The 57,440-nt window shown below is 58.7% G+C and carries 52 protein-coding genes and 1 pseudogene (1 of these 53 running past the window's edge); 34 read left to right on the forward strand and 19 right to left on the reverse strand.

Translation table 11 applies throughout. The annotated features are described in order from the left end of the window. The first annotated feature begins 486 nt into the window (after positions 1–486). Both EIK79_RS05140 and EIK79_RS05145 read left to right on the forward strand, forming a co-directional pair. Positions 487–2,487 (forward strand): MutS-related protein, encoded by a 2,001-nt coding sequence (locus EIK79_RS05140; protein ID WP_124954058.1) that lies wholly within the window; start codon positions 487–489, stop codon positions 2,485–2,487. Positions 2,488–2,619: 132 nt separating this feature from the next. After that, positions 2,620–4,029: a sodium-dependent transporter gene (locus tag EIK79_RS05145; RefSeq protein WP_124954059.1), complete on the forward strand. Its 1,410-nt coding sequence runs from the start codon at positions 2,620–2,622 to the stop codon at positions 4,027–4,029. 569 nt (positions 4,030–4,598) lie between these two features. Here EIK79_RS05145 and EIK79_RS05150 read toward each other — a convergent pair. The 3 genes from EIK79_RS05150 to dgoD form a co-directional block, all read right to left on the reverse strand. Then, positions 4,599–5,006 carry a hypothetical protein gene (locus tag EIK79_RS05150; protein WP_124954060.1) on the reverse strand — a complete coding sequence of 136 codons (408 nt, stop codon included), beginning with the start codon at positions 5,004–5,006 and terminating at the stop codon, positions 4,599–4,601. A 53-nt stretch (positions 5,007–5,059) separates the two neighbouring features. Next, the gene (locus EIK79_RS05155; RefSeq protein WP_233737949.1) at positions 5,060–5,782 is read right to left on the reverse strand and encodes a CAP domain-containing protein; all 723 of its coding nucleotides are present in this window, start codon (positions 5,780–5,782) and stop codon (positions 5,060–5,062) included. 121 nt (positions 5,783–5,903) lie between these two features. Beyond that, on the reverse strand, positions 5,904–7,055 hold the full coding sequence (gene dgoD / locus EIK79_RS05160) for a galactonate dehydratase (protein ID WP_124954109.1): 1,152 nt from the start codon (positions 7,053–7,055) through the stop codon (positions 5,904–5,906). Between the two features lie 132 nt (positions 7,056–7,187). Between dgoD and EIK79_RS05165 the strand changes: the two genes are divergently transcribed. Continuing rightward, a complete protein-coding gene (locus tag EIK79_RS05165; RefSeq protein WP_124954061.1) occupies positions 7,188–8,309 on the forward strand; it encodes an ORC1-type DNA replication protein in 1,122 nt (373 codons plus the stop codon). A 35-nt stretch (positions 8,310–8,344) separates the two neighbouring features. Here the strand turns inward: EIK79_RS05165 and EIK79_RS05170 are convergent, their stop codons facing one another. Further along, positions 8,345–8,893, reverse strand: coding sequence for an ArsR/SmtB family transcription factor (locus EIK79_RS05170; RefSeq protein ID WP_233737953.1), 549 nt, complete (start codon positions 8,891–8,893; stop codon positions 8,345–8,347). A 73-nt stretch (positions 8,894–8,966) separates the two neighbouring features. After that, positions 8,967–9,272, reverse strand: a complete 306-nt coding sequence (locus EIK79_RS05175) for a hypothetical protein (RefSeq protein WP_124954062.1) — start codon at positions 9,270–9,272, stop codon at positions 8,967–8,969. 391 nt (positions 9,273–9,663) lie between these two features. On the opposite strand from EIK79_RS05175, the gene glpA reads away from it, so the two are divergent. From glpA to EIK79_RS05200, 4 genes are all read left to right on the forward strand, one after another. Next, positions 9,664–11,358, forward strand: coding sequence for an anaerobic glycerol-3-phosphate dehydrogenase subunit GlpA (glpA, locus tag EIK79_RS05180; RefSeq protein ID WP_124954063.1), 1,695 nt, complete (start codon positions 9,664–9,666; stop codon positions 11,356–11,358). Continuing rightward, positions 11,348–12,595, forward strand: coding sequence for a glycerol-3-phosphate dehydrogenase subunit GlpB (glpB, locus tag EIK79_RS05185; RefSeq protein ID WP_124954064.1), 1,248 nt, complete (start codon positions 11,348–11,350; stop codon positions 12,593–12,595). The genes glpA and glpB overlap by 11 nt, the downstream gene beginning before the upstream one ends. Positions 12,596–12,598: 3 nt before the next feature. Further along, positions 12,599–13,915 carry an anaerobic glycerol-3-phosphate dehydrogenase subunit C gene (locus EIK79_RS05190; protein WP_124954065.1) on the forward strand — a complete coding sequence of 439 codons (1,317 nt, stop codon included), beginning with the start codon at positions 12,599–12,601 and terminating at the stop codon, positions 13,913–13,915. A 429-nt stretch (positions 13,916–14,344) separates the two neighbouring features. Beyond that, a complete protein-coding gene (locus EIK79_RS05200; protein ID WP_124954066.1) occupies positions 14,345–15,292 on the forward strand; it encodes an HFX_2341 family transcriptional regulator in 948 nt (315 codons plus the stop codon). A gap of 134 nt (positions 15,293–15,426) precedes the next feature. Here the strand turns inward: EIK79_RS05200 and EIK79_RS05205 are convergent, their stop codons facing one another. Next, a complete protein-coding gene (locus EIK79_RS05205; protein ID WP_124954067.1) occupies positions 15,427–16,134 on the reverse strand; it encodes a DUF1405 domain-containing protein in 708 nt (235 codons plus the stop codon). A 157-nt stretch (positions 16,135–16,291) separates the two neighbouring features. Here EIK79_RS05205 and pdxS point away from each other — a divergent pair, with 157 nt between their 5' ends. Then, positions 16,292–17,200: a pyridoxal 5'-phosphate synthase lyase subunit PdxS gene (gene pdxS, locus EIK79_RS05210; RefSeq protein ID WP_124954068.1), complete on the forward strand. Its 909-nt coding sequence runs from the start codon at positions 16,292–16,294 to the stop codon at positions 17,198–17,200. A 114-nt stretch (positions 17,201–17,314) separates the two neighbouring features. Then, a complete protein-coding gene (locus EIK79_RS05215; protein WP_124954069.1) occupies positions 17,315–18,280 on the forward strand; it encodes a hypothetical protein in 966 nt (321 codons plus the stop codon). On the opposite strand, the gene EIK79_RS05220 is transcribed toward EIK79_RS05215, so the two are convergent. Beyond that, positions 18,281–19,162 carry a homoserine kinase gene (locus EIK79_RS05220; RefSeq protein ID WP_124954070.1) on the reverse strand — a complete coding sequence of 294 codons (882 nt, stop codon included), beginning with the start codon at positions 19,160–19,162 and terminating at the stop codon, positions 18,281–18,283. It abuts the gene before it with no gap. 330 nt (positions 19,163–19,492) lie between these two features. Between EIK79_RS05220 and EIK79_RS05225 the strand changes: the two genes are divergently transcribed. Continuing rightward, entirely contained in the window at positions 19,493–20,839 is a 1,347-nt protein-coding gene (locus EIK79_RS05225; protein WP_124954071.1) for an NAD(P)/FAD-dependent oxidoreductase, read from the forward strand. A gap of 165 nt (positions 20,840–21,004) precedes the next feature. Here the strand turns inward: EIK79_RS05225 and EIK79_RS05230 are convergent, their stop codons facing one another. Beyond that, complete coding sequence (locus EIK79_RS05230; RefSeq protein WP_124954072.1) at positions 21,005–21,619, reverse strand: DUF6149 family protein; 615 nt, start codon at positions 21,617–21,619, stop codon at positions 21,005–21,007. A 221-nt stretch (positions 21,620–21,840) separates the two neighbouring features. Here EIK79_RS05230 and EIK79_RS05235 point away from each other — a divergent pair, with 221 nt between their 5' ends. The 8 genes and pseudogenes from EIK79_RS05235 (at position 21,841) to EIK79_RS05270 (ending at position 29,340) form a co-directional block, all read left to right on the forward strand. After that, positions 21,841–23,103: an NAD(P)/FAD-dependent oxidoreductase gene (locus EIK79_RS05235; protein ID WP_124954073.1), complete on the forward strand. Its 1,263-nt coding sequence runs from the start codon at positions 21,841–21,843 to the stop codon at positions 23,101–23,103. A gap of 68 nt (positions 23,104–23,171) precedes the next feature. After that, on the forward strand, positions 23,172–23,585 hold the full coding sequence (locus EIK79_RS05240; protein WP_124954074.1) for a DUF7124 domain-containing protein: 414 nt from the start codon (positions 23,172–23,174) through the stop codon (positions 23,583–23,585). Positions 23,586–23,639: 54 nt separating this feature from the next. After that, a complete protein-coding gene (locus tag EIK79_RS05245) occupies positions 23,640–24,500 on the forward strand; it encodes a hypothetical protein (RefSeq protein ID WP_124954075.1) in 861 nt (286 codons plus the stop codon). Between the two features lie 43 nt (positions 24,501–24,543). Next, positions 24,544–24,732: a hypothetical protein gene (locus tag EIK79_RS05250; RefSeq protein WP_124954076.1), complete on the forward strand. Its 189-nt coding sequence runs from the start codon at positions 24,544–24,546 to the stop codon at positions 24,730–24,732. 39 nt (positions 24,733–24,771) lie between these two features. Further along, positions 24,772–25,302: a DUF5815 family protein gene (locus tag EIK79_RS05255; RefSeq protein WP_124954077.1), complete on the forward strand. Its 531-nt coding sequence runs from the start codon at positions 24,772–24,774 to the stop codon at positions 25,300–25,302. A gap of 82 nt (positions 25,303–25,384) precedes the next feature. Then, a complete protein-coding gene (locus EIK79_RS05260; protein ID WP_185715517.1) occupies positions 25,385–25,606 on the forward strand; it encodes a hypothetical protein in 222 nt (73 codons plus the stop codon). A gap of 170 nt (positions 25,607–25,776) precedes the next feature. Then, positions 25,777–28,988: pseudogene (gene carB, locus EIK79_RS05265) on the forward strand (carbamoyl-phosphate synthase large subunit). A 76-nt stretch (positions 28,989–29,064) separates the two neighbouring features. Beyond that, positions 29,065–29,340 (forward strand): hypothetical protein, encoded by a 276-nt coding sequence (locus tag EIK79_RS05270; RefSeq protein WP_124954079.1) that lies wholly within the window; start codon positions 29,065–29,067, stop codon positions 29,338–29,340. A gap of 32 nt (positions 29,341–29,372) precedes the next feature. Here the strand turns inward: EIK79_RS05270 and EIK79_RS05275 are convergent, their stop codons facing one another. From EIK79_RS05275 to EIK79_RS05285, 3 genes are all read right to left on the reverse strand, one after another. Continuing rightward, positions 29,373–29,633 carry an IclR family transcriptional regulator gene (locus EIK79_RS05275; RefSeq protein ID WP_124954080.1) on the reverse strand — a complete coding sequence of 87 codons (261 nt, stop codon included), beginning with the start codon at positions 29,631–29,633 and terminating at the stop codon, positions 29,373–29,375. 243 nt (positions 29,634–29,876) lie between these two features. Beyond that, on the reverse strand, positions 29,877–32,504 hold the full coding sequence (locus EIK79_RS05280; RefSeq protein ID WP_124954081.1) for a penicillin acylase family protein: 2,628 nt from the start codon (positions 32,502–32,504) through the stop codon (positions 29,877–29,879). A 121-nt stretch (positions 32,505–32,625) separates the two neighbouring features. Continuing rightward, complete coding sequence (locus EIK79_RS05285) at positions 32,626–33,762, reverse strand: pyridoxal-phosphate-dependent aminotransferase family protein (protein WP_124954082.1); 1,137 nt, start codon at positions 33,760–33,762, stop codon at positions 32,626–32,628. A gap of 102 nt (positions 33,763–33,864) precedes the next feature. On the opposite strand from EIK79_RS05285, the gene EIK79_RS05290 reads away from it, so the two are divergent. Continuing rightward, positions 33,865–34,116: a hypothetical protein gene (locus tag EIK79_RS05290; RefSeq protein ID WP_124954083.1), complete on the forward strand. Its 252-nt coding sequence runs from the start codon at positions 33,865–33,867 to the stop codon at positions 34,114–34,116. A gap of 149 nt (positions 34,117–34,265) precedes the next feature. Then, positions 34,266–34,445: a DUF7331 family protein gene (locus tag EIK79_RS05295; protein WP_124954084.1), complete on the forward strand. Its 180-nt coding sequence runs from the start codon at positions 34,266–34,268 to the stop codon at positions 34,443–34,445. 85 nt (positions 34,446–34,530) lie between these two features. On the opposite strand, the gene EIK79_RS05300 is transcribed toward EIK79_RS05295, so the two are convergent. Next, positions 34,531–35,778, reverse strand: coding sequence for an NADH dehydrogenase subunit (locus tag EIK79_RS05300; protein WP_124954085.1), 1,248 nt, complete (start codon positions 35,776–35,778; stop codon positions 34,531–34,533). A 222-nt stretch (positions 35,779–36,000) separates the two neighbouring features. On the opposite strand from EIK79_RS05300, the gene paaK reads away from it, so the two are divergent. From paaK to EIK79_RS05320, 4 genes are read left to right on the forward strand one after another with little or no spacing between them, the layout of a single operon-like run. After that, positions 36,001–37,290: a phenylacetate--CoA ligase PaaK gene (gene paaK / locus EIK79_RS05305; protein WP_185715518.1), complete on the forward strand. Its 1,290-nt coding sequence runs from the start codon at positions 36,001–36,003 to the stop codon at positions 37,288–37,290. A 41-nt stretch (positions 37,291–37,331) separates the two neighbouring features. Continuing rightward, positions 37,332–37,613, forward strand: coding sequence for a 4a-hydroxytetrahydrobiopterin dehydratase (locus tag EIK79_RS05310; protein ID WP_124954086.1), 282 nt, complete (start codon positions 37,332–37,334; stop codon positions 37,611–37,613). Continuing rightward, on the forward strand, positions 37,610–38,011 hold the full coding sequence (gene lwrS, locus EIK79_RS05315; protein WP_124954087.1) for an LWR-salt protein: 402 nt from the start codon (positions 37,610–37,612) through the stop codon (positions 38,009–38,011). The genes EIK79_RS05310 and lwrS overlap by 4 nt, the downstream gene beginning before the upstream one ends. Before the next feature lie 46 nt (positions 38,012–38,057). Then, positions 38,058–38,732, forward strand: coding sequence for an HAD family hydrolase (locus tag EIK79_RS05320; RefSeq protein ID WP_124954088.1), 675 nt, complete (start codon positions 38,058–38,060; stop codon positions 38,730–38,732). 1 nt (position 38,733) lies between these two features. Here the strand turns inward: EIK79_RS05320 and EIK79_RS05325 are convergent, their stop codons facing one another. Beyond that, a complete protein-coding gene (locus tag EIK79_RS05325) occupies positions 38,734–40,779 on the reverse strand; it encodes a molybdopterin biosynthesis protein (RefSeq protein WP_124954089.1) in 2,046 nt (681 codons plus the stop codon). Further along, positions 40,776–41,990 carry a molybdopterin molybdotransferase MoeA gene (locus tag EIK79_RS05330; RefSeq protein WP_124954090.1) on the reverse strand — a complete coding sequence of 405 codons (1,215 nt, stop codon included), beginning with the start codon at positions 41,988–41,990 and terminating at the stop codon, positions 40,776–40,778. Before EIK79_RS05330 ends, EIK79_RS05325 begins: the two co-directional genes overlap by 4 nt. A 139-nt stretch (positions 41,991–42,129) precedes the next feature. Here EIK79_RS05330 and EIK79_RS05335 point away from each other — a divergent pair, with 139 nt between their 5' ends. Beyond that, positions 42,130–42,492, forward strand: coding sequence for an Hsp20/alpha crystallin family protein (locus tag EIK79_RS05335; protein ID WP_124954091.1), 363 nt, complete (start codon positions 42,130–42,132; stop codon positions 42,490–42,492). A 12-nt stretch (positions 42,493–42,504) separates the two neighbouring features. After that, positions 42,505–44,172 carry an ABC1 kinase family protein gene (locus tag EIK79_RS05340; RefSeq protein WP_185715519.1) on the forward strand — a complete coding sequence of 556 codons (1,668 nt, stop codon included), beginning with the start codon at positions 42,505–42,507 and terminating at the stop codon, positions 44,170–44,172. 141 nt (positions 44,173–44,313) lie between these two features. Here EIK79_RS05340 and EIK79_RS05345 read toward each other — a convergent pair whose 3' ends face one another. Together EIK79_RS05345 and EIK79_RS05350 are read right to left on the reverse strand one after the other, a co-directional pair. Next, a complete protein-coding gene (locus tag EIK79_RS05345) occupies positions 44,314–44,673 on the reverse strand; it encodes a winged helix-turn-helix domain-containing protein (protein WP_124954093.1) in 360 nt (119 codons plus the stop codon). 420 nt (positions 44,674–45,093) lie between these two features. After that, a complete protein-coding gene (locus EIK79_RS05350; RefSeq protein WP_124954094.1) occupies positions 45,094–46,269 on the reverse strand; it encodes an endonuclease/exonuclease/phosphatase family protein in 1,176 nt (391 codons plus the stop codon). A 118-nt stretch (positions 46,270–46,387) separates the two neighbouring features. Here EIK79_RS05350 and EIK79_RS05355 point away from each other — a divergent pair, with 118 nt between their 5' ends. The 6 genes from EIK79_RS05355 (at position 46,388) to EIK79_RS05375 (ending at position 50,882) form a co-directional block, all read left to right on the forward strand. Beyond that, positions 46,388–47,455 carry an aminotransferase class I/II-fold pyridoxal phosphate-dependent enzyme gene (locus tag EIK79_RS05355; protein ID WP_124954095.1) on the forward strand — a complete coding sequence of 356 codons (1,068 nt, stop codon included), beginning with the start codon at positions 46,388–46,390 and terminating at the stop codon, positions 47,453–47,455. 59 nt (positions 47,456–47,514) lie between these two features. Next, positions 47,515–47,889, forward strand: a complete 375-nt coding sequence (locus EIK79_RS05360; protein ID WP_124954096.1) for a translation initiation factor IF-5A — start codon at positions 47,515–47,517, stop codon at positions 47,887–47,889. Between the two features lie 26 nt (positions 47,890–47,915). Then, complete coding sequence (gene speB / locus EIK79_RS05365; protein WP_124954097.1) at positions 47,916–48,737, forward strand: agmatinase; 822 nt, start codon at positions 47,916–47,918, stop codon at positions 48,735–48,737. 28 nt (positions 48,738–48,765) lie between these two features. Continuing rightward, positions 48,766–48,915: a PIN domain-containing protein gene (locus EIK79_RS17750; RefSeq protein WP_148094130.1), complete on the forward strand. Its 150-nt coding sequence runs from the start codon at positions 48,766–48,768 to the stop codon at positions 48,913–48,915. Positions 48,916–49,037: 122 nt separating this feature from the next. After that, positions 49,038–49,796, forward strand: coding sequence for a Nif3-like dinuclear metal center hexameric protein (locus EIK79_RS05370; RefSeq protein WP_124954098.1), 759 nt, complete (start codon positions 49,038–49,040; stop codon positions 49,794–49,796). Between the two features lie 75 nt (positions 49,797–49,871). Beyond that, positions 49,872–50,882: a deoxyhypusine synthase gene (locus tag EIK79_RS05375; protein WP_124954099.1), complete on the forward strand. Its 1,011-nt coding sequence runs from the start codon at positions 49,872–49,874 to the stop codon at positions 50,880–50,882. A 35-nt stretch (positions 50,883–50,917) separates the two neighbouring features. Here the strand turns inward: EIK79_RS05375 and EIK79_RS05380 are convergent, their stop codons facing one another. The 3 genes from EIK79_RS05380 to EIK79_RS05390 all read right to left on the reverse strand — a co-directional run bounded on the left by EIK79_RS05380 (position 50,918) and on the right by EIK79_RS05390 (position 53,617). Next, positions 50,918–51,988, reverse strand: a complete 1,071-nt coding sequence (locus tag EIK79_RS05380) for a rod shape-determining protein (protein WP_221621687.1) — start codon at positions 51,986–51,988, stop codon at positions 50,918–50,920. Between the two features lie 183 nt (positions 51,989–52,171). Further along, positions 52,172–53,125 (reverse strand): FlaD/FlaE family flagellar protein, encoded by a 954-nt coding sequence (locus EIK79_RS05385; RefSeq protein ID WP_124954100.1) that lies wholly within the window; start codon positions 53,123–53,125, stop codon positions 52,172–52,174. Between the two features lie 255 nt (positions 53,126–53,380). Next, positions 53,381–53,617, reverse strand: a complete 237-nt coding sequence (locus tag EIK79_RS05390; RefSeq protein WP_124954101.1) for a transcriptional regulator — start codon at positions 53,615–53,617, stop codon at positions 53,381–53,383. 161 nt (positions 53,618–53,778) lie between these two features. Here EIK79_RS05390 and ligA point away from each other — a divergent pair, with 161 nt between their 5' ends. Beyond that, a complete protein-coding gene (ligA, locus tag EIK79_RS05395; RefSeq protein ID WP_124954102.1) occupies positions 53,779–55,899 on the forward strand; it encodes an NAD-dependent DNA ligase LigA in 2,121 nt (706 codons plus the stop codon). Between the two features lie 120 nt (positions 55,900–56,019). Continuing rightward, positions 56,020–57,440: the 5' portion of an MBL fold metallo-hydrolase gene (locus EIK79_RS05400; RefSeq protein WP_124954103.1), read on the forward strand. 319 nt of this gene lie beyond the right edge of the window; the window shows 1,421 of its 1,740 coding nt (coding positions 1–1,421); the start codon lies at positions 56,020–56,022; its stop codon lies off the right edge, out of view.

Below are 57,440 nucleotides of genomic sequence, written 5' to 3' on the forward strand. Positions count from 1 at the left end.
TGAGAACCCCAGCGTCGGGTGGTGCTACACCCGGCGCGTTTCAGTGAACGCGCACGCGCTTCCGCGCCACTGGCGTCCTCGTTTATCGTTGCCTCCGCCATCACACATAAAGGTACTGATGTAACGAATAATGTCGTGTTGGACTAACAACTGTTCTTCAGTCAAATCCCGGCCGAAATGGGACCGAACTATCGGATCAGGAAGCGTTCTGTCGGATGATATCGTACTGATAAGACCTAGTGCAATCCGAACCGTGCGGTCGCAGTGCGGTGGCGGAGGCGGAGCGGTCGCGGCGGCGGAAGACGCAGGTGTAGTCACCGCGAGCGTCAGCGAGCGGCTTTTTTTAGTCTTCCCGCGAGCGCAGCGAGGGGGAGCCAGCGAGAGCTTGCTCTCGCGTTGCAGGTTTTTTGCGTGAGGGTGGCCTCCGGCCACCCGAACGCAAAAAAGTGGGAGTCTTTTTTCCCTTCGGTGTCGAGCACTCAGTCGATGGAGTTGGAGACCGTTCCGGGCGTCGGCGCGAGAACCGCCGAGCAGTTGTCTGCGCTTGATGATCCCGAGCGTGCGCTCCGAGAGGGGGATGTGACGACGATCGCACGGGCACCGAACATCAGCGAGGGGCGCGCGGCCCGCATCGCTCGCAACGCCATCCGCGAGCGACACGGTGATCAGGCGGAGTTCCTCCAAACTGATCGCGCGCGCGAGTTGTACCAGTCGGCGCTGTCGTTGCTCCAAGAGCGCGCCGTGACAGACCACGCCCGAAAACACCTCGAAACGCTGTATCCGAGCACCAGCCAGTCGCGCATCGAAGAAGTCAGGGCGTTCGTAGCCGAGGCCATCGACCACGAACCGGGATCAGCAGTGCTTGCGGCGTTGTCGGACGTGTCGCCCATCGAGTCCCCCACCAACCTGCGAGTGCGAGAACGGTGTGTCGCAACTGCCGACGCCGAGACGTACGCCCGTGCCGAACAGCAGTTTCCAGCGCTATCAGTGGAACTGGTCGATGACGCCCGCGACCTCTCCGAGTTGGCCCGTGGCTACTCAACAGTGATCGCAGTTGATGAAGCGTTTGCCGGACTGGATCTCGGAGAGAACGTGCGCGTACGCCCTGACGCGTTCGATCAGATCGACGAGATCGTCCCCGAACGGCTGCTTTCGTTCTTCGCCACGAACCGGGACCGACTGCGCGCTGCCGCGTCGGTCCACGAGATCGCAGGACTCGATCCGCCGTGTGATCTCGATACACTCGATGACTGTCTCGATCGCTTGAACGGGGATGGAACGATCGCGGGAGACGAGGAACTTGCCCGACTCCAACGCGCGCTTGACGATCTCGACGCGGTGATCGCCACCGCCGAACGCGTGGCAAACGACCAGTTGCGTGACGCGATCCAAGAACGCGATGTCACCATCGAGGGGGCTGATCTCCTCTCACTCGTCGAACAGGGTGCGCGCGTCGATTCGTTGCTCGAACGTGAGCTATCCGAGGAGTTCACCGAAGCTGTCGAGGCGGCCCGAGAGCACCTGTGTGAGACGCTTGCCGTGGAGGAGTACGACGCTATCGCGGAGCGAGTGTTTCCGGATGAACCAGCGTTCCCAGTCGAACGACGCCCAGAAACCGTGTCGCAGCTCCGGACGGAGTTGACAGCTGCCCGTGATCGTCGAGCCGAACGATTGAAAGCTGATCTTGCGTCCGAGTTGTCCGTACTCCGCGACCCAGCCGAAACGCTCGTCGATCAAGCACTCGAACTCGATGTTAAACTCGCCGTATCACGGTTCACTCAAGAGTTCGACTGTACACTGCCCACCATCAACCACGACGGAACTGAAACCGGCGTTCACATCGAAGGTGGACGCTCTCCACTGCTCGACGTTCCGTTTCACGCGGTCGAACCGGTCGAGTACACCGTTGAGGGCAACGCACTCCTCTCGGGCGTGAACAGTGGTGGCAAAACCTCATTGATCGATCTCGTCGGGTTCGTCGTGATCCTCGCCCAGATGGGGTTACCCGTTCCTGCTGTTCGTGCCCGACTCGAACGGTTCGATTCGCTGTACTACCAAGCCAAAAGCCAAGGAACCCTCGATGCGGGTGCGTTCGAGGCGACGCTCCGCTCGTTTGGCGATCTCGTTGCCGGAACAGGGAACCGATTGATTCTCGTCGACGAACTAGAGAGCATCACCGAACCCGGAGCCAGCGCGAAGATCATCGCTGGCATCCTCGGGGCACTAGACGAACAAGGGGCGACGAGCGTGTTCGTTTCCCATCTGGCCGAAGAGGTTCAGGCCGCTGCCGACATCGACGTGCAGATCGACGGGATCCAAGCCGTTGGACTCGTGGACGGCCAGTTAGAAGTCAACCGCTCGCCCGTCAAAGGCCGGCTGGCACGGTCGACGCCGGAACTCATCGTCGAAAAGCTCGCTACCGACGACGAAACCGAACACCGATTTTACGAGCGATTGCTGGCACGGTTCGATGATGACACCGACTGATCGACCCCCGAAACGAATGATTTATATTGATTCAATCCTATTCCATAGGAAAAAATATCGTACCAAATAAGTTTGGTTGGAGTTAGTACTGAGGGAGTTATACCTCCCCACTCAATAGCCAGTACCATCATCATGGGAGAACGAGAAACATGGATTTCACGGGCAGGATTCATCTTCGCAGCCGTCGGCAGCGCTGTCGGTCTTGGAAACATCTGGCGGTTTCCGTGGCTGGCCGCACAGAACGGCGGTAGCGCGTTTCTACTCGTGTATTTGGTCATCGTGCTTGGTGTCGGCGTGCCGGGACTGCTGGCGTCGTTCGTCATCGGCCGTCGTTCCAAACGGAACCCAGTAGGCGCGTTCAAATCACTCGGAGGAGGGCGCGGCTGGGCGGCACTGGGCGGACTCTGCGTTGTCACGTCGATCGTGCTCATTTCGTTTTACACCGTCGTCGGTGGGTGGATCCTCCGGTATCTCTTCGAGAGTTTCACAGGTGCATACTTCACCCAACCGGCAGCCCATTTCAACAGCATCGCTTTCGGCACGCACGCGTTCCTCTATCAGGCGTTCTTTTTGCTCTTGACCGTCGGTATCGTCATGGCGGGTGTTCGAAAGGGGATCGAGGCGACGACCAAACTCATGACACCGGGAATTATACTACTTCTCGGGGGGTTGGCAGTGTGGGCGTTCTTCCAACCCGACACCGCTGGCGGGTACGAATTTTATCTCGCATTCGATGTGCAGTATCTCGCTGATAACTTCCTCAGCGTGTTGAGCGCAGCGGCCGGACAGGCGCTCTTCACGCTCTCGATTGGCAGCGGAACGATGCTCACGTACGCTTCCTACCTCGAAGAGGATCGGTCGTTACCAGCGGACGGGTCGATCATTGCCCTGTTGAATCTCGGTGTCGGTGTGCTTGCGGGATTTGTCGTCTTTCCCCTGCTGTTCGCGTTTGTGGGTGAACCGACCAGTGGCGGTACTGGTGCGCTGTTCGTGAGCATCGCGGGCGCGTTCGCTACCCTTCCAGGGGGTCGGCTCATTGGCGGGGTGTTCTTTTTCACAATCCTGTTGGCAGCGTTGTCGAGTTCGATCAGCATGCTCGAAATTCCCGTTGCGTATCTCGTCGATGAGTTCGAGTACGATCGTCCGCGTGCTACGGGAGGGCTGTTCGTACTGGTCTTGGGTGCGGGCGCGATCAACGCGTTCGATTCGAACGTGTTCGAAATCGTCGCTGGCCCGATTGTGAACCAACTCCTCACACTCGGACTCATCGGCTTCATGCTCTACGCCGCGTGGATACTCGGTGATGAAGCCGTCGAGGAGTTCACAAAGGGAGGTGGGCCGATCGCGCGAGCGGTCGGCGTGCCGTGGCGGTACACTATTGGAACGATCCTTCCGCTGTTCCTGCTGTTCTCGTTCTATACGAACGTCATCGATCTCCTCGGAATCTCTCTTCCACCGGTGGCGGTGGTGGGATTGACAGTCCTCACCGGTTTCCCAGTCACTGGGTCGCTCTTTCAGGCCGGCCGCCCGAACAACGATTAGCGCCTGTTCGTTCGCGCAACCAGACCGGGATCACGACGCACAGAATAGAATGGTGTTCTATCTTGTTTCAAGGAGAGAGTCCCGTCGTTCACGGCGTTGACGAGAGGCGATGCGTCTCGTTCGCACAGCAGAACGCTTCGCGTTCTGCGGACGGGCGTGAATCCAACATGGATGTTCCGTTTCTGCCGTCACTGGTTGGCCCCCAAACGTTTCGCCCACGCCATGACACACGCAGTATCACGGGTTCCGCCATCTCCCTACCGGTAGGCCACTGGGGGAGACGGGCCGCACTCCACCCATGTTTGCGGTGCGCGGGAAGCCCGGTCAAAAGGTGTGAACCGCGCGGTGATGACTCGCTTGCGGATGGGAGCGCTCGTGACAGCGCCGCAAGACGCTCCCGGTTGAGGGTCGAACCCCGCCCCGCCGACACCGGGAAAGTCAGTCTTGGAACCTACTCGGCACCGGGCCGGGGCTCCCCCTGTGTAAGGAAGCCCCGCCGTTTACGGCGGGGAGGATGTCACTCGTCATTCTCACACTGCCGCTCTGCTGGTTGCTGCTTTCTCCGTTCCTTACTCATCGCTCCAAATCGCGTATACACCGTACACGAAGCCGACGGCTGTGCCTTCCGTCACACTACTCGGAAGGACAATTATGACCTTCGCATCGCCTGTTACCAGTACAGAGTGTTGAACGACTACCCCCGAAAGCGTGAGAACGACAGCGCCGATGATACTCCAGATAGCGATACTCACGGCCTGTTCACCTCCATAGTCGCTTTTCACCAGCCAGTATCCGGCACAAAGTAACCCCATCGAGAGACCCAACGGGAACAGGATGCCAGAAACGACCGGAAACCTATGCGCGTCCTCAATCAGGTGATCAAGGTGGGCAAGCCCAGTTACTAGTCCGAGACTGCCGATGATCATCCCACACGCCCAGCGTTGCGACGTGGGTGTTCCAGGCAGCTGATTGCTCATACTGCGTTAATATGTGATCGGAAAATATTATATTACTGATTGATAGACAGTCCTTACCACTCATCACAGAAATTCTGTGTCGCGTACACCCGCTCGTCACCGATGTAGACGCCGATACCCTGACTGTCCCACCGACCGGTGAGGATGTTCTCACGGTGTCCTTTCGAGTTCATCCAGCCAGTGACGATCCGCTCTACGAGTTCGTCGGCGTCGGTGGCACCGACAAGACCGACGTACGCGAGATTCTCACCAACAGCCCGACACGTTCTCGGATACAGGCTCCCTAACCGGTCATCAGGCCGTTCCCCTTCGGGACTGACGTGGCTGAAATATCCCCGTTCGGCCATGTCGTAGCTGTAGGTCCGGCCGATGCTGGCGATTTCGTCGTTGTGATCAAGGCGAGAGAGGTTATTTTCTGATCTGATCGTATTGATTTGATCGTGAATACGCGCTTCGATCGTCTCGGAGTGTATCGATGTCTCGCTGGTGTTGAAGCGCGTAGAACCCGGATCCGACGTGCGTGGTTCACCCTCGTTCACGGCGTCGCCGGCAGCGTGGCGTGGTGTCTGGTCGGGGTTGAGTTTCGTATCGACTGGCAGTTCCCACACGAGCGGCCAGTCTGGGAGTGGCTCCGGCGTGTCTATGGCTCCGCTGTCTGTCTGAGCGATGTCGACCGCTCCCAGCGAGACGGCCACTGAGAGCAGCACCGACACTAGGACGATACTGAACAGAATACGCATCGCGACACCGACAAATCGATCGATCGGTTGGCGCATAGCTACTACTCCCTCAGTGGAGATCGTTCCGCATCAGATCGACACCGAAACAACTGTACCAGGCGGGATGTGGCTGTACGCTCCATGGAACGGATTCGCTCCGCTCCTCCTTAGAACCCGGTTACCACTCCGCAATGCTTCCATCGGGATGCTCCCAGACTGGATTATGCCAGTCGACAGCTTCCTGTGCGCGTTCGCGCACCGTCTCCTCGTCAATACGGATGCCAAGTCCCGGCTCGGTCGGCAGATCGATGTACCCCGCCTCATACTCGAACAAAGTCGGATCAGTCAGATATTCGGTTTCGTCGCTGCCTTCGTTGTAGTGGATATCGAGACTCTGTTCTTGGATGAGAGCGTTGGGTGAGGTTGCGTCCACCTGAACACACGACGCCAACGCGATCGGTCCGAGCGGACAGTGTGGTGCAATAGCCACGTCGTACGCCTCGGCCATAGCGGCGATCTTGTGCACCTCAGTGATGCCACCAGCGTGGCTGAGATCAGGCTGAATCAGATCAACAACGCCCTGTTCGAGAAGGTCTTTGAAATCCCACCGCGAGAACATGCGTTCGCCAGTGGCGATAGGCGTCGTCGTACACGCAGCGAGCGCCGGAAGCGCTTCCTCGTGTTCCGGAAGCACAGGCTCTTCGATGAACATCGGATCATAGGGATCCAGTGCTTCCACGAGGCGTTTGGCCATCGATTTCGAAACCCGACCGTGGAAGTCGACGGCGATGTCGACGCTCTCACCAACGGCGTCCCGGACCTCGGCAAGCCGTTGTACTGCGTCATCGACTACGGCAGGGGTGTCAATGTGGCGAACCGTCGCCGTTCCGTTCATCTTGAGCGCGGTGAAGCCGGCGTCAACCTTCTCACGGGCGGCCCGTCCCACTTCGGACGGCTCATCGCCGCCGATCCACTGATACACTCGAACGCGATCCCGTGCTCGTCCACCGAGCAGTTCGTAGACGGGAGCGCCGTACTGTTTGCCCTTGATGTCCCAGAGGGCCTGATCGATCCCAGCGATCGCTGACATCAACACGGGACCACCTCGGTAGAAGCCGCCGCGATACATCGTCTGCCAGTGTTTCTCGATGTGGCGGGGGTCAGCCCCGAGCAGATAGGTGTCCATCAGTTCCTCAACGGCGCTCCGGACGGATTTCGCTCGTCCCTCGACGATCGGTTCTCCCCACCCAACGAGACCCGTATCCGTCGATATCTTGAGAAACAGCCATCGTGGCGGTACCTCAAACAGCTCGTACTCAACGATCTCCATTTGGAGATCGTACGGACGCGAACGGATAACGCGTTTGGTGTTCATCGACAAATACGAGCTGTCGCGGTCGAAGCCGTTCTGATCGGCTTGCGCCCAATCCTTATGTGTACTCGCAGGTGAGATGGATGTGGAATGTCGGACGAGGAGATGCTGTCGTGGGACGAAACCGTGTTTCGAGACGAACACGTCTTTGAGATCGACTACGTCCCCGAAACCTTCCCCCACCGGGAGGAACAAACACGACAGCTCCAGTACGCCTTGCGGCCCGCAGTCCGGGGATCACGCCCGCTGAACGTGATGGTTCGAGGACCATCAGGAACAGGAAAAACCACAGCGTTACAGCTTCTCGCGTCCGAGCTTCAGGCTCAATCGAACGTAAACGTTGCACACGTGAACTGTCAGGTTGATTCAACCCGATATGCGGTTTTCTCGCGGTTGTTCGAGGAGATGTTCGAGTACGAACCGCCAGCGAGCGGGATTTCATTCAAAAAGCTGTTCGGACAGATAACTGACCGCCTCGTCGAACAAGAGGAAGTGCTCGTCGTCGCGCTCGACGACGTGAACTACCTGTTTTATGAGAGTGAGGCGTCGGACACGCTCTATTCACTCTTACGCGCACACGAAGCCCACACCGGTGCGAAGATCGGTGTGATTCTCGTCTCCTCGGATTTGGATCTCGACATCATCGAAGAACTCGATACGCGTGTTCAGAGCGTGTTCCGGCCCGAGGAAGTGTACTTTCCGCGGTATGACGAGCCGGAGATAATTGATATTTTACAGGAACGGGTCGACCGTGGATTTCACGAGGGCGTTGCCGGGGCGGACATCCTTGATCAAGTGGCGAAGCTCACCGCCAAGACAGGTGGAGACATCAGGGTGGGAATCGATCTCCTCCGACGGGCTGGGTTGAACGCCGAACTGCGCGCCAGCACCACAGTCGATATCGAAGATGTCGACCGAGCGTACGATAAATCGAAGTACGTCCACCTCTCTCGCCGCCTGCGAGATCTCAGCGATACCGAAATCGCGCTCATCAAAGCGATCGCAGAGCACGACGGCGAGCGGGCGGGTGTGGTGTACGAATCCTTCGAAGAGCGAACTGGACTGGGCTACACCCGATACTCAGAACTCATTAACAAACTCGACCAGCTTGATCTCATCGACGCGGAGTACACGAGTGTCGACGGGCGCGGACGGTCGCGCAAACTGTCGCTAACGTACGAGGAATCCGCTGTGCTCGAACGAATCGAGTAACCCACGACGAAGTGCCGTGCAACCACGAGAAGGAATCACTGGTCGAAATACCACAGCACACCGATAACGAATATCGAGAAGAGACCGCCCACGAGGAACATTAACACCGAATCGACCATGAAGAGTTGCGAAGTGGCCGCTCCAGCTTTGTTCACGCTGAACAGGAAGCTGAAGAGAGTGCTCACCCCGGCGAGCACGACGACCGCACCGAGCGCCCGGCGAAGAAAATCCCGGAGACGAAGCCGGTCGGACTTGCGGCCAGCAAACAACACCACCGCTTCGTTCGCCGGCGCGTACACAGTCATCTCCGTTCCTTTCTCCGAATAACCGACGCCGGACGGCTCGATGAGTTCCGCGTCCTCTAGCTTTCCCAAATGATAGTGGACGTTCTGTAATGACGTATCGATCTCGTCTCGGATCTCTGTGGGCGTCGATGGCTGCTCGTAGATGATCGATAGCACTTTCCGTGTCGTCGAGGCCGTCAGCGTCTCAAAGGCCTCCTCCGCCGCCTCATTATCGAGACCGAGAACGCGCGGCTCGTTTGGGGTCGATTGTGTCTCCCCACGTAGCGGCAACAAACTCATCAAATAACTGTATATCGTCATCACCCATGATCGTTTTGATGTTTCAAACTTTCATTTGATACATTCAGCCCGATCAAAATCGACGGTCACGCTCGGGAAGCGGTCGGGAGAGAGAACGCAGCCAGTGGCGGAAAAAGAGGGCAAAGAACACCATTCCACCGACCTGCGCTGCAAGGAGTATGTACGTAGCAACCGTGATGGACGACACGAATCCTCCCATGATGCTCACAAACCCGACCGCACAGACAATCGAGAGTACCCCTGCCCGACTGTTGCGGGTCCGCACTGATTCGAGCGCGAACCCAATACACAACGTGAACAATCCCGTCCCCAAAAATAGCGAGTCGAGAGTGAGGGTCACAAACAGGAAACTGAACATGTGTGCTGGATCTTACCGAACCCTAATACCAGTTCCGGATTTCGCTGCTTCTAAGCGCTCTACCGACACGTTCGTGCTTGATCGATGTTCATATCGTGTACCAGCTCATCGTTTCTGTTACTACCGTATATCTGTCAGATGGTTGGGTGTATATGGGAAGATTTTCTCACTCACTGTCTCCTTCTCGATCTTTACTGACTCTATGGTTCCAACCGTAATTCACCAGAAATAGATGGATGACTCGGACTGGATAGCAGTGATCAGTAATGGATAGATGTCTCTCAGCAGTATCAATCGGATTTCGATCTAGCTCCCCTCATCCATTTATTATCTTTACTGATGGCCAGGAGATAGAGATAAAGTAAAGTAGTAGGCGACGTACATCCATACGATGGTAAATGCTCCGACAGTGCTCGTAATCGGAGGTGGTTCAACCGGGTGTGGGATCGCCCGTGATCTCGCAATGCGGGGGTTCGACATCACGCTCGTGGAGAAAGGCAACCTCACAAACGGGACGACCGGGCGGATGCACGGGTTGCTTCACAGTGGCGGGCGGTACGCCGTCGCGGATCAGGCCAGCGCCAAAGAGTGTATCGCGGAGAACCGTATTCTCCGCGACATCGCCAGCCACTGTGTAGAGATGACCGGCGGGTTGTTCGTCCAGCGACCCGAGGACTCCGGTGAGTATTTTCGGAACAAGCTACAGGGCTGTCGTGAGTGTGACATTCCGACAACCGTGCTTTCGGCCGCGGAAACCAGAGCGAAAGAGCCGGCGTTAGCCGAGGATGTCGAACGGTCGATCGCCGTACCGGACGGGGCGATCGATCCGTTTCGGCTCTGTGTCGCCAACGCTCTCAGTGCCCAGCGACACGGGGCGCGTATCGAGACGCACGCGGAAGTCACCGATGTTCTGGTTGAAGACGACACGGTGGTCGGGTGTAACGTGCGTCATCACACCGGACCGGGAAAGCGCACACATCGAGCGCCGGGAACGACCGAAGAGATCCGTGCAGACTACGTCGTGAACGCCACCGGGGCGTGGGCCGGCCAGATCGGTGAACTGGCTGGAGTCGATATCGAGGTTCGCCCCTCGAAAGGAGCGATGGTGATCATGAACGTTCGGCAGGTCGATACGGTGATCAATCGCTGCCGTCCCAAAGGCGACGCGGACATCATCGTGCCCCACGAAACGACGGCGATCCTCGGAACAACCGACAAGGAGGTGGACGATCCGGAAGGGTATCCCGAAGAACAGTGGGAAGTCGATCTGATGATCGATGAGCTATCGGAACTGATTCCCGTCCTTCGTGAGTCTCGGTCTATCCGCTCGTTTTGGGGCGTTCGGCCGTTGTACGAACCGCCAGGAACGGGGACGGCGGATCCGACGGACATCACGCGGGATTTCTTTTTGCTTGACCACGAGGAGCGTGATGGACTGGCGGGGATGACCAGCATCGTCGGCGGGAAGTTCACTACCTATCGGCTGATGGCCGAACGGATCTCTAATCACGTGTGTGAACAGTTCGGGAGCAAGGCCGACTGTCGGACCGCAGAGGAACCGTTGCCCGGCAGCGAGGACTTCGAGGTGCTCCGAGACCACATGGAGGCGTTCGGACTCCGATCCCCGATCGGCCGCCGGAGCACCCAGCGGCTCGGTAGTCGCGCCGAGGAGGTGCTGACGACCGACGGTCCCAACCCCGTGCTGTGTGAGTGCGAGGCGGTAACGCGCGCGGAGATACAGGACGCGATCGATCAGTCTGGAACGGACCTCAACGCCGTCCGCATCCGGACCCGTGCCTCGATGGGCAACTGTCAAGGTGGGCTGTGCTGTCACCGGATGGCGAACGAACTCCACCCCGAACACGAGGAGCCGACCGTTCGGACGGCGCTCGATGAACTGTATCAAGAGCGTTGGAAAGGACAACGACACGCTCTGTGGGGTGAGCAGCTCTCACAAGCGATGTTGAACCACGTGCTTCATGGAACGACAATGAATCGTGACCACGACCCTGCGCGACAGGAGACGCTGGATTTCGACGCCTTCGACACGGGTATCGAACGAACGAGGGCTTCGGATGGCGATTAGCGATGACGTGATCGTCATCGGTGGAGGACTCGCCGGAAGCATGAGCGCGTTGTCGGCGGCAAAGGCTGGTGCGTCCGTTCGTCTCATTTCCCACAAAGAGAGCACGCTCCGCCACGCGAGCGGTCTCATCGACGTACTCGGCTACCCCACTGAGGGTGACCAACCGGTTGTGAATCCGTTCGATGCACTGGACGAGTTGCCCGACGAGCATCCGTACACCGTCGTCGGAGAGTCCGGGATTCGGGAGGGTCTCGCACTGTTCGATGAGATCACGGGCGATCTGTACGCCGGTACCCACACCGACCGGAACGCGCTCGTGCCGACCCAACAGGGAACGGTCAAACCGACAGCGCGGTATCCCCGATCGATGGCCGCCGGGATCGGAAACGACCGGGAGACGCTGCTCGTGGGGTTTGAATCGCTCCCTGACTTCGACGCACCGTTGGCTGCCGACCATCTTGAAGCTGTGAACGTTCCGTTCGCGTCCCGTGGGGTGACGGTTCCGTTCCCTGCAGATCTCAGGGTCGACGCGAAATACACCCGATTTGCGACGGCACTCGAACGCGAGGAAACGACGGCGGCACTCGCTGAGACGGTCGAATCTCATCTCGACGGAGCTGAACGCGTCGCGTTCCCGGCGCTGCTAGGCAGGGATAACGACGGGTCGGTCCGATCCAGCCTCGAATCTCACCTTGGGGTCTCCGTCTTCGAACTCCCCGGCGGGCCGCCGAGTCTCCCCGGACTTCGGCTGGTGGATCGACTGTCCGAGGCGTTGGACGCGGCTGGCGTACACCGTTCTACCGGCGTTCCGGTCGTCGGCCGCGAAACTGCGGGGGATCGCGTCAGCTCGGTGCTCGTCGATCGCGGAAATCACACTCCTCATCCCTACCACGCGTCGGAGTTCGTGCTCGCCACGGGGGGACTCGTCGGGAAAGGGATCGACTCCGACAGAAACGGTGTTCACGAACCGATCTTCGATTGCCACGTCCCCCATCCGAAGGATCGATACGACTGGTTCTGCGGAGACGCCTTCGGGGATCACCCGTTTGCCCGCTTCGGTGTCGTTTCGGACGGCGAACTCCGGCCAGTCGACGCACAGGGCACCGTCGAACACGAGAATCTCAGAGCCGCGGGAAGCGTCCTTGGTGGCGCGAATATCGCGGCCGAAAAATCCGGCAGTGGAATCTCACTCGCAACCGGCGCACTCGCAGGACGACTCGCAGCCGAGGCGATCTGACCCATGAGCAACGACCAACACACTGACCACGATCGACTATCGAGCGAACAAACGGCAGAGGTGGCTACCGCCGAAACGACCGTACCGCCGAGCGATGAACGGACGACGGATCTCCGCCCGGGCGCGGATAACTGTTACAAATGCACAGCGTGCGATACGTCGTGTCCAGTTGCCGAGGTGGACGACGAATTTCCCGGACCGAAGTTTCAGGGACCAGAGCAGTGGCGACTGAAACGATCGGAGGACACGGACATCGACGACTCGATCATGTCCTGTTCGAACTGTATGCGGTGTGATAGTGCTTGTCCATCAGGTGTCCCGTTGAGCCAGATGCACAACACGGCCCGAGGCGAGTACGTTGAGGGAATGAGCAAGCTGTCACGGGAGTACGTGCGCAACCGAATCCTCGCCAACTACGGGCGACTCGCGCGTCTCGGGAGTCGTGTACCCCGATTGACAAACTTCGTGATGGGCAACCGCGTGACGAAGTGGTTCAACGAGCAGCTGCTCGGTATCACGAGCGAACGGGAGTTTCCCGCGTTCGCCACACAAACGTTCCGGGAGTGGTACGACGAACGCGGCGGGTCGAAAATCGAAAGCGAGGACCGACGAATCGCGTATTTCCACGGCGATTACTCGAACTTCAACACGCCAGAAGTCGCAAAGGCGTTGGTGCGCGTGTTCGAGTCGTTTGGCTATGAGGTCGCCGTTCCCGAGCAGCGGTGTTCCGGAACGCCGATGTTCGCAAATGGGATGCTCGAAGACGCCCGTCGGGCCGCCGAGTTCAACGTCCAGACCTTTTCGAAGTTGATCGATGAGGGGTATGACATCGTCTGCTCGTGTACCTCCTGTTCGATGGCGCTCCGACAGGAGTATCCCGAGCTGTTTGACTTCGAAGATACCGAACTGGTTGCCACGCACACCTACGAGGCGATCGAGTATCTGCGTCTCCATGAAGATCTCGACGAAGCGATCAGCGAGACCGAACTCGAAGACGAGCCCGCGCTGGCCTACCACGCCCCGTGTCACGCTCGTAATCAAGGACTTCACCGGCAGGCTCTCGAACTGCTCGACGAGCTTGAGGGTGCCACGATCGAGGACGTTGGTGATTCTTGTTCTGGAATCTCCGGCACTTACGGCTGGAAAGAAGAGAAATACGACTACTCGATGGAGATTGGCGAAGAGATGTTTGAGGAGATGGAGGACGCTGCGGGAACTACCGGACTGACGGAGTGTCCAACCTGTGCGATGCAGATGGAACACGGCACCGGCTACGAGATCAACCATCCACTCGAACTGATCGAGAAAGCACTGGTTTGATACGCCTCCCAGTGAGCGATGTCGAGAAGCAACGTCGATTCACCAATTACACCAGGTGCGGCTCGAAGACCATGTCTACGAACGTACCAAATCGAAAAAATATGACGACGAATCGTTCAGTGAGGCCGTCGAGCCCTCATCGAGAGGCAGTCCCTCCGGCAGCTCCAAGCTGTCTTCGATGGGGAGCAGGTAGCTGAAACGCACAAGACTGTTGAAGCCACCGACCAGAACGACCGCGAAGCGTCCAGTAATGTTTGGGAACAGCGCGGATAACCATCGACGCGAGTTTCGTTCTCAGTGTCACTGTCGCTTCGAGAACAGCCTCGCCGTCCTCGAAACGTACCGGTAGATCCGGCCAGAAGGGCATCGCACGCCCGACAATCGGGCCACAACTGAACGTTTAACCCGCGATCGAAAGAAAGACGAGACATGCAGACGCACATCGTTCCGGTCGGGTTTGACTACGATCGGCTTATCGCGCCGCTCGTCCGGGATCAACTCGACGTGAGTCGGGTCATCCTCCTCGAAGGCGCTGTCGGAAGCGAGGCCAACGTAGAGTATTCCCAACGTCTCGCTGAGAAGCTCGAAACGGATTTCAGAAACCTCCTCGGAGCACAGACGGAGCGCTTTGTCATCGAGGACGTGTACGATTACGACACCGCTTTCGAACAGGCGTACGATCTCATCAACGAGGAACTCGATGGCGAGTCGACAGACGCCGGTTCGGAACCGTCGGCTGACCAGCGAGAGGTGTGGGTCAACGTCTCCTCAATGCCTCGAACAGTCAGTTTTGCGTTTGCGACAGCCGCTCACTCCATCATGGTTGAGCGTCAGAGCGACCGCGAGCGCATCCATACCTACTACACCGTGCCCGAGAAGTATCTCGAAACCGAGCTCGCTGAAGAACTCCGCAATGGGATCGATCTGCTGTCGGAGATCAAGACATCGGAGGTGGCTGACGAGCGCATTGATGAGTGGATGTCCGACGCCCGCACGATGCTTGATGAGTTCGATAAACGAGGGACGACGATCGGCGCGAAACGTGTCGGTGACGGTCATATCCTCGAACTCCCCGTGGCGTCGTTTTCGAACGTCAAACCGTTCGAAGAACTCATCCTCTTTACGCTCGGAGAACACGGCGAGTTCGAAAGCGTTTCCGAGTTGGCCCAAACGCTTGCACGCGATCTGAACGAGGAGTACACCAACAGCTTCCGGTCGAAAGTGATCTACAACGTCGACCGACTCGGTCCCGGCGGGAAAGGCTACATCGAACAGGAAGAACAGGGCAAATCCTACCGCACGCGACTCTCCCGGATCGGTGCGCTGTGGGTCAGGTCACACGCTGACGAAAACGACCCGAGTGATTCTGCGATGTGAATCTTTATCAACTGGGTCATTCCGTCAGCTCTCTGTAAGTCGGTCGTTGCGCTCCGACTGACGTTCGCTGTTGAACGCTACAAACTCATGAATCGCAACGCCGTTCGGTGCAGCGGTCTTAGCGATCTCGACCATCACGCGAGTTTTTTCACACGTACCGATAGTGCGAGAAACGTCGGACCTATTGTCAACACCACCGCTCCGGCGGCTGCCACCTGCAGCGCGGTGACGCCAAGCCACGGTGTCGCGTCTGGAACAGGCAGTATCGTGTGGTGTGGATCACCAACGATCGGATAGAAGTAATCCACGAGGAGATCCGCCGTGTACCACGCCACCGCGACCGCGACCGCGCGGACGGGGAAGTCGGCGTACCGGTGGAGGACGAACGCCTCAACCACCATCAGCAGGTGGCTCCAAAAGAGGAAATTGTACATCGCAGGAGAGAGATATCCCCACGCCGGGAAGAACGCTAACAACACGTACGGCGTCCACAGTCCGAGCTTGATGCAGCCGAAAAACGCGAGTGCATTCATGATCTCGCTCTCCCGGCCGAGTTTCCAGAGCGCGATGCTACAGGCGATGAACAACGTCCCAGCGGGGCTGTCAGGAACGAACGGCCACATCACGACTGGTGTCATGGCAAACTGTGGCCAGTAGTACCAGAAGCCAAACGCCGTTCCGAGCAGATTGATCCCGACCACGAGCCACGCGAGCCGCAACCCGAGGTCTTCGATCGGCTTGGGAACCGGCGTGACGTACCACGGAAGGTCCTCTCGTGGGGGAAGTCCCGCAGAAGACCGCAAGCGGTCGTACCAGCCCGCTACCGCGTCGATGATTGCCATATTAGTAGACACCTTTTCGTGCCCACACCTGTGTCTTCCGTCGTGGGATCGCTATCAATACTCCCCCACGCGCTGCCCACTCAGCACTCCTGTGGCGTGGGGACCAGTGACAGGCATAGACAGACCGGTTAAGTAGGTCCGGGACCGTGCTCAATATATGAACGGCACAACAGATATCTCGGAGCTAAAGCGCGGCACTGATCTGGTCAAACGCGGATTTGCGAAAATGCAGAAAGGCGGTGTCATCATGGATGTCGTCACCCGTGAACAGGCTCGGATCGCGGAAGACACCGGTGCGGTCGCAGTCATGTCGCTCGAAGCCGTTCCTGCCGACATCAGAAAGCGCGGTGGTGTCGCACGGATGGCCGATCCCGGTGCGCTTGATGAGATCATCGACGAAGTTTCGATTCCGGTGATGGGGAAATGCCGGATCGGCCACACCAAAGAGGCCCAGATCCTCGAAGCGAGCGGGGCAGACATGGTCGACGAAAGCGAGGTTCTCACCCCAGCCGATAACGACTACCACATCGAAAAGGAGTCGTTCACCGCCCCGTTCGTCTGTGGCGCGCGCAACCTTCCCGAAGCACTCCGTCGGATCGATGAGGGTGCTGCGATGATCCGAACCAAGGGGGAAGCAGGCACTGGCGACGTCAATCAGGCAGTTACCCACCAACGCGCCATCAAAAGTTCGATCCGGGAGATCGAAGGGAAAACCCCTGAGGAACGAGCAAAGTGGGCCAGAGAACACGAAGCGCCCGCCGATCTCGTTCACGAAACCGCAAAGCGGGGCCGTCTCCCCGTTGTGAATTTCGCTGCCGGTGGAATAGCGACGCCGGCCGACGCAGCACTCATGATGTACCATGGCTGCGATGGCATTTTCGTCGGTTCAGGCATTTTCGGCGCGGAAGACCCCGAGGCGATGGGCCGCTCGATCGTTGCGGCTGTTAACAACTGGGACGATCCAGAACGACTCGCAGAGATCGCAACCGGTGTCGGCCGAGGGATGAAAGGGCAGTCGAACGTCCAAATGAGTGACGAGGAAAAACTGCAATCTCGCGGAAACTAGCCGACCGCCCGAATGCGATCCTGCACAAAGCTATCGATAATATATTCATACAGGTTGTGTCATGATATAACATACCAACGAAAGTTAACGTATCCGTCTCTGTAATCAGCGCACGTGCAAACAAGCGTTATCGGTTCGGACCGAGACGAACGATACTGGTTTCGTGTTCAGGTCGTTGCGCGTCAGGAGTCATACCGTCAGTTGTACGGTGTCCCAGCGAGATTGAATCCGTGGGCGATGCGCGCGCGGTCTCAAGTGACGCGATACACGCCCCATTGGGACGATTGGACCCCACGCGCCGCGGGATTCCTCGTGGATCTGTTTCAACGGGAGGCCGCAGTACAAGAGCACGACGGACGGTATGAATACGTTATCGAATACGTCGGGTGTGTCGTTGCTGAGACACGCTCACAGGCACAGTCCCGGCTCGAAACCCACCTCAAACACGGTTCGTTCCACAGCGTCGACCTTCATGAGATCGACGCCGAGACCGCAAACCGCCTCGAATCCACCTCCGCAACGACGCAGGCGATCGAACACCAGATTGCGGTCCACCCCCTGATCGATGGTGAATACACCCCCCACGTTCCTGAGATCCACCTCAGTGTCGACGCCGGGGAGACGATCATCGGTGTCGTCCGACTGGTACTATCACGCGAGCAACTCACAACGCAGATAGCACGTGCCCGCGAGTACCGCAAGCGTGCGTACGGTTGGGGACGGTTCAACCTATCGCTAGATGTGAGTAAGTACAGAAACGAACGACTGCTTGCGATCTTAAACGCGGTCGGTGACAACGACCACGGAGCACTGATCGGGTCGGTGTCGCTCACCGAAACGCCGGACGTTGCGCTTGCGTTGGTGCTGTCTCACGATCCGGTCGAGCAACTGTTACAACTTGCGACACGCCGGACGGTTCAGGCCGGGGAAACGGCACAGTGGAACGTTCCTCTGGAGGACGCCTCGCTCGACCGATTCCTCACCCACGCTGAGCGGGCACTCGAAACCGAAGCGCCGACCGTCGTTGGTCCCAGTCAGTTTCTCGACGCCGACGAGAACGAGCCGATCACAGTGACGTGATCAGTGAGAACACAACTGTGCGCCCGCTCCGATCTCGGTTTGGTACGCACGCGATTCGACGCCGTGATCAGCGAACGAATCGATCATGACGTTTGCGACCGTCCGTTGTTGCTCCTCTTGACAGATTGCGATGATCGCTGGTCCGGCACCGCTGATCGTGACGCCGGTCGCACCGTTCTCCAGTGCGGTCTCACGAACGGACTCGTAGCCGGGAATGAGATCAGAACGGACGGGCGTGATGATGGTGTCGTGCATTCCCTGGCCCACGAGTTCCGGATCACCACGTGCCATCCCGGCCGTGAGCGTCGCGGCCTTTCCAACGGTGTCGACGACTTTATCAATCGTCGTTCGCTCGGGGAGTACTTCTCGGGCTTCTCGTGTAGAAACGACGACTTCGGGCAGGCAGACGACTAACGAGATGTCGGTCTCAATCTGAGTGATCTCGTGGTCCGTTGCGATAGTGAATCCACCGAGGATAGCGGGGGCAACGTTGTCGGTGTGAGCAGTGCCTGAGACGACCGCCTCACCTTTTGCGGCGATCGGCACCAACTCTTTTTTGGAGCGCTTTCGATCGTACAGATCGTTAAGCGCAACCGCTGCTGCGGCCGCACTCGCCGCCGATGAGCCAAGCCCCGACGCCGGACGAACACCTTTGTCGATCTCGATGTGAGCTGGTGCGTCGAGCGCGCGGGCGACAGCGCCGACCGTGTTCTTCTCGGGGTCCTCCGGGATGTACTGACTACCGACGCCTCGCACGTCGATCGTCGTCTCGTCGGCTTTATTGACGTGCACGACATCCGCCGGGCGGTTGAGGGCAACACCGAACACGTCGAAACCGCTCCCAAGGTTCGCACTCGTCGCAGGGGCCCGGACGGTAACCATGTCATCGCGTTAACCGAGCGGGCGGATAAATGTACCCGAATGTGTCTGTCGGTGCGCGATGTCTCTCGACTGTATGCAATACATACCAAGACGACAATCGACAGTATATCGTATAAATCGAGGAATATGTTTTAATAGAGTGCAATCTCACTATAGAGATAGTGATGACATATGCAGACAGGGATGTACGAGTGTTACGCTTGTGGGGAGGTGTTTGAAACGGCGCACAATCTTCGGCATCACGAGCAGAAAGACCACGTTCCGGATCGGTGAGGAACAAGATGGCTATGGATGGGAATCGACTTACGGGGTGGACACGGAACATTCCGTATGATTGGCATCGTCGGTGGCGGCATCGCCGGATTAGCGGCGGCGTACCGACTACAGCGCGCGGGACACGACGTGCAAGTGTTCGAGGCGAGCAGCGACGTGGGTGGGTTAGCAGCGACGTACGAGACATCAGGGGACCGCATTGAGGCGTTTTATCACCACCTTTCGAAGTCCGAGCAGACGATTGTCGACCTCGCTACGGAGTTGGGCGTCGGGGACCGCGTTGAGTGGCACGTCGGCAAGAACGCCTACTACGTCGATGGGAGCGTCTACCCGATGGACACGCCGTGGGAGATCCTCTCGTTTCCGCACTGGAGCGTTTATGATAAGTTCAGGCTGGGGATGTTGACGCTCGATGTCGACGTACGCGGCGGTGTACCATCGTTCGACACCTACGAGCGGTTGGAGGATTTCGAGCACGTGCCTGTCAAAGAGTTCGCTGTCGAGCACACCACTCAGAACGTGTATGAGACGTTTTTCGATCCGTTGCTCGACGCGAAATTCGGCAGCCGAAAAGACGACGTGAGCGCGGCGTGGCTGCTCGGCCGAATCAAGTTCCGTGGCGAGCGTGATCTCCTCCGTGGGGAGGTGCTCGGCTACATTGAGGGCGGATTCGGCGTGCTGCTCGACGCGCTCGTTGCGGCGGTCGGGAAGGAAAACATCACCACCGACGCGCGGGTGACCGACCTTGCGGTTAAGAAGGAGGTACAGTCGCTGACCGTCGAGACGGAGGGGGAAACGACGACCCACGATGTCGAGGACGTGATCATCGCCACGATGCCGAACGTGTTGGAATCGCTCACCGGCTATCCGTGCGAGATCGATTTTCAGGGATCAGTGTGTGCTGTCCTCGAAATGGACGAATCACTGATGGATACCTACTGGCTCAACGTTGCTGATGACGCTCCTTTCGGCGCGCTCATCGAGCACACAAACTTCATTCCCACCGACCGGTACGGTGGCGAGCATCTGCTGTACGTTGCCAGCTACATTCAGGACCAATCGGAAGACCTCTGGCAGATGAGCGACGAGCAGGTCACAGAACACTGGCTATCAGGGATCGAGGAACTGTTTCCGCAGTTCGATCGGGATGCCGTCACCAACGTCCGGATCGCGCGCAACCCCAGAACAGCCCCGATCTACGAGCGCGGCTACCTCGATATGGTGGTGCCGTACGATCTCGGTGCAGAAGTCGGTGATGGGATCTACTACGCAGGGATGGCGAGCCAAGCACAGTATCCTGAACGGAGCCTGAACGGTGGGATTTTGGCTGGCTACGCGTGTGCTGACCGCATCATCGAAGCAGACGATACCGAGAGCGAGCGCGTCGATCCGCTTGAAGCCTGATCGAACTGGGCTGTGGACAGTCACGCACGGACCGCCGGAAGAAAGCGGCCACCGCTCTCGTCTCGATGTCCATCAAGCGAACGCCGGAAGTCGGTCAGTGTAACAGCGACTGATTGCACCCGTTTGTCGTCTCGGGTGTGCAGTTTCAGGAACGTCGAACGGTCGTCACTCCTTTGACGCGTCCGAGGACGAACCGTCTGACATCCCGACCGCATTGCCGAGTTCGACATCATCGGGTTCATCAGAGCCACCGGCAGTGACCTCGCCGTCCTCGGTCTCGACGTACACGTCGTCGGCGTATCCACCGACAGCGTTGGGTTGATCGAGGTTGCCGTCGAGCTCTGCGAGCCGCTCGGGTGTTTTCGGTGCCGCCGGGAGATCGTCGGGACGGAACTCTCCGAGTGGCTCTTCAACGGTGATGTCGTGGGCTTCGAAGAACTCCTCGTACCGATGGTAATGATCGTTGATCTCGGTGACCGGAATCTCCATCATCTCCACCCAGCCGTGGTTATAGAAATCGAAGTTGCCTTGAATGTGGGTGATTTCCCGCGCCTCTGCCTCTGAATAGCCTGCTTTGAGTGCTGCCGTGTACGCGTCGATCGACCCATCAAACAGCCCGTTCAAATGGTCGCGCCGCTCGGTACGGTGGTCCTCGTCGGCCTTCTTGAGGAAGATGTTGGTGTGGAGACGAACCAATCCAGCGTGGGTGAGCGAGCGAAGCCCCGGAAGCGTCAACGCCTGTTTCGTGGCCCAATGACGGGCGTTTTGCCTGATTTTCATTATCCGAGGCTACGGGATACGCACACATCAATGTGACCGAGACTGCGTCCACGATGCGACACGAAAATCAAAAATAAACTTATCCATGCGGAATATAGATTTATACCGTCCGAAAGCGAGGAATGGACCGCATACCGTGTGATCGCTCGATCGGGATGATAATACATGGTGGATAAGCGAGATAGCAATTCACATTAAGCGCGCCTCCGTATCGGCTTCGCATGGGCACGTCGCACGTAATTATTGGCGACGGCATCGCGGGAAGTTCAGCCGCGGAAACGATCCGCGAGGCCGACCCCGCTGCCGACATCACCGTACTCACCGACGAGGGTGAGGCGCTTTACAATCGGATTCTTATCAAGGAGTTTTCAAAGGGAAAGATCCCAGAAGGACCCATCTCAATCCACCAGCCTGACTGGTACCGAGAGCGAGACATCGAACTCCGGTTGAACACGATGGTAACCCGGGTCGACACCGACGAGCAGGTGATTCACACCCACAAGGAGGAGACGATTGAGTACGATACCTTGTTGGTGGCGACAGGAGGAACACCCGCACAACTCCCCGTTGAGAACAGCGACGCCGACGGCATCCACCACTTCTGGACGTTCGAGGACGCGCGGGCGATCCAAGAACACGCTGCCGACGCCGACACGGGTGTGATCGTGGGTGCAGGGCTGCTCGGCATCGACCTCGCAGCAATCTGTGGGGCACAGGATGTTTCTGCCAACTACATGATGCGTGGGAACACGTGGTGGCGTTACGCGTTGAGTGAGGAGGGTGCCGAAATCATGCACAACGCGATGCGCGAACAGGACGTCACGCCGGTGTTCGAGAGCGGTGTCGAGCGCTTCGAAGTCGATGCGGACGGACACGTGACGGGCGTCGTCGATCCCAACGGTGAGCAGTACGATGCCGATTTCGTCGGTGTTGCGATCGGACTCGACTTCAACACGGAATTTCTCCGGGGCAGCGGCATCGAACTCACTGACAACGGCGCGATCGTGACCGACGAACAGATGCAGACGAACGTCGAGAACGTGTACGCGGCGGGCGATGTGACGTACTTTTACGACACCATCCTCGGTGAACAAGCCCAAAACGGCGCGTGGGGAAGCGCAAAAGAGCAGGGATCGATCGCTGCCACGAACATGGTCCGGGACACCGGTGAAGACGTTGAGGAAGCCACGTTCCACTGGGTGTCGTCGTACTCGATCACTCACTTCGACTTCCCGTTCCTCTCATTTGGTCACCCCACCATCGGGGACGACTTCGTGGAACGCAAATATTCGGAGACAGAGTGGCGACGCGTCGTACTCAAAGACGGGCAAGTCATCGGTGGCGTGCTCATCGGGGATCTCGCGCCACAAACCACCCTCAAACGGCTCGCCCGCCAGGGAATCGACGTGAGCGATCGGACGGACGCCCTCCTTGAACAGACGATCGACATCGAGCAATTCAATCCGCCAGAAGCCGAACAGTAATCGAACAGTTCGCTCGATCGTAGTAGAAGTTCCGAAGGTGTTTTGATCCGGACTGCGTAGCCAGCAGTATGCAAAGCGGTGGGAGCAACGACATGACGCTGGCGTTCGAACTCGAAGCGCTGAAACGGCTGGCGGAGCCGGATGTGGTGTTTACGGACGCCCGTCAGTGGACATCGTACATCGGCGTCGTCTCCGAGAAACCGACGTACGTGGTAACGAACTTCACACGAAAAAAACGCATCCGACAGGACTTTTTCTCCGGTCCTCGGGGCGAACGGGAAAGTCTCGAAAACGTCAAAGAGCAGTTCGACACGGATCGCCACGTGTTCGTCGGCACGAGCGACGAGGACGAAGCCCTGGCGCAGGAAACGGACTGGGAGTATCTCGACATCGAAGACGCGGCTACGGCCGCCGACTGGACGCTCGGGTCCTCTGAAACCCAATCGACTCGGAACGAACCCGAACGCGACGATTGGCCCTGATCCCTCTCCCTTATCGGTATTGTAACAACCCCCCTGCTCGAATAGTCGAAAAAGATGTCACTACAGATTGGTAAGTCGCTGCGCAACGGATTCGATCGTGCTACGAACCGCAACGCTGGACTCCTGTTCGTGATGTTTTTCTTCGTCTCGCTGGCGTCGACGATCGTCACAAACACAGCGACAGCTGTAGCGTACAGGCGTCTGGCCGAGCTGTCTAAAGAGATGTCCGAGGAGCCGCTTCCGGTGTCTGATTGGTTGCTGCCTTCGGTATCAGTTCCGGTGCCGTTCGAGATCATCCTCGTTCTGCTTGTGCTGCTGTGGATCGCTAGCGAGGCTGTTCAGGTGATCTCCGATCGGACGTTCATCAGCGAGGAGACGGAACGACTCCACGAACCGACCCGGTGGATCGGTTGGGCAACGCTATCGAGTCTGGCGTTCGTAGCCTTTTTCAATTTTCTGTTGTTTTTCTACATCTCTTCGGTCGTTTTTCTTGGGGTACTCACCCCGGTGCTCGGCCTGTTCTGGGCGTTGATCGGTGGCGTCGGAACGCTAGTTCTTAGCCTCCTCCTGTTCTTTACTCGCCAAGAGATCGCAACCAGAGACGTCGGTCCGATCGAGGCGATGACCGGAAGTTGGTCGCTGGCTCGCACCAACGAAATCGAACTGTTCGGACTCGGTGTGGTGTTGATTCTCATCGAAGCTGCTCAGAGGTTCCTCGTTCTCGCTCTCGGATCGGTCAGACAACTTTTCACGATTGTCGCTTCCTCTCTCCTTGGTGCTGTGGCATTGGTATTTTTCAGCGCTGTCGTCGCACAAGCGTACCGCCAGCTCCGTTTGGAACGAGAGGATGATGGTTCCGAGACGACTGCGGACTCGTTGGATCCCAACGACGAGTGGGACGATCCACCGCTGTGACGTATGCCAACCGTTTTCGCCTCACATTTCGTATAGAACCGGTATGGCACACCAGTCAGACGATGGCGTGAACGTCGAGGTAGAGGTCGAAGTGGAAGTCAACGAGAACGAGCTCGAAATCGAGGTTGGCGATACCCGCACTGCAGAAGCGGATCTCGAAGTCGAAGGTCTGGAGATTGAAGTCGAAGTCGAGATCGAACGAGAGAACGGAGACGACGAATCCGAGGACTGAGAGCGCGGTCCTTAACCGTTCGCCAACAGTACCGTTCGTATGGCAGAGCCCCGCGTCCCAGGGGGAACAGCGTCCGAACTCTCGTTACCGTGTGGTGAATCGATCGACTACCACGATCTCGACATGGGACTTCGAGAGATCGCGTGTGCGTGTGGGCAGTCCCACGCGGTCGTTATGGATGTTCACCCGTTGAGTCGGTTTGTCCCTGAGGATCTTGTAACAATTCTGAATGATGTCGTCGAAACGACCGACGGCGCTCCCTTTGGAACGATGCACATCATGGGAATGGTCATGGAAGAATACCCCGATCGGGTAGTCAGTGCGGAGGCCAGTGACGACGGCACTGTCGGCTTTACACAAGTATGGCTGACTGATGACCACGCCCGACGCCTCCACGAGGTGGTTGTTGAGCTCGTCGTGGAACTCATGGAACACGCCATCAGTCACACCGACGATGACGACGCGACTGCGGAGTTCGAATCGCAGATGCTCGAATTCGACGTTGCCGCTTTCGTCGATGCGTACCGGACCCAACGGGAGTTCGAGGACGAATACGACACTCCCGCCTGACGTTCAACGAGCGTCTACGGCGATACGACACGTCAAACGAGGGGGTACTGTCTTTATGGTACTCGCAACAGTGTGTATCCGTATGTCCGTCCACCGGGGTGAGTTCGAACGGATTCAAGATGTGATCGCGTCGGTTGAGCCTGACGAACCGCTGACTGCGCGGGAAATCCTCGATCTCCTCGAAGAACACGGTGAGGCGTTCGACAGCACCCACCAGATCGCCACGATTCTCGGCCGATGCGCCGGTTCGGAAGTCGAGGTCATCCATGAACATCCATACCGATACCGAATTTATCCCGACTGAGCACATCGCGTTTTGAATTCGTCCTGTTCCTACTGCCGTTTCCCCGTTGCTGCCGCCGGCTCGTGCCGTTAGTCAGGGACGCCGACGCGCTGTTTCCGAAATTCGTAATCGGTTTCCGTCTTTCGTAGAATTTCGCCGGGCTTATTACGATGTGCGAACGCTATCAGGTAATGAGTGACGAGAAGCGGACGATTCTGTTGATCGGAAGCGGTCCGATTCAGATCGGGCAAGCAGCCGAATTCGATTACTCAGGCGCACAGGCGTGTCGCGCGCTCGAAGAGGAGGGTGCGCGGGTCGTGCTCGTCAATTCCAATCCTGCGACGATCATGACTGATCCGGAGATGGCCGATAAGGTGTACATCGAGCCGATCACGACCGACGCCATTGCGGAAGTGATCCGCAAGGAGAACCCCGATGGGGTCATCGCGGGGCTTGGTGGTCAGACGGGGCTGAACGTGACGGCCGAACTCGCGGAGCAGGGCGTTCTCGAAGAACACGACGTGGAGATCATGGGGACGCCGCTTGACACTATTTACGCGACCGAGGACCGGGATCTGTTCCGCGAGCGGATGAAATCGATCGGACAGCCGGTGTGTCGGTCGGAGACGGTCACTGAGATGGATGAAGTCGAAGACGCCGTCGAGGCCGTGGGTGGACTCCCAGTGATCATGCGGACGGCGTACACGCTCGGTGGCAGCGGGAGCGGCGTCGTCGCGGAGATGGACGAACTGAAAGAGCGCGTCCGAAAGGGATTCCAGCTGTCGCGCAATCACGAGGTACAGATCACCGAGTCGATCGCCGGTTGGGTTGAGTTGGAGTATGAGGTGATGCGCGACGAGTCGGATTCGTGCATCATCATCTGTAACATGGAGAACATCGACCCGATGGGGATCCACACCGGTGAATCCACCGTTGTCACGCCGAGTCAAGTGATTCCCGACGACGGCCACCAAGTGATGCGGACAGCAGCGCTCGACGTGATCCGCGACCTCGGGATTCAGGGCGGCTGCAACATTCAGTTCGCGTGGCGCGACGACGGCACGCCGGGCGGGGAGTATCGTGTGGTGGAAGTCAATCCGCGCGTCTCGCGGTCCTCAGCACTGGCCTCGAAGGCAACCGGCTACCCGATCGCCCGTGTCACCGCAAAAGTCGCGCTCGGCAAGCGTTTGCACGAAATCGAAAACGAGATCACAGGCGAGACGACCGCGGCGTTCGAACCAGCGATCGATTACGTAGTGACGAAAGTTCCCCGGTGGCCCAAAGACAAGTTCGAGGATGTCGATTTCACGCTCGGGACCGCGATGAAATCGACAGGGGAAGCGATGTCGATCGGACGGACTTTCGAAGAAAGCCTACTCAAGGCGCTCCGATCGAGTGAGTACGAGCCCAGCGTCGACTGGGCGGCGATCGATGATGACGCGCTCGAATCAGCGTATCTCGAAACGCCAACCCCTGATCGTCCGTACGCCATATTCGAGGCGTTCGATCGTGGGTACAGCGTCGAGGAGGTTGTGGCACTGACAGGGATCGAACGCTGGTACGTCGAACGGTTCGGACGGATCGCAGAAGCCGCCAGTGCGGCACAGAACGGCGAATTCGAACCGGCTGCTGAAACCGGCTTCACGAACCGACAGGTCGCAACGATCGCCGCGGCGGAGGACACAGCCACGGCTGATGCGTCCGAATACGGATCCGGCACGGCGGCACCACAGGAGCAGATCGACGCGGTTGAACAGGCGGCTGTCGACCGGCAGTTCAAGCAAGTCGACACCTGCGCCGGTGAGTTCGCTGCCTCCACGCCGTACTACTACTCCGCGCGCGATCCAGTGAGTAACAGCGAGGCACAAAGCGCTGGTAGTTGGATACAGTCCGGCGATGTCGAGAACGATCACACCGAAGTGCAGGTCGATCGGGATGTCGATAGCGTTGTGGTTGTTGGCGGCGTCCGATCCGCATCGGACAAGGCGTCGAATTCGACTACTGTTCGGTACACGCGGTCCACGCGCTGGAGGAACTCGGTATCGAGGCCCACGTGGTGAACAACAACCCCGAAACGGTGAGCACGGACTACGACACGTCCGACGGACTGTTCTTCGAGCCGATCACGGCTGAGGAGGTCGCTGATGTCATTGAGGAAACTGGTGCCGATGGCGTGATGGTGCAGTTCGGTGGCCAGACATCGGTTAACATCGGCTCGTCGTTAGAAGCCGAACTCGACCGTCGGGGGGTGGACTGCACGATACTGGGCACCTCCGTCGACGCGATGGATCTCGCTGAAGACCGGGATCGCTTCAACGCGCTGTTGGAGTCGTGCGGCATCGCCCAGCCGGAAGGTGGTGCGGCGCGCAGCGAAGAGGAAGCGCTCGAACTTGCCCATGACATCGGCTATCCGGTGCTCGTGCGGCCCTCATACGTGCTCGGCGGTCGGGCGATGCGGGTCGTCTACAGCGACGAAGAACTGCAAACGTACATTGAGGAGGCCGTTCGCGTCAGTCCGGAGAAGCCGATCCTCATCGATCGCTTCCTTGAGGACGCTGTGGAACTGGATGTCGACGCGGTGTCCGACGGTGAGAACGTGCTTATCGGGGGCATCATGGAACACGTCGAAAACGCAGGCGTTCACTCCGGTGATTCGGCGTGTATGATCCCGCCCCGCTCGCTCGGGAGGGAGATCAACCGTCGCGTGCGCGAGGTCGTTGAGGACATCGCCCGCGAACTGTCGACCGTCGGGCTGTTGAACGTCCAGCTTGCCGTCCAAGACGGCGAGGTGTACGTCCTTGAGGCCAACCCCCGCGCCTCGCGGACGGTCCCCTTCGTCTCGAAAGCGACCGGCGTACCAATCGCAAAGCTCGCCGCGAAAGTGATGGCCGACCGGTCGCTACCCGAGCTTGATGTGACCGAACACGTGCCAGCGCAGACGAGCGTTAAGGAAGTCGTGCTTCCGTTCGACCGCCTCCCCGGTAGCGACCCCCGGCTCGGTCCGGAGATGAAATCTACCGGCGAGATCATGGGTACTGCACAGTCGTTCGGAAAGGCCTACGACAAGGCCCAAGACGCCACGGACAAACCGGTCCCGGCAGACGGAACGGCCGTCGTAGACCTCCCCGTTGATGGCTTCGAGGAGTACTTCGATATCGTGTCGTTCGAGGAGACCGAAGCGTTCGAGGAGGCGATCCGAGAGGGAGAGATCGACCTGATCGTCTCGCGCGACCGCGACCCCCTTGAAGTCGCCGTTGAGGAGTCAGTGACGTACTTCTCGACCGTCCCCAGCGCAGAGGCCGCCTTAGAAGCCATCCACGCCAAGGAGGACGATCTCGACGTGATGGCTGTCGAAGAACGCCCCACTAAAGAAGAATACTGGGGACAGCCCAAAAACGAGTAAGCGCTCTCGGGGAGTGCTGCTGTTCCCAGCGTCAGTATAACAGAAGAAATATTACTTGCTGCTTTCATGAGGATGCATGGCCGCTGTGACTCGTTCGGAAGCTAACGCCTACGGATTCCGACTGATTCGTTCGCTTCTATTTACCGTTTTCGGCGGCGGGAGCATGATCGCACTCGGATCACTGTGGTTCTCGCTCGGAATCCAGGGATCAGTGAGTGTCCTCTTGATCGGCGTAGTCACTGTCGTCCTCGGAGTGTGTGTGATCCTCTCGGGAGTGTCGGGGCTTTTCTATAAAATCATCGCTGATGGCGTCAAACGCGGTATCGAACGCGCGAACGAATCCGAGGAGTGATCCCGAAGCTCCATCCGTCAAACACCGATCTCCTACTCGTCGGTGTCGAGATACTGCTGTCCGATGTCTGTTAGATGATACCGGGTGTTGCATTTGCGCAGAAACCCGTGGTCACATAACGTCTCGCACCGCTTTTCGGCAAACGAGACGTGAAGTCCGAGCATTCCTGCCGCCTCAGGACACAGTCCCGGACCGTGTTTGCCGAAGTAGGTGAGCAACCGATCGTCGACCGATAACATCCAATCGAGCGATTCCACACTGTCCCAATCTGATCGTTTCGAGTTCGCACTCACATGTGTCACCGTACTGCGTAGCTGATAGTCGTTTGTTACTGACTACCATATCATTAGACACCATTCGTGATAAATATTGCGACCCTAGAAATGGAATTCCCACGATTATCCATTACCATCGTTAAATACTCTCCAATACAACGCAAATAATGTTCAACCGGATCTATAGTGGAAAATCGTTTAGTTTTGAGCGCCGGTTAACCGTGTCCCCCAACCAAGACCGGACAACCGACCGACCGCGGTTCACTCTTCGTCCTGATCCAGCAGACGGCGCATGAACCGCGTTTGTTGGGAGACAGAGAGTTGACCGGTCGGTTCGAGTGGCTCATCGAGTGAGGGGGATGAGACCGTCAGATCATGGCGGTCGGTGGCGATCGATTCGACCTGTTCGCGGGTGTATGCGTTCGGAACGTACTCGAACGCCACGTACTCTTCGAGTTGATCGGTCAGCCGGTCCGGTTCGTCATCAGCGAGTTGGGTTGCCAACAGCTCACCGAACGACATGTGGCCGCTGTTGGCCGGTGCGAGAACGTGGCGCGAGCCGTCGAGTCCCGTTCCCATTGCGACGGCTTGGTTGTACGTCGCTCGGTTGACCATCTCGATCGACGTTTGAAGACTCGCGCCGAGCGAGCGGAACGTCGATCGACGAACTGACAGCAACCACTCACTCGGATCGGCGCTGTCATAGCGGTCTTCGAGTGTTTTGGCGGCTTCTGTGAGCGCAGACCGGAGGCTAGACCGGTGAGAGTCCCCGGCTCCGCCGTCCGGGGCCAACCACTGGTGATCAGTGCGTCCGGCAAGCGCGTCGACTAGTGTCGTCTCCTGTCGTGCTCGTCCGTGATCAGCGGCGTGTCTCGTGACTGGTGGATCGAACGTTAGCACGGGGCTGAGATCACCCAGTTCGTCTTCGAATGCGAGGCGCTGTAGCTCCCGGCGAGTTTCCTCCCAGATCGCCATCCCGCCCGAATCATAGCGACCGTCGCCGTCGTCGTCGCGCCACGGATATCCGCGTTCGCGCCACTGATCGAGTTCATCGGCCATCGATCGGAGCTGGTCGTCATCGCTCGTTCGGCCGGCTTGAACGAGCGCGGGCACCGTGTAGGACGCAGCCGCGTCGCGCGTGCCGGCGCGCTCGATGATCCGTTTCACGTCCGCGAGCGAAATCGGACCGTTTTCGATCGCTTTCCGAGTGAGACGATCGAGCAGGTCGACGCGGTGTGCACTCCCCCACTGCTGTGGTCGGTCGCCTGCTCGCCACCCTGCACACGGTCCGTTGTTCCAATTCACGACGTAGCCACTCGATGGGTTCGTGACGTGGGTCTCAAGTCCGAGTCCAACGCGCAACTCCTGCCACTCGTGGGCAGCACCGGGTGTTGGTAGCCGATGGTCAAGCGCCGGATTACGTTCCGGAACCTTCCCCGTGTGGATAAAGGCGATGTTCTCCTCGTCAACGTAGTGGAAGTTGAACGTGAACGGGAACGCAGACAGCCGCTCTTTGAATCCTGCTATATCGTTCTCAGTTCCGATGTTGGCCCACATGAGCGCGGCGTCAAGTTCTTGGTGACGAGTCGTCGTGCGCTGACACCACGCGACTCGCTCCGCCGGGTTCCACGCGATAACTGGCATCTCGCTGCCGTTTTCCTCGATCCGGGCAACCTCTTGTTCGACGACACGAACGTCGGGGTCGCCCTCCACAATCGAGCCGAGAATCGACGCCCGGTGAACGACGGTCTCGGTCGCCATCTCGTGGTACTCCCCGTTCCACTCGTATCGGTGATCGTCCTCGGGATGAAGATCGACGGCAATGGTGTCGACCTGATCATCGCGCCCACTCGTCACCGTCCACGCGAACTCCGGCGTCCGCCCGACGATGACGCCTGGTGCGCCGACCGTGCCGATTCCCGTCACGTCGTAGTCCGCGCCGTGGAGACCGATCTGATGGATCACCGGCGGTTTGAAATATCCCATCTGGGGCCCACCCCCTAACATCGGCTGTCCCGTTTCAGCGTGCTCCCCGCTCACGATGAGCGCGTTACTCCCCCATTTGAAGCCCTCCATGACGCCCTTGCCGCGCCTGTCCAGCAGATCAACGAGTGAAAAATCGGTCTCGATGCCCCACGGTTCAGCGCCCAACGCGGCGTTAACAAACCGGAGTTGCTCGTCAGGCACGTCCTCGTAGTTGGGCACGTCCTCACCACCGTCGACCGTCAGTTCCGCTTCCTCGATCGACGTGGTGTGTGTCTCCCGAATCCGGAGCCAGTTCCGATCCCCGAACGCTTCGTAAGCCGCCTGCTCGTCGTCGAGTGACTGTTTGAGCCGGGCAAGCTCGCGCGCATTTGCGAGTTCGTCACCGCCGCCGATACCGAATCTCCCGATGAGATAACTCAACGCCGCGATCGAATCCATTGCCGACCACGGCTCAGGAGCGTGAGCAAGCGCGGTGAACGTTCCTGGAAGTTGTCCGTGAGTTGCCATCTCGATCATTTTCCGGTTCACGCCATCAGCAAACGCGTCCAAAAGCAACTGTGTCCGCTCCGACGCGCGCTCATACTGGGCTTTGATCTCCGCTTTGCTGTACAGATCCCGCCGAACCTCGATGTCGGATTGTAGCTGTGAGGGACCGAGTACACCCGCGCTGTCGCCGTACCCGACGTGTCGGAGTACGTCCATCTCGAACAGTCTATCACGCGCCTGCACGTAGCCGTTCCCGAACGCCAACGCGTACAGATCCTCAGCGTACACGTGGCTGACGCCGTATGCGTCCGTGAAAATCGTCGCGCGTTTTCCATCTGTCCCGCGAACCGTCTCCACTGAGAGACTGGTCCCACCCAACAACACGCCGGTCGATCGGAGAAACGTGCGCCTGTCCATATATTGTAATCAATTGATGTATAGTGATAAAACATCTACCAGGAGTATCGGGGTATTTATCTGGCCGTATCGGACTGAAAATTCAAGCCGCGCGTTCGTCGTTCGAGCGCGCGTTGGTAGGCTACGAACGGCGCTGTTCGAGCGATTCTTCGAGGGCTGTGAGAAGATACTGGACGTTCGCGAGCCGGGCAGACCGGCCCATACAGCCGATGCGGAACACCTCTCCGGCGAGATCTCCGAGTCCCGCAGCGATTTCGATGCCGTACTCGCTTAATAGATGGTCGATGAGCACCGACTCGTCCACATCGTCTGGAACACGCACGGTGTTCAAACTGGGGAGCCAGTACTCCTCGGCAGCGTACCGGTCAAGACCGAGATCCGCCAGCCCCGAAACGAGTGTTCGTGCCACCTCCCGGTGGCGTTCCCAGCGCCGCTCGATCCCCTCCTCTGCGACCAGTCGGAGGGCCTCCCGAAGCGCGTACACGTTCGTGATCGGCGCGGTGTGATGATACGAACGTTCTGTGCCCCAGTATCCTTCTAGTAACGACAGATCGAGATACCACGACCGGACGGGCGTCTCGCGGGTGAGGATCCGATCCATCGCCCGATCCGACAGCGTGATCGGACTCGCTCCTGGTGGACAGGAAAGACATTTCTGAGCGGCCGAATACGCGATGTCGATGTCCCACGCGTCGACGCGCAGCTCGACACCCCCGAGCGAGGTGACAGTGTCCGCGATCACGAACGCGTCGTGAGCGTGAGCGATCGCAGTCAGTTCGGACACCGCGGGCTGGCGGACACCGGTGCTTGTTTCGGCGTGAACGAATCCGAACACCTCTGGCTGGTGGGTTTCGAACGCATCACGCACGTCAGCCGGATCGAGTGGCTCGCCCCACGGTGCGTCGACTGAGACAACCGCACCACCAGCCCGTTCCGCCATGCTCGCCATTCGGTGGCCGAAATACCCGTTTGACGGCACGAGCACCGTATCCCCTGGCTCGACCAAGTTGGCGAACGCCGTTTCCATCGCTGCCGATCCCGTCCCGCTGATCGGGAGCGTCCACTGGTTGTCCGTCCGAAACACGTATCGGAGCAACTCCTGGACCTCGTTCATCACGTCGAGAAAAGCGGGATCAAGGTGGCCGACCAGCGGCGTTCCCATCGCGCGCAACACTCGGGGGTGAACATCGCTCGGACCGGGACCCATGAGCGTTCGCACCGGCGGTGTCAGTTCGTCAACAACTGGTGCGTCGGTCATACGCCGTAGCTACTGCCAACGGCGGGAAAAGCACACCGGTACAACCATCTACAGATTGAAAAGTACAAAAGATATATACCACATACTGAATTACATTATTATATGAGTAAAAAGAAATCTTTACGTATGGCGATCAGTGAACTCCGGGAGCTAGGCGAGCACGTTGCGCATCGTCGCGATCTCCAGAAATTGTATGCAGCTGAACTGTTTGTTCTACTGATTACAGTGACCGCAGTCGGCTTCAGTATTGACGCTGGTGTGCTCTCCTTCATTGAGGGAATGGTGTTGTTGGCCGTGGCTACGATGATTGAGCTACTGGTTGAGGCGCGCGTCACCGGCTCTGGTCGTCGATAACAATGGGGACCACTGGCGTCGGACTACCGGTCGCCGTTTTTCGACTAGCTTTTCCGTATATTCAGATGATACCACACACCGTGGCATCATAATACGATATTATTATTTAAACACAGAGTATATATCGTGCTGAGAAATAGCAAAATTTGATGGGAGAACGACCGGACACCATCGATGATTCATTTCGAGTAGACGCAGATAGTTCCCTTCCCGTACCCGATCTCGATGAGTATGCGTCCTACGAGGATGGGGATAGATACGTCATCTGTGATCGATCGAACGCCAACGCGTGGATCAGATCGGATAGTCCAACGACGTTGTCTCGGTGAGTCGGTGCAACGAGATTCCGCTACCGGGAAGCAACGCTCAGAGACCACGACCGTTTTGCGTCAGCATGACTGTGACAGCAGGCCGTTATCGACACTCCGAACAGACGTATCGGGTTGGATCGAGCATCGGTTCGTCCAGTGGGGGAATAACGTGTGACCCACACGTCACACACCACGTCCAGTAGCTGATCCCGGTCCCGATATCGTCCGCCGCACGAGTCGCCCGAACACGATCATCCGTCTCGATCTCGATACAGCGTTCCGAAACGGCGGTCACCGTCCCATCGATGGAAGCGTGGTGTGGGATGCTGATACCCGTGGAACTGGGCGTGGCGATCATCTGTCCCGTCTCGACGCGGTCACCCGGTTCAACGATCGGCTCACTCGGTTCGACGACACCCTCGAACGCGGCGTTAGTGATCATCGGAATTCGCACGTACTCCGGGGTGATCGTCGCCGTCGGTTCGGTTTCCATCTCGTGTTCGCTGCGATCGTACTCCGCGAGGATGTTGATTCGGTTCCCCCCGAGCGTATGCTTTGTTGCGGTCTCCGCGTCGATCACGAGAAGACAGTTCGTACGCTTGCGGATGCCGAACCGATCGGGTGGTTCATCGATCGAGAAACACCACCCCGGTCCGCCATCAGCCAGCACCGCGTCGGCTGGCAGTTCCGTGATTGGACGGCCGGCCGCCCGAAGCAGCTCGGTTGCAGGCGTCCCGATCGGTGCCCGTAAAAACCGATGCCGGGGTACCATGCCATCAACGTGGACGTACTTATGCGTCACCGGCGTGCCGTCCGCGAGGGTTCGATACAGGTTGTAGATGGATTCGGTGTTTTGAACGATCCATCCGTGATCCATCGGCAGATCGTTACCGATCACCGTGTCGTCAACGATTCGGAGCAGCACGCTTTCCATTCCGTATTCGTATCGGTCGTCCGTGTAGGCGAAGACGACGCCGGTCTCAGTGTCGTCGATTGGCAGTTCGTCGGGCTGATACACGGTCGCGTCGGTCGCTGCTTCCAACTCCCTCGTGTGCTCGTCGCGGTCGACTTCCTTTGCGGCCACAACGATCACGTCGAACAGCCGATCGAGCAGCGCGTCGAACAGCGCCGCCAACGCCGCCGTATGCGTTCGCCCGAGCCATTTGTCGACGAAGAAGTTCGGTTCGCTCTCCTGATGGTTTATGAGTAACGAATCAACACCTTCCGCGCGCTCCCACTTGGCGTATGAAGGGAATCCAGCCCCGCCGGCTCCACTGATACCGGCGTTGCGTATGGTCGTCGTCAGCTCCGGTACAGCTGTTTGATCGAGCCGTGATAGCGAGACACCCATGATTTATTGTTATATTGCCCCCACACCTCTATAGAACTTTTGAAATTTACCATTCAACACAATAAATGAGCCATTCGTGTACATGTTGAATCGGCAGTCACCTCGCAGGGTAGGGCTGTTTTCTCCGAAACGTCCAGTTCATCTGTGGTGACATTCATCCGTTCGCCACCTCATGTCAAACTGACCCAAACGCATTTGACATGGCATTACAAATTAACATTAATGTCGTATAGTATGATCGAAACGGCTGACCGAGAGCAGTTGCGTGCGTTACAGTCCGAGCGACTGCGTGATGTCGTGGCGTACGCCCGCGAGAACGTGCCGTTTTACCGGGAAGCGTTGGACGACGCCGGCTTGTCGCTGGGTGACATCGACGGGATCGAAGACTGTTCTCGACTGCCGTTCACCACCAAAAACGACTTTCGAACGGAGTATCCCGATGGATTGTTCGCGGTCGAGTGGGACGCTGTCCAGCGGATTCACGCGTCGTCGGGAACGACTGGCAGACCGAAGATCGTGTCGTACACCGACGAGGATCTCGGCGTTTGGCGGTCGGTGATGGCCCGGTCGTTGGTCACAGCAGGCGTCACGGCGGACGCTGTCGTTCAGAACGCGTATGGGTATGGGTTGTTCACTGGCGGGTTGGGGTTTCACGACGGTTGTGAGGAACTCGGGGCGACAGTGATCCCTGTCGGCGGAGGAAACACGGCGAGACAGATCGAACTGTTAGTGGATCTCGACTGTGATGTGCTTGCCTGCACGCCGTCGTACTGTCTGTATCTCTCCGAGGAGATGGAACGGCGATCGATCGATCCACACGAGCTTCCCCTCTCGACAGTGTTGATCGGTGCTGAACCGTTTACTGATCCGATGCGCGAGGAGATCGAGGCGGCACTGGGTGTTACCGCCATTGATGTGTACGGGCTGTCGGAGATCATCGGACCCGGTGTTTCGATCGAGTGCGCGGCGGCACAGGACGGACTCCACGTCTGGGAGGATCATTTCTATCCCGAGATCATCGATCCCGAGACTGGCGAAGTGCTTCCGGATGGCGAGCGGGGTGAACTCGTTATCACGACGCTCACCAAAGAGGCTCTTCCACTCTTACGCTACCGGACGGGCGACATCACGTCACTCACCCGCGAACCGTGCGCGTGTGGGCGCACGCACGTCCGAATGGACAACGTCGCGGGACGAACCGATGATCTACTCATCGTTCGTGGTGTGAACGTGTACGCCAGTCAGATCGAGGCGGCGATGCTCGATATCCGGGATGTCGCCCCCCACTACCGAATCGATCTCAGTCGAGAGGGTGCGCTCGATCGGATAGCAATAACGGCCGAGCACCACGAGAGCTACGAAGATGATCCCACAGCACTCGAAGCACGGATTCTCGATCGGCTGGACACAACGCTTGATCTAACACCGGATGCGATCACCGTCGTCGAACCCGACACGATCGAGCGCACAGAAACCGGAAAGGTGCAGCGGGTGTTCGATCATCGAGACTGAGCACCCCGACTGTTATGTGCGATCCCGCCGTTCGATCGGGTATGACGGAGACGTTATCCGACGAGGAGATCGAGGCGTCGCTGCCCGAACGCTGGGAACGCGACGGTGAGGAGATCGTCCGAACCTACGAATTCGACAGCTACCTCGACGGCGTTGGATTCGCGGCGGGAATCGGTGGGATCGCCCAGTCAGCGTTCCATCACCCCGAGATAACGATCGGGTGGCGTGAGGTCGAGGTACGTCTCACGACCCACGACGCGGGCGGTGTCACCGAGAAAGACATCGATCTCGCTGAGCAGTTCGAGGACCTTCGTGAATCGTGACCGATCTAACGGCAGAGTACGTCTTTCGCGTTCGCTTCCGGCTGCAACCCGACCCGGACGTTCGGATCGATCCCGAGACGTTCGAGACGCTACTGTCGTGGCCCGCCGCTCAGCCGGGAGCGGAGGACTGGCTGTTTTTCCGCGATCATCTCTGGCGTGGTGCGGTCAACGACCAGCTCCCGCTCCGTGAGTTGGCTGAGAACGCGCTGGGATCGGTTGCTGTTGAACACGTCGCGTTCGTCGAGTTGCGAACCAGTGAGGCGTATCTCGACGCGCTGAAAGCCGCCATCAAGAACGCGCTCGAACGCCAACCGTCGCCGTTCGGGAACGCCGCGAGTGCCGACGAAGTGATAAAAAACTACCTCGGAAGTTCGATTCACGTCCGGGAGCCACGCTGAAGTCAGCAGAAAAGCTAAGCGTGTTCGCAACGTACAGAGTTGTCCGATGGATTCGACGCTTGAGTCGTACGATTTTTGGGTATTCGATCTCGACGGAACCCTTGTTGATGTTGAATCGAGCTACACGAGCGAAGTAATAACGACCGTCGGGGACCGACTCGGCCACGAGTTTTCTGAGTGGGAGACGACGGCGCTCTGGTATGGATTCGGCACCCACCGCAACACCCTTCTTGCGGAGAAAGGGATCGATCCAGCCCACTTCTGGTCCGTGTTCCACGACGTTGAGGACGCCGAGGCGCGCGCGGCAGCCACGTTCCTGTACGACGACGCCGAGCGACTCCTCTCGACGCTTGACTGTCCGATCGGCGTAGTAACACACTGCCAGCGGTATCTTACTGATCCGGTGCTTGATCAGCTCCACATCCGAGACTGGTTCGACGCCGTGTTCTGTTGTACTGATGAGACTGGCTGGAAACCGGATCCGACACCGGTGTACGAGACGCTCGCACGGATGGGCGTTCATAGCAACGACGCCAGCGATGCGGGGGTGCTCGCCGGCGACAGTCCACAGGACATCGGCGCGGCGTGGAACGTCGGACTTGACGGCATTCACGTCGAACGGCACGGCCACGACAGACGCGGGATCTGTGTTCTCGGTGACCAGCGGGTGGCACAACTCGACGAGATCGGTGCCTCCCATCGCAGCCCCGCAACGGATTGAGCTACAGCCGATCGTAACCAGGGCGGTCATCGAAGCTGTCTGCGTCAGTGATAGCCGACGCGGCCGTCGAATCCGTGTTGATACCCACACCGGCCGCCGACAGAGCGGCACCGAGTGCGGTCACGCCGTCTTTGTCCGTTCGATCCGGGTGTGCCAGCACGAACACGCGTTCGGTCCCCACCGGAACGAACCCGACATCAAGCCGATCAGCGGTCGACCGAAGCCCGAGTCCGACAGCAGCCGTTCCGTCACGTACCGACTGCACCGGACTTTCGTGGGCACGAACAGCGAACTCGAATCCATCGATCGAGTCGATACACGCTTGGGGCGATTCCGATCGCTCGGCTGCCAGCGCGTCGATCGCGTTGGTGAGCGTCGCTCGCAGCCCTGAATCAGTGGTCCGGTTAACAAAACGGAGCTTCCGATCGACGAGATCCGCCAGTCCGGTCACGTCGGCGGGATTGCCCGCTGGAACGACCAGCCCCCACTCTCGTGTCCACCCGCCCAGTAGCGTCGCTTCGAATCCGAGCGCGGCGGTGAGACTGGATTCGAGATCGTCCTCGTCGGCGGAGGCCGCGGTCGAAACGGTTCCAGAGGTGATGACTGCGACATCAACGACGCCGTTTCGCAGCCGTCTGCGACCTGCTTGGCTCCCCATTCCGAGATAGCGGGGACGATCAATGCGGTCGAGCAGTTCCGAAAACGCGGGATCGTCCTCACCGACACCGAACACCGACGGCGGACGAACAGCCGGAGAGAACAGCGACACCTCGACGCGTTCTCCCGTAGAGATCTCGTGAGTATCGGGGTGCATCTCCACGACGCCGTCGGCTTCGACGAGGCTTGTCGTCGCTCCGCTCCCTTTATCGACGGGGTACACGAGTAGCTCGCCGTCGAGACCGATCTCAGAGACAGTATCGTCACTAGCAGTGGTATCGACAGCACGTGTTTCGTCCGAACCGCTCTCGACCAGCCCAACGGGAAGCAAACGCAACCGTCCTTCGCTGTACCGTTCTCGGTGTGCCATCCGACCCGTGATCGTCGTGGTCCGCGGAGTCGGCTGTCCGGCGGCGCGCCGGATCGCTGGCGCGAGAAACGTGTCGAATATCGTGAGTGCTGAGACGGGATAGCCGGGGAGTCCGACGTAGGCGGCGTTTTCGAATTCACCAACCAGCATCGGCTTGCCGGGCTTGACCGCCACGCCGTGAACGAGGAGTTCGCCTTCCTGTTCGAGAACGCGGTAGACGACATCGACCGCACCAGCACTCGTCGATCCCGACGATACCACGAGATCACACTCGTTTGCAGCCTGTCGGAGCACGCGCTCCATCTCCTCGTAGTCATCACCAGTGTGTGGATACCGTTCGACGGTGCCACCAGCGGCTTCGACGCCAGCCGCGATCGTGTAGCTGTTGACATCGTAGATCTGTCCGGCTGCGCTGTTCAGTGGCTTCCCCGGACGGACGAGTTCCTCGCCCGTGGAGATGATTCCGACGCGCGGCGCACCAACGACTGGTACCTCACTGACGCCCAGTGCAGAAAGGAGACCGATCTCACGAGTGGTCAGTCGGGTTCCCGGACCGAGCGCCCGCTCGCCCGCCGCGATGTCCGTGCCGGCAGCCATCACGCGTTTGCCGGGCGCAGCGCTCGTTCGGAGCTCAACCCGACCGTCGCGTTCATCGGTGCGCTCAACCATCACGACGGCGTCTGCACCCGCCGGCAGCACCGCTCCCGTCGAGATCGCCACACATTCGCCTGACTCGATTTCCGTCTCTGGCTCGGTTCCCGCGTGGATGGTTCCGACGCGATCGAGTTCGACAGGATCGGTTTCAGTAGCGCCGAACGTGTCCCGCGCTTTCACCGCGTAGCCGTCGACGCTCGCCCGGTCGAACCCCGGAACGTCGATCGGAGCGTCAAGTCGTTCAGCGAGGACACGACCCCGTGCTGCTCGCAGCGGCACCCGCTTGGGATCGCCAGTGAGATCGAGCGATTCGATGGTCTCATGAACCGATTCGGGCGACGCCAGCTCTCGGAACTCCTTTCTCATCGGTGTGCCTCCCAGTTTTCGACCGTAACCAGTTCGTCTTCCGGAATCCCTTCGCGTGATTCGGGAACGACGACCCATCCATCCGTGAAGGCGACACTTGAGAGGACTCCCGCGCCGCTCGCGTAGGTTGTTGTGGCGATCGGTTGCTCTCCGGATCGTTCGATCGTTACGCGCGCGTACGTCCGCACACCCGGCTCGCTGTGGATCTTCTGGGCAAGGCGGGCCTCGGTGGTGGGGTGTGGCTCACACGGATAGTGGCCGACGTGCTTGACCAACGGCCGGAGAAACTGCACGGCAGTGACGATGCAGGCGACCGGATAGCCGGGCAGCATGACGACCGGCGTCTTGTCGACGACGCCGAGAGCAACCGGATGACCGGGCGAGAGTGCCACCCCGTGGACGATCACTGTTCCTCGTTCCGAGATCACGGATGGAACGAGATCACGCTCACCGACGCTTGTGCCACCGGTGGTGACGACGATGTCGGCGGTGAGGTCCCGCTCGATGGCGGCGCGCAACGCCTCGAACTCGTCAACCACGATGTCCCGATAGATGGGTGTTCCACCCCACCGGTCGACGTACTGAGCGACCGTCTGGCCGTTGGTCTCGATGGTCTCTCCCGGCTCTGGTGTGGATTGGACTAACTCTTCACCAGTCGGAATCACGCCCACAGTCGGGCGTTCGTACACCGAGACTTCCGAGACACCCGTGGATTTGAGCAGCCCGAGATCGGACGGCCGAAGCTGATGGCCGGGATCGAACAGTCGCTGTCCTGTCTCCACGTCTTCACCGACCGGAGCGACGTTCTCCCCACCCGCGACAGCTCCGAAGATCTCCACCTCTTCCTCTTCGTCGTGGCGTTCAGTTTTCTCGACCTGTACCACCGCATCAGCGCCTTCTGGGAGCTTCTGGCCGGTGTCGACCGGAACGACGCTGTTCGGACCGACTGTTTCGGTCGCTCTGAGTGTCACCGGCGAGCGATCGTTCGCCCCGAACGTGTCCCGAGCGCGAACGGCCCACCCATCCATCGCCACCCGCCGGTAGGCTGGAACGTTACGGTTGGACCGCACAGGCGCAGAGAGCACCCGCCTGTCCGCGTCCGAGACAGACAATCGCTCGGTTTCGGTGAGCGGCTCCGTGATCTCGAACAGTTGTTCTTGAGCAGCCTCCACCCGGGTTACCGAACTGAACCCTCCGCTCGCGTCCGTCATATCTGACCGTCACCGCGATGTAACAAAAACGTCCCGGGGGAAAGGGAACGGGACGGACGAAGAGCGCACCAGATAGGAGTGACAGTGTGATCGAACGTGTTTCGGGGGTTTTTTCGCCTATGCGGCTCTAGGTATAGGTATGTCTGCCCTACGTGATGCGGTTCGGGAACTTGGGTTGCCCGATTCGGTGTTCGTCGATGTGGGGGAGTCCGACGACGCGTACGTCCTTGTCGTTGATCTTCCGGGAGCAACCTCGGAGACCGTAGACGTGTGGGTGAACGATCGCCAGCTCCGAATCGAAGCCCGCCGCGAAAAGGAGTCCCCGACCGAGTTCCGGTATCTTCAGGAGGATCGGTCGATGTTCATCGATATCACGCTACCGCTTCCGCCGGATGTCGACACCGACGCGGACGTAGACGACGGGGCGACCATCCACCGGGGCGTTCTCGAACTCAGATTGCCGAAGTCGACCGGGCGTCGGATCCCGATCACGGAGGGCTGAGGTGGCAGATCGGTGATGCTCCGCGCGTACCGGCGGTTTTTCGTCGTCGCGTGGCAGTTCCTTCCGCTTTTCTTCGCATTCGCCCGCGACCGACACCGGTTTCTCCTGTTCGGTGACGGCCGGCGGGTGTCGAGCGAACAGCACCGCGAACGCGCGCGTACCCTCCGACGCTCCTTTCTCACCCTCGGACCGACGTTCATCAAACTGGGACAACTACTTTCGACACGACCAGACATCCTTCCACCGGAGTACATCGACGAGTTGACCCAACTACAAGACCGGGTTCCGCCCGCGCCGTGGCCCGAGGCGAGAGACGTAATCGAATCCGAACTCGGTCCTATCGATGAGACCTATGACAGCTTCGATACCGAGAGCATCAGCGGTGCGAGTCTCGGACAGGTGTACACCGCCGAGTTCGACGACGAGACCGTGGCGGTGAAAGTCCGCCGTCCCGGCATCGAGCCGCTCGTCCGGACTGACCTGCGCGTCATCAAGTTCTCTGTCCCCCTGTTGGTGCCGTTCGTCGATGACGCCCAGGCGTTCTCGCTCGAAACGCTCGCTGAGGAGTTCTCACGGGTTATCCGGCAGGAAATGGACTACGAGCGGGAGGCAACCATGCTCCGCGAGATTCGCGGGAATCTCACCGACGACGATGTCCGTGTGCCAGCGGTTGTCGACGAACGATCGACCGGCCGTGTGCTCACGATGGAGTACGTCGGTGGAACGAAGATAACCGATATCGACGACGACGACACACTCGGCATCGATCGTACCCGTCTCGCGGAGACGCTCGAACGAGCGTACTTCGAGATGATCATCGACCACGGCGTGTTTCACGCCGATCCACATCCTGGGAATTTGGCGGTCGAACCCGACGGAACACTCGTATTGTACGATTTCGGAATGAGCGGTCGGGTCGATCCGTTCATCCAAGATCGGATCGTCGATTTCTACATCGCCATCGCAAACCAAGATACGGACGCCATTCTCGACGCGCTCATCGAGATGGGGACACTCAGTCCCGAAGCCGATCGGGAGGTGATGGCAGAGGTGATGGAACTCGCAATCGCTGACGCTCGGGGTGAAGAGATCGAACAGTACCGCGTCCAACAGATAGTCAATCAGATCGAAGACACGATTTACGAGTTCCCGCTCCGCCTACCGCCGAATCTCGCGCTCGTGCTCCGGGTGGCAACCGTCGTTGAAGGCGTCTGTGTCACGCTGGATCCGGAGTTCGATTTCGTCACAGTCGCAACGGAGTTTCTGCGCGAAGAGGGGTACCTCGAAGCTACTGCGCGCGAATTCGTCCGCGAACAGCTCGACACCTTCGAACGGGCGACGCAATCGACGCTGCGCGTGCCACCAAAACTCGAACGCGCGTTGGACCGCGTCGAACGCGACAGCCTCGTCGTCCAATCCGAACTGAACGACCCTGACGGCGTGCTCAATACCCTTGCCAAACGGCTTGTACTCGGAATGGGGCTATCTACTGGTGTGCTCTCGACCGTGGCGCTGTACATCTCTGATGCGTTGTTCGGAGCGCTTCTCATGACGGTCCTCTCGTTTGGTATTGCTGTGGTGCTGTATCACTCGTTCCGGAAACAACGGGGCATCCGTGCGCGACCGCAGTTCACGCGCCAGAGCATGCGTCAACGAGAGGACGAGCGAATCGAGGACTGAGCACACGCCACTAACGGAGTGCTTCAGAACGGGAGCCGAATTTTCCCTCCGCAACCAGGGTTGAGTCTGCAACCACCTCGGATGGCAACGAAACGGGGATGCTTTTTCGATCTGAGAGCATTATTGTTGGCGGTGAGATGATTACTCCTTGAGTGGTTCGGTGTTCTGTCTCCCGAGTGCGGCAAGTTCGGCGTTCAGCTCCACGATCAGCTGCCCCACGCGGCTGTCGAGATTGTAGCGGTAGCGTCGTCCGCCCGCCGTCTCCGTGACGACGCCGCATTCGACCAGCGTGTCGATGTGCCGCCGCACGCTCTGGCGGCTTACGCCCGCGAACTCCGCGAGTTCGGTCTGCGTGAACTCCTTTTTCGGGTCGGCCTGCACCAACGCGTCGATCAGCAGGTGGACGCTGTTGTGCTGACAGAGATACAGCCAGCCGGATGGGTAGGCGATCCGACGCTCTTTCGTGGACATCTTCTCTGGATCAGCCTGTGACCTATGCATGGATTCATAGATGTATCACAAGTATATAAGCATTGTCTCATACATGCTACTTCAAAGTAGCAACGCTTACAATCAGGTCTCATATACGAGATGTATGAACAAGCATGAAATCATGTGCTCGATATGTCGTGTGCTCGTAACAAACCATGCATACGGGAAACCACTTCCACGTGATGTGATACTGAAAAATGCATCCTTTCCTGCTCACGAAGGGGACACAGCAAAGATCGCTTTCGATGCTGTTCGACGCAAGAGGTTCATTACCACTTGCGGCAAACGAGGCATTCAACTTGACAGTTCGGAGTTTGGATCACTCATACAGTTTCTCCATGACGAGTGTGGCTGGGAGCGGTTCGAGTTAGAACTACGTATCAAACACTTCGAAGGGTGGGATGATATTCAGTGGCATGAAGAGTAGTATCACACCGCGACATCAGCCCAAACCAGCCTGTGATCTGACGCCGCCTCTACGTCCCGTCGCAGCCCTCGCTTGTTCGCGTTCTCGCTGGGCCACACCACCGCGGAGTCACAAACCGAGAGATCCGGCGAGGGGAGCACATAGTCGACTTGCTGTCCGAATTCGGCCGTGAGATACGGGGAGCCAGCCTGCGCGCCGCCGGGACTCGTGGGGAACCGTCGGGTGTTGAACTCACCGTCGAGGAAATACGTGTTCACAGCCCGGAGCGTCTCCCCGTCTCCGGGGCTGGCGTTCATGTCGCCCAGCAGCACGTAGGACGCGTTGTCGTGGAGACCGCCGCGCTGTTCGTTGTCGTCGTACACGTAGCTCGCACCATCGGCGTAGTCGGCCAACAGTCGGATCTCGTCGTGACAGCGCTTCCCGTTGAAGTTCTCCGGCCCATCGAACACGGGCGGCGTCGGGTGGGCCAACAGCGTGTGGACGGTGGTGTCAGGACAGGCAATGGGTACATCAACGTGGGTTTTCGAGGAAAGTCGGAAGCGATCCGCCTCTTTGTCGGTGAGACGCACATCATAGGTGGGATCGCGAACGATCTCGCTGTCGGGCATATCTTGCCACCGAAACCGCCGAAACGACCGGATCGCGTCGGTTTCGATCGGATATCGGCTGATGATCGCCAGCGCGTACTGACCAGGGTACTGGCCGAAGCCGTAGGCGTCGTCGGCGTAGCCCTGATCGCCGGGGGTGTCGTCGACCGTGCCGTCGTTGTCGAGATCCATCCCGCTATGGACGCCCGTGTTGCTCGGTGGCGTATACACGTACGGATACTCGATACCGGTGAGGTCCTCGCGCTGGGGAACACACAGATAGTTCTTGACGAACGCTCGGGTGTTCGTCGGCGTGGCCGGCACGTCTTTGACTGCACTCGCCTGTCTGTTGTTGACGAGTTCGTTGAGCGCGAGGACGTCCGGACGCACCTCCTGAATCACCCGCGCGGCAGCCGCCGCCTGTGGATCGCCCCGGCTCTGCACCTGTTCCGTTGTGAGATTCTCGATATTGTACGTCGCGAACGTAACCGACTGAGGAATCGACCGACCGCCGACGATCCCACTGAGTGATGCTGTTGCGACCGCTGTCCCACTCATTGCCAGAAACCCGCGTCGTGACGTGTGTTCCATGCACGAACAGATCATAGAACATGAATATTTATTCTTTTGATTCGAATGTTCATTCTGTTCGAGGGGGGAATCGAGCGCACAGTGGTGGTATTTTCTCCCTTCGGTGTGAACGATCTGTATGGACATCGAGCCGTTTACGCTGGAGCGCTGGTTTGCGGCCCACGAACACGAGGCAGACATCATGCTTGCTGAAAGCGGAATTCGGAGTCTTTCCGCGTCTCGATTCGATCTCGATGTCGGGAAACTCGGATACGTAATCCCGACTAACGGCGATCCGTCGTTTCGGGCCGAGATTGCCGCTCGGTACGGTCGTGACCGGGACGAAGTGGTGTTTACCTGTGGGACACAGGAAGCGAACTTCCTCGCGTTTCTGTCGCTGTTGAATGAGGACGACCACGCCGTTGTCGTCACCCCAACCTATCAATCGCTGCGTGCAGTTCCCGAGTCGCTCGGAAGCGTCACGCGCGTGGAGTTGACGCCGCCCGAGTGGTCGCTCGATCCCGACGCGGTCGCGGAGGCCATGCGCCCGGAGACGACGCTCGTCGTCGTAAACAACCCCAACAATCCGACGGGAAAGTACCATTCTGAAGAGACGATGAACGCTGTGTACGAGTTGGCTGCCGACAACGGCGCGTATCTGCTGTGCGATGAGGTGTATCGGTTGCTGGCCGACGACCCGATTCCACCCGTAACCAGCATGGGACCGTACGGGATTTCGACGACCAGTCTGACGAAAGCCTACGGATTAGCCGGACTTCGCTTTGGGTGGCTAGCAGGACCGCCGGAAGTCGTTTCGACGGTTAATCATTGGAAGGATTACACCACGATCTCGCCGTCACCGTTCGGCCAACACGTCGCTAAACAAGCGATCGACGCGGAAGACGAAATTCTCGTCGAAAATCGGACGCTGGCTCAAGAACACAAAGCGGAGACCCAGAGCGTGTTAGAAGCGCACGGGCTCGATTGGTACGATCCCGTCGGTGTCAACGGCTTCGTGACCGTTCCGGACGGGTTTGCGACCGGACGATCGTTCTGTGAACGGTTCCTTCGAGAGGAGAGCGTGGTTCTCGCACCAGGCGACGCGTTCGGTGTGCCTGACCGTTTTCGGATCGGATTCGGACTGGCGCGCGAGGAGTTGAACGAGGGGCTGTCCCGGCTCGATTCGTTCCTCTCGCGCCACGAGTAGCGCGCTACCGGTGCTAATGCTTCCAAACCGTTTATACCAGCACGCCTGATACACGCGGTATGGCGAAACAACAGACGGAAGTTCGTGATCTACAGGAAGGCAGCTACGTGATGATCGATGAGACGCCGTGTGTGATCAACTCTTACAGCACGGCAAAACCCGGCAAGCACGGGAGCGCGAAAGCCCGTGTCGAGGGGAAAGGCGTGTTTGATGAACGGAAGCGCAACTTCACTCAGCCCGTCGACGCGAAGGTGTGGGTGCCGATCATCGACCGAAAACAGGGTCAGGTCATCAGCCTCAACGGCGACGACATGCAGGTAATGGATCTAGAAAGTTACGAGACGTTTACGATGCGGGTTCCAGACGGGTTGGACCCATCTCCTGATGACGAAATCGAGTATCTCGAACACGAGGGCCAACGGAAAGTCGTCTGATCAGCTTATTCTACTCTACCACCAAGATGTTTCCCGGAGCAGTAACTGATCGAGAGTCGGCTGCGTACGTGATCGTCGGTGCGCCGCTCGACGTTTCGACGACGTTCCAACCCGGCACTCGATTTGGGCCGGATCGAGTGCGACTGTTCGCTCGGTCGTTTGAGGATTACGACCACCACACCGGGGGTCACTTCTCCGAGCTTGGCGTTCATGACGACGGAGACCTCCATGCGTGGGACGACGCCCAGGAGTATCTCACGTTTCTCGGCGGGAAGCTCTCTGACATCCGCAATGAGGGAGCGATGCCGATCCTCATCGGTGGGGAGCACACCGTCAGCCGCGCCGGTGTTCAGGCGTGTGAGCCGGACGTGTTCGTTGCACTCGATGCGCATTTGGATCTCCGGGCGGAGTACGACGGGAATCCGTCGAGCCACGCCACCGTCACCCACCACGCGCTCGAAACCGCAGAGGAGGCGATCATTCTCGGTGCCCGAACCGGTGACGAGGCCGAGTGGGAGCGAGCGAGCGCCGGTGATGTAACTGTCGTCGAGCCAGACGAACTGTCGGACTGGCTGGCGTCCATCTGTGACCAATCACCGGTGATCGACGGCTCGGTGTATCTGAGTATCGACATCGACGCCGCTGATCCGAGTGTTGCGCCCGGTACCGGAACGATGGAGCCGTTCGGACTCGGTTCGTGGGAGATGCAAGAAGTGGTTCGCACGCTTGCACCGGCGTGCGTCGGCTTCGACGTGGTAGAGGTGAGCGACCGTGACGACGGACAGGCGGCGACACTCGCCGGGAAGTTGCTCCGGTCGTTCGTCTATCAACACGCCGCTGAGACATGACTCTCTTTTGTTGAGATGATGGTCTCGAATGATACTTGATACGAACTGTCTCGTTGCTCTCCGAGACAGCGATGACGGCGCGAAAACCAAATCAGCCGAACTCGAAGCGACGGGATTGTCGCTCCGTCTCCCATCCATCGTTGTTTGGGAGTTCTCTTTCGGGGCCGAAGCACGATGAACCGGTCGTTACAGACAACAGTGACTTCGAGACGTCGACGGGTTGCGCGTGGAGTGGTACCGAACTTGACACCGTTGTCCGTATCGCCCCACGTTTTTGGTACGCTCTCCTCAATCTGGGGTATGGAACTGCCAGAGCTGTGTGATCGACTGGATGAGCAGCTTCGTGTCGACGCGTTCGCTGATATCGACGCAAGCGCAAACGGATTACAGGTCGGACCGCAACAAGCCGAGATCGACCACGTCGCGCTCGCGGTCGACGCCGCCGTGGCGACGATCGAGGAAGCTGCGACATTGAACGCGGATCTCCTTCTCGTTCACCACGGGCTGTCGTGGGGGGGATTCGAACGAGTGACCGACCGGACATACGAACGGATCGCGCCGCTGATCGACAACGACATCGCACTGTACGCCGCTCATCTTCCCCTCGATGGTCACCAGCAGCTGGGGAACGCGGCTGGAGTGGCCGACCGGCTCGGTCTTGTGGATCGAGCGCCGTTCGGATCGGTGGGAACGGAACGGATCGGTCAACGCGGTCGGCTTCAGGAACCGGTGCCCACCGAGGAGCTGGCCGATCGGCTCACGACGCTCGAAAACGAGCGCGTACAGACGCTTCCCTTCGGACCAGAGCCGATCGAACGCGTGGCGATCGTCACTGGCAGCGGCGTTGATTGGATTGACGAAGCCAGCAACGTCGGCGTGGACGCGCTCATCACTGGCGAGGGTAAACAGCAGGCGTACCACGAAGCCAAAGAGAGCTCGCTCACCGTCTTTCTCGCTGGACATTACGCCACCGAGACGTTCGGCGTCCGCGCGCTCGGATCGCTGCTCAATCGGTGGGGAATCGAAACGTCGTTTATCGATCATCCGACCGGACTGTAACCGGCCGACAGCGGTCATCTTCCTGAAACGCACAGGGATCGCGTCGTTGAAACGCCTGCCCCCCGCAACGGTGTCATGAACGACGCTGATTCCGACGACGGAGAGACACCACGAACGGAGTTTCAACACGATCCGATCGACCACATGGATCTCCGTGCGGGCATGACGGTCGAGGAACTGATCGGAGAGTACGGCAACGCGGGCATTGGCGCGGCCAATATCCACGACGCGACCGATATCGTCGCAGAGATGTTCGCGGACGACACGACCGTGTTCTTCGGACTCGCAGGCGCGATGGTTCCCACCGGGATGCGTGCGATCGTCGCGGATCTGATTCGAGACGGCCATATTGACGTGCTCGTCACAACAGGGGCGAACCTCACCCACGACGCCATCGAGGCCATCGGCGGCAAACACCACCACGGGGAAGTCGGCGGAGAGCACGCCGACCGCGAACACGACGAACAGCTCCGCGATGAAGGAGTCGACCGCATTTACAATGTGTATCTCCCGCAGGAACATTTCGCGCTGTTCGAGTCACATCTCCGCGAGGAAGTGTTTCCGGCGTTCGAAGAGCCGGTGAGCATTCGAGCGTTCACCGAACAGCTCGGGCGCGCGAACGCCGCCGTCAACGAGCGCGAGGAGATCGACGAGGAGCCGGGAATTGCCGCTACAGCCGCCGAACACGATGTTCCGGTCTACGTCCCTGCGATCCAAGACTCCGTACTCGGACTTCAGGCGTGGCTCCGCTCACAGGTTGCTCCGTTCTCGCTCGACGCGCTGTCGGATATGTCCGAATTAAACGATATCGCGTACGAGGCGGACAGCACAGGTGCCTTTGTCGTCGGTGGCGGCGTTCCGAAAAACTTCGTGTTACAGACGCTGCTTGTCACGCCGAAAGCGTACGATTACGCGGTCCAGCTGACAATGGACTCGCCTCAAACCGGGGGACTGTCCGGCGCATCGCTCGATGAGGCCCGTTCGTGGGGGAAGCTCGAAAAGAACGCGCGCAACGTTTCTGTTTATGCCGACGCTACCGTGACGCTACCACTGGTCGTAGCCGGCGCACTGGATCGGATCGCATGACTACCGGGTCTCGGTCACTCGTTTCCTGTCGGTAATCAGTAGACATCATCTTCCACAAACCGTTGAGCGATGCGTTGTGCACCGCGTGCGGCAGCGGTCACCGGTTCCTCGGGCGCGGTTACTTCGACTTCGTGCTGGAGTTCCTTGCTGAGTCGATCCTCGAATTCTTGAACGAGACCGGGGATGCAAGCCATGCCACCGGTCAGAACGATCGGCTCCTCTAAGGTTTGCTTGTAGATCTTGATGTATCTGTTCGCCAGTTGAGGAAGGAACTCGTTTGCGATCTCGTTGACGGCCTCATCGACGTACCGATCGAGCGCGTCGACCACGCTGCGCTCGATCGTGAACTCGTGGGTCCCGCCACCGGGTTGCTGAATGATGTCGGTAAACGGCTGGAAGTTGTTGAAATCGCCGTGTTCTTCTTTGTACTCTCTCGCCGTGGTCTGATCGATGTTCACCCGGCCCTGGGTTTCTTCCTCGACGTTATTAGCGATCCACCGATCAACCTCGTTGCCGGTGACCGATCCCGTTGAAAATCCGGACAGCTGTTCACCACGGCGGTAGGCACACGCTTCGAGGTTCGTCGATCCCATGTTGATCGCAATGAAGATCCGCTCGATCGCGTTCAACCCGCCGCCGAGCGCCGGAACCGATCCACACAACGACTCCGGATAGCTCCGGATGAGCTGGCTTCCGATGCCACTCTGTTCGATCACTTCTGCGAGATTCGACAGTCCCCGCTCGTTGTCGATCGTCGGAATGGCGTACACTACAACGCTGTCCTCGGGAACGTTGTTGGCCCGCGCGAATTTGTTGAAAAACGTCGCAGCGGTTTCGGCTCGTTCGTCGTCCTCAGGCAACCCCGACCGAAGCATGAACTGCACTCGCTCGGGATACTCGTTTGCTGCCTCCTCGCCGTACACCGCACGGCGTTTCCCTGTTAACACGTCCTGGTACGTCGCTAAACACGTGAGCGTCTCGTGGGTGCGAACGACGTTGCCTTGTGGCTGTACCAGAACTGTTCGGGTGCTTCCCAACTTCACACCGACTGGAGTCGGACTCTCTTCGTCTAGTTCTTCCTCTTCGTCCATTTCCTCATCGAGCATGTTGCTACCCTGTTTTAGCTCCTGGTACTTAGCATCGTCCGTATGGTCCTGAATTTTTCATTGATATATAAATATAACCTATAATATAGAAATATGGGACAGACACGCATTACGAAAGGTACGCCGATGATTAATCTCCCTGTTGAAAAGCTGTCCACTGTGACGGACGGCACGGATCACCACTCAGTAGAAGACCATCCCTTCAGCACTGAGCGAGGCGATTTTAGCGGCGTAGACGAAGTTGAGGAGATGGTCGCCGCGGTCGAACGTGTCGAAGCCATTTCCGTCTCGGTAATCGATCCACTGGAGTCGTTCTTTGAGTTGTTCGGCCACGGGTTCGGTCATCCAACCGATTTCTCGATACCGATCGAGTGCCTCGGTCGCCCCGTGGGTGCCTGCTTCGAGCGTGAGAAACTCTAGCCAGTCAGTGATGAACGTCTCGGCTTCGTCGGTGGCCAGCGCCGTGAGATACGGTTTCTCTCCGATCCGTTTGGAATCGATTCCCGCGATCATGAGCAATCGCTTTCGCTGTTCTTCGGTCGGATCCTCGACGTGGGTTCGGTGTTGTTCCGGTGGCTCGGACCACACGAATCCGTGTATCTCCGAATCAGACAGTGATGAAACAATACTCGTGTCTACACAGTCTGCGATCGTCCGAAGCTCCTCCACTGGATAGTTGATCGGATCAATAACGACGCTGTCAGGGGATTCATCACTATCATGGCGCTCAGTAGCCGCCTCTGAAACGGCGGTCGTACCACTGGCGTGGTCCAACTCCGGCGCGTCGTCTCCAGTTGATTCAGCGACAAACTGAGTGAACACAGCTTCATCGGTAGCGTTGTCACCGATCATAGAGTTTTCCGGCTCCGAATTACGAGACACATTGTGATCGTTATGCAGCGACCCATCCGTTCGTCGTTCGGTGGGACTGGCCCATTCGAATTGGTCGTTCGGCGTCGTTTCAGCGAGTGGTTCAGTCGACGAGACTGCGTCGGTTTGGGTGGTGGTTCGATCGGACGTTTCGGTGTCATCGGCCGTCCAAACGAATCCGTACTCTCGGGATTCAGCGTCTGACGCGTCATCTACGCGCCCATCGTGGGTTTCAGACACGTCGAAATCGCTCGAATCCACCACCATCGCCTTTCACTGATGTGCGTAACAACAGCACAACAATCTTTCCTCATCGGTTGAGATGTAGAATCCGACAAACGACCCCACGCCCAAACAACTTATGGGTGGGCAGCGGATATATCCGCACGGTATAAGCAATCGATAGCCCAGCAAGACGCCCGATGACGATGACCACGGACTGAGTCGGACTCGGCACCCGGCAGTGATGAACCCTATGAGTTCCGAGGGAACACTTGTCTACGGACGGATCGACGAGACGGACTACTGCATAACAGAAATCGCGTCTCGTACACGGTGGAGATCGCCGTCGATGCCTGCTCCTGAACAGTCCTCTGTGGGACATTCATAATGCCAGCCGTCTTTCGTCGCGCGTCGCTCCGGAAAGCGCTCGCCACAGCATTCACAGAACAGTTGGGCGTCGGTACACGTATCTTGGTGGAGTTCGAGTTCGAGTTTCGTGGCGAACGTCCGCTTGCAGTTCCTACAGCTGTGAACCATATTCCCGTTTCGGCCGCCAACGACTATAATGTTACCGACACGAAGCCATAGTGTATTGAGATAACCGTCTCACCGAAGGATTCAGCGTGATTCGAGGTGGCGTCTCCGGTCTCACGCTTCTTTTGCCTGCTTTTATGCGGAGGCTCCTACTAGAGCGGACAATGAGTCACACACACCACGAACGTCCGGATAATCCCTACATCGGTGATCCGGAAACGGAGTTCGAGTCGGTCGAATCGCTCACGGAAGCGACAGCGGCGGCCCAAGCCGAACAGCTCCGAGAAGCGGTTAGGTATCACGACCGACGGTACTACGTCGACGCAGACCCGGAGATTCCCGATCGGACCTACGACTCGCTGTTTTCGCGGCTACAAACGTTAGAGGAGGTGTTCGATCTGGACACGACGAACAGTCCCACCCAGCGCGTCGGTGGGTCGCCGCTCGACGAGTTAGGGACGGTCGAACACGTGGAACCGATGTTATCGATCGATTCGAGCGGTGAGGTTACTGATGTTCGGGAGTTCGACCGTCGGGTACACGCCGATCTCGGACTGTCCTCTGAGACCGAGCAAGCGTCCTTGGACGCGTACGCCGACGATCCCGTCGAATACGTGTGTGAACCGAAGTTCGATGGGCTGTCAATCGAAATCGTGTACGAAGACGGCCAGTACACGCGAGCAGCAACCCGTGGCGACGGCGAAACGGGCGAGGACGTGACTGAAAACGTTCGTACCATCTCCTCGGTGCCCCTTGTCTTGCAAGGCGACGTCCCCGAGCAGTTGGCCGTTCGAGGTGAGGTGTTCATGCCCCGAGACGCCTTCCAGGCACACAACCGCGAGCGTATCGAACGGGGCGACGACCCGTTCGCAAATCCTCGGAACGCCGCAGCGGGGACACTCCGCCAACTCGATCCCAGCGTTACAGCGGAGCGCCCGCTCGATTGCTTTTTCTTCGACGTGCTCGACAGTTCTCACTCGTTCGATACCAACTGGAAGATCCACGAAACGCTACCCAACTGGGGGCTCAAAGTGAACGACAGGACAGCGGTGGTTGACGACATCGAGACCGCTATTGACTACCGTGAGGAACTGGTGTCGGTTCGGGAAGCCCTCGATTACGAGATCGACGGCGTCGTGATCTCAGTGAACGACCGCCAACGCTGTGATCGACTCGGGCGGACCGCACGCGCACCGCGGTGGGCCTTCGCGTATAAGCTACCCGCCCGAACCGAGGAAACGACGGTCCGGGACATCGTCGTCCAAGTAGGCCGTACCGGTCGACTCACCCCTGTCGCGCTCCTTGATCCCGTCGAAGTCGCGGGCGTGACGGTTTCTCGTGCAAGTCTCCACAACCCTGACCAGATCGAGGATCTTGGCGTCGACGTTGGCGACCAGGTCCGCATCGAGCGCGCGGGCGATGTCATCCCGTACGTGAGCGAAGTCACCGATCACGCCTCCGATTCGTCGTTCACGTTTCCGACTTCGTGTCCGGTCTGTGATAGTCCTGTCGAGCAGGAGGGACCACTCGCATTTTGTACAGGTGGGTTGACGTGTCCGATGCAGCGCAAGCGGTCGGTCGAACATTACGCGAGCCGGAGCGGGTTAGACATTGAAGGAATGGGTGAGCAGCGTCTCGACCAGCTCATCGACACGGGGCTGGTCGAATCGATCCCGGATCTGTACGATCTCAGGCAGTCGGATCTCGCTCGACTTGACGGCTGGGGTGACAAAAGCGCCCAGAACGTCATCGAGGAACTCGAAGCCGCAAAGGAACCACCGCTGGATGAGTTTCTCACCGCACTCGGCGTTCCCGAAGTCGGTGCGACGACGGCCCGCGCACTTGCTCAGGAGTTTAATTCCTTAGACGAACTCATAGACGCAACGAAAGCCGAACTCCAGTCGGTCCCAGACGTTGGCCCGACTGTCGCTGCTGAGATCCGGGGCTTTTTCGACAACGATCGAAATATCTCCGTTCTCGAAGAACTCCGCGAGCACGGCGTCGATCCACAGCCGGTCGAAGCGCCAACCGACGCAGCACTCGACGGACTGACGATCGTGTTCACCGGATCGCTCGATCAGTTCACGAGAGACGACGCCCAAGAACTCGTTGAACGCTATGGGGCTAACGCCACAACGAGCGTCTCCGGAACGACTGACTACCTCGTCGCCGGTGACAATCCCGGAACGAACAAACTCGAAAGCGCTGGGGAACACGACACAACCGTGCTCGATGAGTCGGAGTTCGTTTCCGTTCTCGTAGACCACGACATCCCCTACGAGTAAACGAAATTAGTATTATAACCACTTACCTCCGTCTATTTGCTATACAGTCCACAAATACATCCTGATTTTCAAAATATCCATGAATCATGGTTATATATTTTAAGCCAGTATCTATCATGTATGAGGTTGCACTACCAACGTGCAAATCCCGATACAGGGGGTGAATCGTTTTTATTACGGTTCGAGGAGGTTTGTTCAGATCGAATCGCATGCCTGCTCGTGAACTCCGGGCGTGGCGTCGATGTTGACGATCTCCTCGACGAATCGCGTGGCGAATATCTCATGGGTATTGTCGTCAATAACGCTCATCCGGAGTGTTACTGTACACTGGGTAAGAACGCGCGTGATGATGTACCGATCTACGTGACACACCAGACGGCCCAGATCGTAGCGACAGCGCTTACAGGACCACACGCACGCACAATCGAGCAGCCCGAAACCGTCCTTGAACAGATGGTTGTCGTCGACGGATGGCACCAGTTCGTAGACGGGGTACAGTTGCATCCAGTCCCAGTGGGTCACGCTCCTGGTGCCGCAGGGTTCCTATTCGAGATCACCGACGGGAAGCGCTACCGGACGCTGTTCATTGCTGATGAGTACACCGTCCGACAGGCCGGTGGCTATCCCGGCGTGTCACTCGATCTTGACATCGAAATCGACGCGATGATTGTCACTGACGCCGTCGATCAGCCGGTACAATCGGCACTTACGGAGGCGTGTTCGATCATCTGTGAGCGCGCCAACACCGGTTCGACGGTACTCATTACCGCTGACGAGCCGACGGGGCTACACGTCGCCGGGTTGTTAGGCCGACTCGATCAGTCGCGTTCAGTCACCATCCTCGGTCGGATCGCAACCTTATGGGAGGAGTTCGGCTACTCGGCTCCGAACGTCACGATCGATCCCGAAGATCGGCTAGAGGCGCTCAGCTCCGGATCGATCGCGGTTGCGACGCCGACCACACCCGTTCAGGGACTGTCCGGGCGACTGTTCGAGGAACTTTCCGACGACCCTGAGGCGATGGTGGTTCGGCTCACACACGGGGAAGCCACGCCGATGTCGGCGTCACAGTGTATGGTGCAATCGCTTCCGTGGCAGAATCTTCCAACCCGAGACACCCTCAGTACGGTCATTGACGCCTTCAATCCTGTACAGGTGGTGGTTGCGGATCGCAACGCGACAGACGACCGTGGCGTTCCCGCCTGTGACAGCTTCGTCTGGTGTATCGATGACGATTTGGTGTACACACTCTTCGACGGTGCCCGCTGGGTCGCGCCTGCCGAAGTCGATCCCGACACCGAGCACCGGATTCGAAACCGCGTGAGCGATCGGTACGAGGAACCGCTGTTGAGCGAGCACGGACCATCGATACCGCTCTCGCAGTACAGCGAGCAGGATCTCGTTGCGGAAGGGATCGACGCCGAGGCGATCAACGAGCAGATCCAAGATCCACCGACTCAGTCCGAAACGCCGGAACAAACTGCGACTCCAATGGCCCCACCCGTCGTCTCCGACACGACAGCCGAATCGAGCGCAACCGA

The sequence above is a fragment of the Halocatena pleomorpha genome, from assembly GCF_003862495.1.
In the GTDB taxonomy this organism is placed as follows: domain Archaea; phylum Halobacteriota; class Halobacteria; order Halobacteriales; family Haloarculaceae; genus Halocatena; species Halocatena pleomorpha.

What these genes read in the sequence shown, in the direction of transcription:
- EIK79_RS05140 (WP_124954058.1), top strand. Translation starts at nt 487, where the DNA reads ATGGAGTTGGAGACCGTTCCGGGCGTCGGCGCGAGAACCGCCGAGCAG.
- EIK79_RS05145 (WP_124954059.1), top strand. Translation starts at nt 2,620, where the DNA reads ATGGGAGAACGAGAAACATGGATTTCACGGGCAGGATTCATCTTCGCA.
- EIK79_RS05150 (WP_124954060.1), bottom strand. Translation starts at nt 5,006, where the DNA reads ATGAGCAATCAGCTGCCTGGAACACCCACGTCGCAACGCTGGGCGTGT.
- EIK79_RS05155 (WP_233737949.1), bottom strand. Translation starts at nt 5,782, where the DNA reads ATGCGCCAACCGATCGATCGATTTGTCGGTGTCGCGATGCGTATTCTG.
- dgoD (WP_124954109.1), bottom strand. Translation starts at nt 7,055, where the DNA reads ATGGAGATCGTTGAGTACGAGCTGTTTGAGGTACCGCCACGATGGCTG.
- EIK79_RS05165 (WP_124954061.1), top strand. Translation starts at nt 7,188, where the DNA reads ATGTCGGACGAGGAGATGCTGTCGTGGGACGAAACCGTGTTTCGAGAC.
- EIK79_RS05170 (WP_233737953.1), bottom strand. Translation starts at nt 8,893, where the DNA reads ATGAGTTTGTTGCCGCTACGTGGGGAGACACAATCGACCCCAAACGAG.
- EIK79_RS05175 (WP_124954062.1), bottom strand. Translation starts at nt 9,272, where the DNA reads ATGTTCAGTTTCCTGTTTGTGACCCTCACTCTCGACTCGCTATTTTTG.
- glpA (WP_124954063.1), top strand. Translation starts at nt 9,664, where the DNA reads ATGGTAAATGCTCCGACAGTGCTCGTAATCGGAGGTGGTTCAACCGGG.
- glpB (WP_124954064.1), top strand. Translation starts at nt 11,348, where the DNA reads ATGGCGATTAGCGATGACGTGATCGTCATCGGTGGAGGACTCGCCGGA.
- EIK79_RS05190 (WP_124954065.1), top strand. Translation starts at nt 12,599, where the DNA reads ATGAGCAACGACCAACACACTGACCACGATCGACTATCGAGCGAACAA.
- EIK79_RS05200 (WP_124954066.1), top strand. Translation starts at nt 14,345, where the DNA reads ATGCAGACGCACATCGTTCCGGTCGGGTTTGACTACGATCGGCTTATC.
- EIK79_RS05205 (WP_124954067.1), bottom strand. Translation starts at nt 16,134, where the DNA reads ATGGCAATCATCGACGCGGTAGCGGGCTGGTACGACCGCTTGCGGTCT.
- pdxS (WP_124954068.1), top strand. Translation starts at nt 16,292, where the DNA reads ATGAACGGCACAACAGATATCTCGGAGCTAAAGCGCGGCACTGATCTG.
- EIK79_RS05220 (WP_124954070.1), bottom strand. Translation starts at nt 19,162, where the DNA reads ATGGTTACCGTCCGGGCCCCTGCGACGAGTGCGAACCTTGGGAGCGGT.
- EIK79_RS05225 (WP_124954071.1), top strand. Translation starts at nt 19,493, where the DNA reads ATGATTGGCATCGTCGGTGGCGGCATCGCCGGATTAGCGGCGGCGTAC.
- EIK79_RS05230 (WP_124954072.1), bottom strand. Translation starts at nt 21,619, where the DNA reads ATGAAAATCAGGCAAAACGCCCGTCATTGGGCCACGAAACAGGCGTTG.
- EIK79_RS05235 (WP_124954073.1), top strand. Translation starts at nt 21,841, where the DNA reads ATGGGCACGTCGCACGTAATTATTGGCGACGGCATCGCGGGAAGTTCA.
- EIK79_RS05240 (WP_124954074.1), top strand. Translation starts at nt 23,172, where the DNA reads ATGCAAAGCGGTGGGAGCAACGACATGACGCTGGCGTTCGAACTCGAA.
- EIK79_RS05245 (WP_124954075.1), top strand. Translation starts at nt 23,640, where the DNA reads ATGTCACTACAGATTGGTAAGTCGCTGCGCAACGGATTCGATCGTGCT.
- EIK79_RS05250 (WP_124954076.1), top strand. Translation starts at nt 24,544, where the DNA reads ATGGCACACCAGTCAGACGATGGCGTGAACGTCGAGGTAGAGGTCGAA.
- EIK79_RS05255 (WP_124954077.1), top strand. Translation starts at nt 24,772, where the DNA reads ATGGCAGAGCCCCGCGTCCCAGGGGGAACAGCGTCCGAACTCTCGTTA.
- EIK79_RS05260 (WP_185715517.1), top strand. Translation starts at nt 25,385, where the DNA reads ATGTCCGTCCACCGGGGTGAGTTCGAACGGATTCAAGATGTGATCGCG.
- EIK79_RS05270 (WP_124954079.1), top strand. Translation starts at nt 29,065, where the DNA reads ATGGCCGCTGTGACTCGTTCGGAAGCTAACGCCTACGGATTCCGACTG.
- EIK79_RS05280 (WP_124954081.1), bottom strand. Translation starts at nt 32,504, where the DNA reads ATGGACAGGCGCACGTTTCTCCGATCGACCGGCGTGTTGTTGGGTGGG.
- EIK79_RS05285 (WP_124954082.1), bottom strand. Translation starts at nt 33,762, where the DNA reads ATGACCGACGCACCAGTTGTTGACGAACTGACACCGCCGGTGCGAACG.
- EIK79_RS05290 (WP_124954083.1), top strand. Translation starts at nt 33,865, where the DNA reads ATGAGTAAAAAGAAATCTTTACGTATGGCGATCAGTGAACTCCGGGAG.
- EIK79_RS05295 (WP_124954084.1), top strand. Translation starts at nt 34,266, where the DNA reads ATGGGAGAACGACCGGACACCATCGATGATTCATTTCGAGTAGACGCA.
- EIK79_RS05300 (WP_124954085.1), bottom strand. Translation starts at nt 35,778, where the DNA reads ATGGGTGTCTCGCTATCACGGCTCGATCAAACAGCTGTACCGGAGCTG.
- paaK (WP_185715518.1), top strand. Translation starts at nt 36,001, where the DNA reads ATGTCGTATAGTATGATCGAAACGGCTGACCGAGAGCAGTTGCGTGCG.
- EIK79_RS05310 (WP_124954086.1), top strand. Translation starts at nt 37,332, where the DNA reads ATGACGGAGACGTTATCCGACGAGGAGATCGAGGCGTCGCTGCCCGAA.
- EIK79_RS05320 (WP_124954088.1), top strand. Translation starts at nt 38,058, where the DNA reads ATGGATTCGACGCTTGAGTCGTACGATTTTTGGGTATTCGATCTCGAC.
- EIK79_RS05325 (WP_124954089.1), bottom strand. Translation starts at nt 40,779, where the DNA reads ATGAGAAAGGAGTTCCGAGAGCTGGCGTCGCCCGAATCGGTTCATGAG.
- EIK79_RS05330 (WP_124954090.1), bottom strand. Translation starts at nt 41,990, where the DNA reads ATGACGGACGCGAGCGGAGGGTTCAGTTCGGTAACCCGGGTGGAGGCT.
- EIK79_RS05335 (WP_124954091.1), top strand. Translation starts at nt 42,130, where the DNA reads ATGTCTGCCCTACGTGATGCGGTTCGGGAACTTGGGTTGCCCGATTCG.
- EIK79_RS05345 (WP_124954093.1), bottom strand. Translation starts at nt 44,673, where the DNA reads ATGCATAGGTCACAGGCTGATCCAGAGAAGATGTCCACGAAAGAGCGT.
- EIK79_RS05350 (WP_124954094.1), bottom strand. Translation starts at nt 46,269, where the DNA reads ATGGAACACACGTCACGACGCGGGTTTCTGGCAATGAGTGGGACAGCG.
- EIK79_RS05355 (WP_124954095.1), top strand. Translation starts at nt 46,388, where the DNA reads ATGGACATCGAGCCGTTTACGCTGGAGCGCTGGTTTGCGGCCCACGAA.
- EIK79_RS05360 (WP_124954096.1), top strand. Translation starts at nt 47,515, where the DNA reads ATGGCGAAACAACAGACGGAAGTTCGTGATCTACAGGAAGGCAGCTAC.
- speB (WP_124954097.1), top strand. Translation starts at nt 47,916, where the DNA reads ATGTTTCCCGGAGCAGTAACTGATCGAGAGTCGGCTGCGTACGTGATC.
- EIK79_RS17750 (WP_148094130.1), top strand. Translation starts at nt 48,766, where the DNA reads ATGATACTTGATACGAACTGTCTCGTTGCTCTCCGAGACAGCGATGAC.
- EIK79_RS05370 (WP_124954098.1), top strand. Translation starts at nt 49,038, where the DNA reads ATGGAACTGCCAGAGCTGTGTGATCGACTGGATGAGCAGCTTCGTGTC.
- EIK79_RS05375 (WP_124954099.1), top strand. Translation starts at nt 49,872, where the DNA reads ATGAACGACGCTGATTCCGACGACGGAGAGACACCACGAACGGAGTTT.
- EIK79_RS05380 (WP_221621687.1), bottom strand. Translation starts at nt 51,988, where the DNA reads ATGCTCGATGAGGAAATGGACGAAGAGGAAGAACTAGACGAAGAGAGT.
- EIK79_RS05385 (WP_124954100.1), bottom strand. Translation starts at nt 53,125, where the DNA reads ATGGTGGTGGATTCGAGCGATTTCGACGTGTCTGAAACCCACGATGGG.
- EIK79_RS05390 (WP_124954101.1), bottom strand. Translation starts at nt 53,617, where the DNA reads ATGGTTCACAGCTGTAGGAACTGCAAGCGGACGTTCGCCACGAAACTC.
- ligA (WP_124954102.1), top strand. Translation starts at nt 53,779, where the DNA reads ATGAGTCACACACACCACGAACGTCCGGATAATCCCTACATCGGTGAT.